This is a genomic window from Bifidobacterium saimiriisciurei (assembly GCF_010667655.1).
Lineage (GTDB): Bacteria > Actinomycetota > Actinomycetes > Actinomycetales > Bifidobacteriaceae > Galliscardovia > Galliscardovia saimiriisciurei.
In genome coordinates, this window is the sequence record NZ_WHZU01000017.1 from 1 (window position 1) to 56,750 (window position 56,750).

At 62.2% G+C, this 56,750-nt stretch carries 56 protein-coding genes and 6 tRNA genes; 49 read left to right on the forward strand and 13 right to left on the reverse strand.

Annotation, left to right across the window (positions count from 1 at the left end; translation table 11 throughout):
• The first annotated feature begins 455 nt into the window (after positions 1–455).
• Both GFD18_RS09300 and GFD18_RS09305 read left to right on the forward strand, forming a co-directional pair.
• Positions 456–1,052 (forward strand): M23 family metallopeptidase, encoded by a 597-nt coding sequence (locus GFD18_RS09300; protein WP_163200318.1) that lies wholly within the window; start codon positions 456–458, stop codon positions 1,050–1,052.
• A 77-nt stretch (positions 1,053–1,129) separates the two neighbouring features.
• Complete coding sequence (locus GFD18_RS09305) at positions 1,130–2,947, forward strand: AMP-dependent synthetase/ligase (protein WP_163200319.1); 1,818 nt, start codon at positions 1,130–1,132, stop codon at positions 2,945–2,947.
• Positions 2,948–3,035: 88 nt separating this feature from the next.
• Here GFD18_RS09305 and GFD18_RS09310 read toward each other — a convergent pair whose 3' ends face one another.
• A complete protein-coding gene (locus GFD18_RS09310) occupies positions 3,036–4,553 on the reverse strand; it encodes a type 1 periplasmic-binding domain-containing protein (protein ID WP_163200320.1) in 1,518 nt (505 codons plus the stop codon).
• Between the two features lie 172 nt (positions 4,554–4,725).
• Positions 4,726–5,946 carry an NADP-dependent isocitrate dehydrogenase gene (locus GFD18_RS09315; RefSeq protein WP_163200321.1) on the reverse strand — a complete coding sequence of 407 codons (1,221 nt, stop codon included), beginning with the start codon at positions 5,944–5,946 and terminating at the stop codon, positions 4,726–4,728.
• Positions 5,947–6,090: 144 nt separating this feature from the next.
• Between GFD18_RS09315 and GFD18_RS09320 the strand changes: the two genes are divergently transcribed.
• The 23 genes from GFD18_RS09320 (at position 6,091) to GFD18_RS09430 (ending at position 28,233) form a co-directional block, all read left to right on the forward strand.
• Positions 6,091–7,215: a GuaB3 family IMP dehydrogenase-related protein gene (locus GFD18_RS09320; protein WP_163200322.1), complete on the forward strand. Its 1,125-nt coding sequence runs from the start codon at positions 6,091–6,093 to the stop codon at positions 7,213–7,215.
• Positions 7,216–7,516: 301 nt separating this feature from the next.
• The gene (locus tag GFD18_RS09325; protein WP_163200323.1) at positions 7,517–8,005 is read left to right on the forward strand and encodes a hypothetical protein; all 489 of its coding nucleotides are present in this window, start codon (positions 7,517–7,519) and stop codon (positions 8,003–8,005) included.
• 70 nt (positions 8,006–8,075) lie between these two features.
• On the forward strand, positions 8,076–10,145 hold the full coding sequence (locus GFD18_RS09330; protein WP_163200324.1) for an AMP-dependent synthetase/ligase: 2,070 nt from the start codon (positions 8,076–8,078) through the stop codon (positions 10,143–10,145).
• A 6-nt stretch (positions 10,146–10,151) separates the two neighbouring features.
• Positions 10,152–10,631 carry a peptide deformylase gene (gene def, locus GFD18_RS09335; RefSeq protein ID WP_163200325.1) on the forward strand — a complete coding sequence of 160 codons (480 nt, stop codon included), beginning with the start codon at positions 10,152–10,154 and terminating at the stop codon, positions 10,629–10,631.
• A 204-nt stretch (positions 10,632–10,835) separates the two neighbouring features.
• Positions 10,836–11,657 carry a 30S ribosomal protein S2 gene (rpsB, locus tag GFD18_RS09340; protein WP_163200326.1) on the forward strand — a complete coding sequence of 274 codons (822 nt, stop codon included), beginning with the start codon at positions 10,836–10,838 and terminating at the stop codon, positions 11,655–11,657.
• 99 nt (positions 11,658–11,756) lie between these two features.
• Positions 11,757–12,608 (forward strand): translation elongation factor Ts, encoded by an 852-nt coding sequence (gene tsf / locus GFD18_RS09345; protein WP_163200327.1) that lies wholly within the window; start codon positions 11,757–11,759, stop codon positions 12,606–12,608.
• Positions 12,609–12,760: 152 nt separating this feature from the next.
• Complete coding sequence (gene pyrH, locus GFD18_RS09350) at positions 12,761–13,525, forward strand: UMP kinase (RefSeq protein ID WP_163200328.1); 765 nt, start codon at positions 12,761–12,763, stop codon at positions 13,523–13,525.
• 80 nt (positions 13,526–13,605) lie between these two features.
• A complete protein-coding gene (gene frr / locus GFD18_RS09355; protein ID WP_100510937.1) occupies positions 13,606–14,160 on the forward strand; it encodes a ribosome recycling factor in 555 nt (184 codons plus the stop codon).
• 23 nt (positions 14,161–14,183) lie between these two features.
• Complete coding sequence (locus tag GFD18_RS09360) at positions 14,184–15,167, forward strand: phosphatidate cytidylyltransferase (protein ID WP_163200329.1); 984 nt, start codon at positions 14,184–14,186, stop codon at positions 15,165–15,167.
• A 45-nt stretch (positions 15,168–15,212) separates the two neighbouring features.
• Positions 15,213–16,385, forward strand: a complete 1,173-nt coding sequence (gene rlmN / locus GFD18_RS09365) for a 23S rRNA (adenine(2503)-C(2))-methyltransferase RlmN (RefSeq protein ID WP_163200330.1) — start codon at positions 15,213–15,215, stop codon at positions 16,383–16,385.
• An 82-nt stretch (positions 16,386–16,467) separates the two neighbouring features.
• Positions 16,468–17,238: an imidazole glycerol phosphate synthase subunit HisF gene (gene hisF / locus GFD18_RS09370; RefSeq protein ID WP_163200331.1), complete on the forward strand. Its 771-nt coding sequence runs from the start codon at positions 16,468–16,470 to the stop codon at positions 17,236–17,238.
• Positions 17,239–17,364: 126 nt separating this feature from the next.
• Entirely contained in the window at positions 17,365–17,769 is a 405-nt protein-coding gene (gene hisI, locus GFD18_RS09375; protein WP_404801625.1) for a phosphoribosyl-AMP cyclohydrolase, read from the forward strand.
• Positions 17,769–19,349 (forward strand): anthranilate synthase component I, encoded by a 1,581-nt coding sequence (gene trpE / locus GFD18_RS09380; protein ID WP_163200463.1) that lies wholly within the window; start codon positions 17,769–17,771, stop codon positions 19,347–19,349. The genes hisI and trpE overlap by 1 nt, the downstream gene beginning before the upstream one ends.
• 77 nt (positions 19,350–19,426) lie before the next feature.
• Positions 19,427–21,517 (forward strand): bifunctional indole-3-glycerol phosphate synthase/tryptophan synthase subunit beta, encoded by a 2,091-nt coding sequence (locus GFD18_RS09385; RefSeq protein WP_163200332.1) that lies wholly within the window; start codon positions 19,427–19,429, stop codon positions 21,515–21,517.
• A gap of 23 nt (positions 21,518–21,540) precedes the next feature.
• A complete protein-coding gene (gene trpA, locus GFD18_RS09390; protein WP_163200333.1) occupies positions 21,541–22,413 on the forward strand; it encodes a tryptophan synthase subunit alpha in 873 nt (290 codons plus the stop codon).
• Positions 22,414–22,484: 71 nt separating this feature from the next.
• Positions 22,485–23,441 (forward strand): prolipoprotein diacylglyceryl transferase, encoded by a 957-nt coding sequence (lgt, locus tag GFD18_RS09395; RefSeq protein ID WP_163200464.1) that lies wholly within the window; start codon positions 22,485–22,487, stop codon positions 23,439–23,441.
• Between the two features lie 77 nt (positions 23,442–23,518).
• Positions 23,519–24,184 carry a ribulose-phosphate 3-epimerase gene (gene rpe, locus GFD18_RS09400; RefSeq protein ID WP_163200334.1) on the forward strand — a complete coding sequence of 222 codons (666 nt, stop codon included), beginning with the start codon at positions 23,519–23,521 and terminating at the stop codon, positions 24,182–24,184.
• A gap of 83 nt (positions 24,185–24,267) precedes the next feature.
• On the forward strand, positions 24,268–24,531 hold the full coding sequence (locus tag GFD18_RS09405; RefSeq protein ID WP_100510946.1) for a phosphoribosyl-ATP diphosphatase: 264 nt from the start codon (positions 24,268–24,270) through the stop codon (positions 24,529–24,531).
• Positions 24,532–24,618: 87 nt separating this feature from the next.
• Positions 24,619–25,470, forward strand: coding sequence for an ATP phosphoribosyltransferase (gene hisG, locus GFD18_RS09410; protein ID WP_163200335.1), 852 nt, complete (start codon positions 24,619–24,621; stop codon positions 25,468–25,470).
• Positions 25,471–25,480: 10 nt separating this feature from the next.
• Positions 25,481–26,104: a CDP-alcohol phosphatidyltransferase family protein gene (locus GFD18_RS09415; RefSeq protein ID WP_163200336.1), complete on the forward strand. Its 624-nt coding sequence runs from the start codon at positions 25,481–25,483 to the stop codon at positions 26,102–26,104.
• Positions 26,097–27,059, forward strand: coding sequence for a DUF881 domain-containing protein (locus GFD18_RS09420; RefSeq protein ID WP_163200337.1), 963 nt, complete (start codon positions 26,097–26,099; stop codon positions 27,057–27,059). The genes GFD18_RS09415 and GFD18_RS09420 overlap by 8 nt, the downstream gene beginning before the upstream one ends.
• A gap of 6 nt (positions 27,060–27,065) precedes the next feature.
• Positions 27,066–27,398 carry a small basic family protein gene (locus tag GFD18_RS09425; RefSeq protein WP_100510950.1) on the forward strand — a complete coding sequence of 111 codons (333 nt, stop codon included), beginning with the start codon at positions 27,066–27,068 and terminating at the stop codon, positions 27,396–27,398.
• Positions 27,399–27,402: 4 nt separating this feature from the next.
• A complete protein-coding gene (locus GFD18_RS09430) occupies positions 27,403–28,233 on the forward strand; it encodes a DUF881 domain-containing protein (protein ID WP_163200338.1) in 831 nt (276 codons plus the stop codon).
• 130 nt (positions 28,234–28,363) lie between these two features.
• Here GFD18_RS09430 and GFD18_RS09435 read toward each other — a convergent pair whose 3' ends face one another.
• Positions 28,364–29,155, reverse strand: a complete 792-nt coding sequence (locus GFD18_RS09435) for a fructosamine kinase family protein (RefSeq protein ID WP_163200339.1) — start codon at positions 29,153–29,155, stop codon at positions 28,364–28,366.
• Positions 29,156–29,356: 201 nt separating this feature from the next.
• Here GFD18_RS09435 and GFD18_RS09440 point away from each other — a divergent pair, with 201 nt between their 5' ends.
• Entirely contained in the window at positions 29,357–30,283 is a 927-nt protein-coding gene (locus GFD18_RS09440; RefSeq protein ID WP_163200340.1) for an undecaprenyl-diphosphate phosphatase, read from the forward strand.
• A gap of 104 nt (positions 30,284–30,387) precedes the next feature.
• Here the strand turns inward: GFD18_RS09440 and GFD18_RS09445 are convergent, their stop codons facing one another.
• Positions 30,388–31,209 (reverse strand): PAC2 family protein, encoded by an 822-nt coding sequence (locus tag GFD18_RS09445; RefSeq protein ID WP_225433041.1) that lies wholly within the window; start codon positions 31,207–31,209, stop codon positions 30,388–30,390.
• 186 nt (positions 31,210–31,395) lie between these two features.
• Here GFD18_RS09445 and GFD18_RS09450 point away from each other — a divergent pair.
• From GFD18_RS09450 to GFD18_RS09530, 17 genes are all read left to right on the forward strand, one after another.
• Positions 31,396–31,468 (forward strand) — tRNA-Gly (locus tag GFD18_RS09450).
• Positions 31,469–31,491: 23 nt separating this feature from the next.
• Positions 31,492–31,562 (forward strand) — tRNA-Cys (locus GFD18_RS09455).
• 23 nt (positions 31,563–31,585) lie between these two features.
• A tRNA-Val gene (locus GFD18_RS09460) sits at positions 31,586–31,660 on the forward strand.
• A 33-nt stretch (positions 31,661–31,693) separates the two neighbouring features.
• Positions 31,694–31,769 (forward strand) — tRNA-Val (locus tag GFD18_RS09465).
• Positions 31,770–31,794: 25 nt separating this feature from the next.
• Positions 31,795–31,870: transfer RNA gene (locus GFD18_RS09470), tRNA-Gly, on the forward strand.
• Positions 31,871–32,107: 237 nt separating this feature from the next.
• Positions 32,108–34,141: a threonine--tRNA ligase gene (gene thrS, locus GFD18_RS09475; RefSeq protein ID WP_163200341.1), complete on the forward strand. Its 2,034-nt coding sequence runs from the start codon at positions 32,108–32,110 to the stop codon at positions 34,139–34,141.
• Positions 34,142–34,264: 123 nt separating this feature from the next.
• The gene (locus tag GFD18_RS09480) at positions 34,265–35,023 is read left to right on the forward strand and encodes a YebC/PmpR family DNA-binding transcriptional regulator (protein WP_100510955.1); all 759 of its coding nucleotides are present in this window, start codon (positions 34,265–34,267) and stop codon (positions 35,021–35,023) included.
• A 9-nt stretch (positions 35,024–35,032) separates the two neighbouring features.
• Positions 35,033–35,611, forward strand: a complete 579-nt coding sequence (gene ruvC, locus GFD18_RS09485; RefSeq protein ID WP_100510956.1) for a crossover junction endodeoxyribonuclease RuvC — start codon at positions 35,033–35,035, stop codon at positions 35,609–35,611.
• Positions 35,612–35,675: 64 nt separating this feature from the next.
• Positions 35,676–36,290: a Holliday junction branch migration protein RuvA gene (gene ruvA / locus GFD18_RS09490; protein ID WP_163200342.1), complete on the forward strand. Its 615-nt coding sequence runs from the start codon at positions 35,676–35,678 to the stop codon at positions 36,288–36,290.
• A complete protein-coding gene (gene ruvB, locus GFD18_RS09495) occupies positions 36,287–37,363 on the forward strand; it encodes a Holliday junction branch migration DNA helicase RuvB (protein WP_163200343.1) in 1,077 nt (358 codons plus the stop codon). The genes ruvA and ruvB overlap by 4 nt, the downstream gene beginning before the upstream one ends.
• Positions 37,364–37,442: 79 nt before the next feature.
• Positions 37,443–37,964 (forward strand): preprotein translocase subunit YajC, encoded by a 522-nt coding sequence (locus GFD18_RS09500; protein ID WP_163200344.1) that lies wholly within the window; start codon positions 37,443–37,445, stop codon positions 37,962–37,964.
• A 96-nt stretch (positions 37,965–38,060) separates the two neighbouring features.
• Positions 38,061–38,639, forward strand: coding sequence for an adenine phosphoribosyltransferase (locus tag GFD18_RS09505; protein WP_163200345.1), 579 nt, complete (start codon positions 38,061–38,063; stop codon positions 38,637–38,639).
• A 51-nt stretch (positions 38,640–38,690) separates the two neighbouring features.
• Positions 38,691–39,890, forward strand: coding sequence for an ADP-forming succinate--CoA ligase subunit beta (gene sucC / locus GFD18_RS09510; protein ID WP_100510960.1), 1,200 nt, complete (start codon positions 38,691–38,693; stop codon positions 39,888–39,890).
• Positions 39,887–40,810, forward strand: a complete 924-nt coding sequence (gene sucD, locus GFD18_RS09515) for a succinate--CoA ligase subunit alpha (RefSeq protein ID WP_163200346.1) — start codon at positions 39,887–39,889, stop codon at positions 40,808–40,810. Before sucC ends, sucD begins: the two co-directional genes overlap by 4 nt.
• A gap of 29 nt (positions 40,811–40,839) precedes the next feature.
• Positions 40,840–42,180 carry a cell division protein PerM gene (locus GFD18_RS09520; RefSeq protein ID WP_163200347.1) on the forward strand — a complete coding sequence of 447 codons (1,341 nt, stop codon included), beginning with the start codon at positions 40,840–40,842 and terminating at the stop codon, positions 42,178–42,180.
• Positions 42,180–43,811 (forward strand): bifunctional phosphoribosylaminoimidazolecarboxamide formyltransferase/IMP cyclohydrolase, encoded by a 1,632-nt coding sequence (gene purH, locus GFD18_RS09525; RefSeq protein WP_163200348.1) that lies wholly within the window; start codon positions 42,180–42,182, stop codon positions 43,809–43,811. Before GFD18_RS09520 ends, purH begins: the two co-directional genes overlap by 1 nt.
• A gap of 11 nt (positions 43,812–43,822) precedes the next feature.
• On the forward strand, positions 43,823–44,137 hold the full coding sequence (locus tag GFD18_RS09530) for a DUF3017 domain-containing protein (RefSeq protein ID WP_163200349.1): 315 nt from the start codon (positions 43,823–43,825) through the stop codon (positions 44,135–44,137).
• Between the two features lie 81 nt (positions 44,138–44,218).
• Here GFD18_RS09530 and GFD18_RS09535 read toward each other — a convergent pair whose 3' ends face one another.
• Entirely contained in the window at positions 44,219–45,202 is a 984-nt protein-coding gene (locus GFD18_RS09535) for an MIP/aquaporin family protein (RefSeq protein WP_163200350.1), read from the reverse strand.
• Positions 45,203–45,365: 163 nt separating this feature from the next.
• On the opposite strand from GFD18_RS09535, the gene GFD18_RS09540 reads away from it, so the two are divergent.
• Positions 45,366–46,145, forward strand: coding sequence for a pseudouridine synthase (locus GFD18_RS09540; RefSeq protein WP_163200351.1), 780 nt, complete (start codon positions 45,366–45,368; stop codon positions 46,143–46,145).
• Positions 46,142–48,274: a bifunctional cytidylate kinase/GTPase Der gene (der, locus tag GFD18_RS09545; protein WP_100510967.1), complete on the forward strand. Its 2,133-nt coding sequence runs from the start codon at positions 46,142–46,144 to the stop codon at positions 48,272–48,274. Before GFD18_RS09540 ends, der begins: the two co-directional genes overlap by 4 nt.
• 598 nt (positions 48,275–48,872) lie before the next feature.
• Here the strand turns inward: der and GFD18_RS11145 are convergent.
• The 5 genes from GFD18_RS11145 to GFD18_RS09560 form a co-directional block, all read right to left on the reverse strand.
• On the reverse strand, positions 48,873–49,289 hold the full coding sequence (locus GFD18_RS11145; protein ID WP_225433042.1) for an ATP-binding cassette domain-containing protein: 417 nt from the start codon (positions 49,287–49,289) through the stop codon (positions 48,873–48,875).
• Positions 49,289–49,513 carry a hypothetical protein gene (locus GFD18_RS11150; RefSeq protein WP_225433043.1) on the reverse strand — a complete coding sequence of 75 codons (225 nt, stop codon included), beginning with the start codon at positions 49,511–49,513 and terminating at the stop codon, positions 49,289–49,291. The genes GFD18_RS11145 and GFD18_RS11150 overlap by 1 nt, the downstream gene beginning before the upstream one ends.
• Positions 49,514–49,518: 5 nt before the next feature.
• Positions 49,519–49,689, reverse strand: a complete 171-nt coding sequence (locus GFD18_RS11155; protein ID WP_225433044.1) for a hypothetical protein — start codon at positions 49,687–49,689, stop codon at positions 49,519–49,521.
• Positions 49,686–50,933, reverse strand: a complete 1,248-nt coding sequence (locus GFD18_RS09555) for a CynX/NimT family MFS transporter (protein ID WP_163200352.1) — start codon at positions 50,931–50,933, stop codon at positions 49,686–49,688. Before GFD18_RS09555 ends, GFD18_RS11155 begins: the two co-directional genes overlap by 4 nt.
• A gap of 71 nt (positions 50,934–51,004) precedes the next feature.
• Positions 51,005–51,547, reverse strand: a complete 543-nt coding sequence (locus GFD18_RS09560; RefSeq protein ID WP_163200353.1) for a hypothetical protein — start codon at positions 51,545–51,547, stop codon at positions 51,005–51,007.
• A 187-nt stretch (positions 51,548–51,734) separates the two neighbouring features.
• On the opposite strand from GFD18_RS09560, the gene GFD18_RS09565 reads away from it, so the two are divergent.
• The 3 genes from GFD18_RS09565 (at position 51,735) to GFD18_RS11405 (ending at position 54,699) form a co-directional block, all read left to right on the forward strand.
• Positions 51,735–53,147, forward strand: coding sequence for a DHA2 family efflux MFS transporter permease subunit (locus GFD18_RS09565; protein WP_163200354.1), 1,413 nt, complete (start codon positions 51,735–51,737; stop codon positions 53,145–53,147).
• A gap of 48 nt (positions 53,148–53,195) precedes the next feature.
• Positions 53,196–54,215 (forward strand): lipocalin family protein, encoded by a 1,020-nt coding sequence (locus GFD18_RS09570; RefSeq protein ID WP_163200355.1) that lies wholly within the window; start codon positions 53,196–53,198, stop codon positions 54,213–54,215.
• A gap of 112 nt (positions 54,216–54,327) precedes the next feature.
• Positions 54,328–54,699: a hypothetical protein gene (locus tag GFD18_RS11405; RefSeq protein WP_191997376.1), complete on the forward strand. Its 372-nt coding sequence runs from the start codon at positions 54,328–54,330 to the stop codon at positions 54,697–54,699.
• Between the two features lie 137 nt (positions 54,700–54,836).
• Here GFD18_RS11405 and GFD18_RS09585 read toward each other — a convergent pair whose 3' ends face one another.
• Positions 54,837–55,133, reverse strand: a complete 297-nt coding sequence (locus GFD18_RS09585; RefSeq protein WP_163200356.1) for a hypothetical protein — start codon at positions 55,131–55,133, stop codon at positions 54,837–54,839.
• A 167-nt stretch (positions 55,134–55,300) separates the two neighbouring features.
• On the opposite strand from GFD18_RS09585, the gene GFD18_RS09590 reads away from it, so the two are divergent.
• Positions 55,301–55,780, forward strand: coding sequence for a hypothetical protein (locus GFD18_RS09590; RefSeq protein WP_163200357.1), 480 nt, complete (start codon positions 55,301–55,303; stop codon positions 55,778–55,780).
• A 205-nt stretch (positions 55,781–55,985) separates the two neighbouring features.
• Here the strand turns inward: GFD18_RS09590 and GFD18_RS09595 are convergent.
• A tRNA-Pro gene (locus GFD18_RS09595) sits at positions 55,986–56,059 on the reverse strand.
• A gap of 459 nt (positions 56,060–56,518) precedes the next feature.
• Positions 56,519–56,713 carry a hypothetical protein gene (locus tag GFD18_RS09600; RefSeq protein ID WP_163200358.1) on the reverse strand — a complete coding sequence of 65 codons (195 nt, stop codon included), beginning with the start codon at positions 56,711–56,713 and terminating at the stop codon, positions 56,519–56,521.
• Between the last annotated feature and the right edge of the window lie 37 nt (positions 56,714–56,750).

Below are 56,750 nucleotides of genomic sequence, written 5' to 3' on the forward strand. Positions count from 1 at the left end.
GCCCGGCACGGCGATGGTACTGCACCCGACAGGGTGTGGGAGAGTAGCACGCCGCCGCAATTACACGTTGGAAGGCCTTTTGGAAACATCCAAGAGGCCTTTCCGTTTTCCCGTATGCGCTTCCTTTTTTTCATCATCCTTCCTTTTCCATCCTTCTGCTTTCATCCCTTCTTCTTTTTCCTCCTTGTTCCCTTCGCCGTCCCGCGCGCCCGGTCACGGCCCCGAAGACGCACAGCCGAGCACAGGCCACCGCAAACGGACGCCACGGAGCCTCCTGCTCATGAAAGGCCTCACGTCAACTCACATATTCCCAATCATGCGGCTGAGCATGTATGATCCATATCATCTTTTCAACGAAAAGTCACGTTCGTCAACATTCTGCTGTCAACTGGACGAATCTATGACAGGCTCGGTTGGATGGATATAACACAGTCCGTCCGGCAGAAGGAAGAGCCATGAATCATGAGGACCAAAGGAAGCGTCTTTTCATTCGTCGTTGTCATGAGGAACGACGTCGAATGCGGCAAAACAATATCGCGGCTGCCGCCATCGTCCTGATACTGTCACTCATCGTTGCCGTTTCGCCGCAGTCCGTGCCACGGGCAGACGGTTCTGTCGATGCGGGATGCGCCGCTGCGTTCATATGGCCGGTACGAACCTCCGGTTCCGCGGATCCTTCTTTGACGCGAATCTTTGACAATCCCGCGCAGCCGTGGCTTCCCGGCCATAGGGGAGTGGACATCGCGGCAGGCACAGGTGCTCGGCTCGTCTCTCCTGCGGACGGCCACATCGTCTTTTCCGGCAAGGTCGCGGCGAAGGATGTCGTCAGCATACGTCACGCCAACGGCTACACGACCACATACGAGCCATCCGTATCCTCGCTGCCCAGGGGAACGGCATTGCGTCAGGGGCAGGAATTCGGCATGGTCAAGGGACATTCCGACCATTGCGATGCAACATGCCTGCATTGGGGGCTGAAGACCGGAGCCCAGTCATACCGTGACCCGGTGCACGAGATTCATAAACGGCGGATCGCGCTGAAACCGCTGTAATGGAGAGCAGGTCTATACCGGCGGGAACCGCGTTCTTGTGTAGAATCCAAAGTAGAAGTTTCAACGATGGGAGCATCATGCTTAAGGAATACACTCGTCCCGAGGCAAACAGCATTGATTCCAACAAGAACATCTTCTCCATCCTCGAGGAGCGTGCCAACCGCACGCCTGCGGATTCGTTGGTGGAGTACAAGGACGAGAACGGCGTCTGGCAATCCTTCACAGCCGAGGAATTCCAGAATCTGGTCATCGCCCTGGCCAAGGGATTGATCGCCAAGGGCGTGACCAAGGGCGACGCCATCGCGGTCATCTCACATACCCGTTGGGAGTGGACGGCCTTGGATCTGGCGATCATGTCCATAGGTGCACTCACCGTTCCGGTCTACGAAACCAATTCGGCCTTGCAGGTCAAGACCATCTTCAACGATTCCAAGGTCCGTATGGCCTTCGTGGAGGATGACGGCCAGCGTGACAAGATTGATTCCATCCGTGACCAGGCCGCCTATCTCGAAGAGGTATATGTCATTGAGCTCGGCGCATTGGACATGCTTGCCGAGTTCGGCCGGACCATCGCCGATGACGAGTTCTGGAACAGGGAGAACAAGGTCGGGGGAGATGACCTGGCGACCATCGTGTATACATCCGGTTCCACCGGCACCCCCAAGGGCATCGAACTGACCCACGGCAGCTTCGTCTTCATCGCGTATTCCGGCTGCAACACCATGCCGGACATCGCCATGAAGCCCGATCGCCGACTGCTGCTGTTCCTGCCGCTGGCGCATGTCTTTGCTCGATACATGCAGTTCTTCTGCTTCGCGGGCAATGTCACGCTTGGCCTGTCCAGCAACCTCAAGACCATCATCCAGGATTTCCAGTCGTTCAAGCCGACATTCGTGCTGGCCGTTCCGCGAATCTTCGAAAAGATCTACAATGCCGCGTCTCAGAAGGCCGGCGCCGGCATGAAGGGGCATCTGTTCTTCGATGCGGCGAATACCGCCAGGGAATGGTCGCGATATCAGCAATCGGAGCAGAAGACGCCCCTGCCTCTGAAGATGAAGCACGCCCTGTATTCCAAGCTCGTGTATTCGTCCATCATGGACGTCTTCGGCGGCCATGTCGAATATGCGGTCTCCGGAGGCGCCCCGTTGGACAGTTCCATCGCGCATTTCTTCAACGGCATCGGTCTGCCGCTGCTGGAGGGATATGGCATGACGGAGACCTGCGCTCCGGCCTGCGTGAATCCGACAAGCGGATACCGCATCGGTACCATCGGACTGCCCATGCAGGGCGTGACGTTCGGTGTGGCCGATGACGGCGAGCTGTGCATCAAAAGCCGTGCGGTGTGCAGGGGATACCACAATCATCCCGAGATCACTACGCAGCAGATCGTTGACGGATGGCTTCATACCGGCGATCTCGGCGACATCGATGACGATGGATTCATCACCATCACCGGTCGTAAGAAGGACCTCATCATCACCGCCGGTGGCAAGAACGTGTCGCCAAGCGTGTTGGAGACCTCGGTCATGACCTCTCCGGTCGTCGACCAGTGTCTGGTGATCGGAGACAGGCGTCCGTTCATCGCGGCGCTGATCACCATCGATCTTGATGACGCCAACGCCTGGCTTAAGGCGCAGGGCGCCGAGCCGGTGGGATCGCTGATGGAGGCCAAGACGAACCCGATCATCGCAACCGAGGTGGAGCGGGCGGTTGACGCGGCCAATGCCTTGGTCTCACGAGCCGAATCGATTCGCAAGTTCGAGATTCTCGATGAAAGCTTCACCCAGGAGAACGGATTGCTGACACCGAGTTTAAAGGCCCGCCGTGCCGCCATCGAGGAACGGTATGCCGGTCTCATCAACGCCGTCATCTATGTGCCACGCAAAAACCGCTGATTTGCTGTGCTGATTCGGCATGGAAATAGAACGGGGAGTGACCAAACGATCGTGTTTGGTCACTCCCCGTTCTGCTGGGAATGTGATTCTACAATCCCGCGTCCGCGGGCCTGATGTATCCCGGGTCGATCAGTGTTTTCTTCAGATTGCTTGCGGAGACGCTGCGAATCGACTCATGCACGGTCGGTACCTTGACGTCATCCATCAGCGTCGTGGACAGTTTCAGGGATGACGTCGAGGAGAGCTTGTCTCCGTTCGCCAGTGTCTTGCATATCGTGGCAGTGTCGGTCGCATACTGGTTGCGGTCCTCCAGACCGGTGCTCCACTGTCGTCCGTTGACGACGTTCGTGATATTGGAAAGGTACGCGCCGTAGCCGGTGACGATGGGCCAGGCCGGATCGTCCTTGGCATTCTGGGTTTCCGTGTCGGCTTCGGATTCGTCGCCGGTGGCGGAATCCGTCTTGCCTGGATCGGGGACTTTGCCCTTTTTCAGATCCTTGTTGCCTGCGAGATTGTCGACTATGCCACCGATGGTGATCTGCGGATTGATGTCCGCGGCCGAGCCCTCGTATTTCATATCCGACAGCGCATCCGTAACCGCAGCCGCCATCATGTCGTTCATGGCCAGCACGCCGTCCAGCGAGGGATGCAGGCCGTTATCGTCGTCGAAGCCGATTCGTTTGGTGAATTCGGTGGAGATCGCGGAACGGTCGGTGGCCTTGATGACCAGACTCTTCCAACTGTCCTCGGTACTCGATGAATCAAGTGCGCCGGAGGGGCTTACCACCGCCCCGGACTTGAAATAGGGGCCGAGAACCTGCCAGATGCCGGCGAAGACCTCCTTGTCGGTGGTCGCGTCGCTGGAGGGGAGAAGAATCTCTATATGCTTCGGGTTGGCCTTGGTGGCATGCGGAAGATCGAGCTTGTTGGCCAGCAGCGTGGCCTGCGTATGGGCGATTTCGCGCAGGGACGACATCTGCACATACGCGTCGGGGGCGTAGCCCTCGATGGTGTTGGCGACGAGGACAACGGAGATTCCGGCCTTCTGCGCCTTGACCAGCGATGTGCGGAGCCTACGGGCGTCGTCTGATGATGCCGATGCGGAGGAGGTCTTTGCATCGGTCAGGGAAGTATTCTCCGTTCCTTCGGTGTCCTTGCCGACGGAAAGACTCTGATTGATATAGTCGCCATATTGGCGTGTGGCGTCATCGGGTTGTGCCACCGGCGCCAGGACCAACGTCGCCTTGCTGTTCTTCGTGTCCTTATTTTCCTTGGTGAAGTCCTCTACGGCACGGGTCTGGTCCTCAAGTGTCTTCGATTTGACGGAAGTGATTTCGTCATCGTCGAAGCCCTGGGCCGTGAGGGCCTTTTTCAGGCTGGAGCCAAAGGAAGTCCATTTGTTCAGCGGAGTGCTTTGCGAAAGGGTGATGCCGTCGTCGGGAAGCATCAGGGCGACCGGTCCCGATGACGATGCGGAGCTGGAGGGGCTGCCTGACGGAGTGCCCTGTGCCGATCCGCCACAGGATGCGGCGGCGAGCAGCAACGTCATACCCATCACCGCACCGGTGGCCTTCCGCCCCCACCTGCTCAATCCACGCACTGGCATCACACACCCTTCGTCGTCACCGGCATCGTCGAACTTCTTAGACGATTATGTTAACCGACTATGGGGATTGTATGGCATTTCGCCGACGCATGAAGAACGGGTGTCAGGGCATTTCGGAGGCGCCGCGCCTCCGAAATGCCCTGACACCCGTGTTCGTATGCGGTGGGGAGCGTCAGGCGGCAAGCGCCTTGGCGAGATTCTCGTCGAGCGCGTTCATGAAGCCCTCGGTGTCGAGCCACGCCTGATCGGGGCCGATGAGCATGGCGAGGTCCTTGGTCATCTGTCCGCCTTCGACGGTGTCGACGATGACCTTCTCCAGGGTCTCGGCAAAGTGGCGGACGTCGGGCGTGCCATCAAGGTCCGCACGATGCTTGAGGCCGCCGGTCCAGGCGAAGATCGATGCAATCGGGTTGGTGGACGTCTTCTCGCCCTTCTGCCAGCGGCGGTAGTGTCGGGTCACGGTGCCGTGTGCGGCCTCGGCCTCCACGGTCTGTCCGTCCGGGGTCATGAGCACGGAGGTCATGAGGCCGAGGGATCCGAAGCCCTGAGCCACGGAGTCGGACTGCACGTCGCCGTCGTAGTTCTTGCAGGCCCAGATGTAGCCGCCGTGCCACTTGAGGGAGCTGGCGACCATATCGTCGATGAGGCGGTGCTCGTAGGTCAGGCCCTCGGCCTCGAAACGGTCCTTGTATTCGGTCTCGAACACTTCGGCGAAGATGTCCTTGAACTGGCCGTCGTACGCCTTGAGGATGGTGTTCTTGGTGGAGAGGTATACGGGGTAGTGGCGCATGAGCCCGTAGTTGAAGCAGGCGCGTGCGAAGCCACGGATCGAATCGTTGACGTTGTACTGGACCTGGGCCACGCCACCGTCCTCGCCGTAGTCGTAGACCACGTGCTCGATGGGTTCGGAACCGTCCTCGGGGGTGAAGGTGACGGTGAGACGGCCGGCTCCCGGGACCTTGAAGTCGGTGGCCTTGTACTGGTCGCCGAAGGCGTGGCGGGCGACGACGATCGGCTTGGTCCAGCCGGGGACCAGACGCGGTACGTTGCTCATTACGATCGGCTCGCGGAAGATGGTGCCGCCGAGGATGTTGCGGATGGTACCGTTGGGGGACTTCCACATCTTCTTCAGGCCGAATTCCTTGACGCGGGCCTCGTCCGGGGTGATGGTGGCGCACTTGACGCCGACGTGCTCGCGCTGGATCGCGCGCGCCGCGTCGATGGTGACCTGGTCGTCGGTCGCGTCACGGTTCTCGATGCCGAGGTCGTAGTAGTCGAGGTCGATGTCGAGGTACGGCAGGATGAGACGGTCCTTGATGTCCTTCCAGATGACGCGGGTCATCTCGTCGCCGTCGAGTTCGACGACCTTGCCTTCGACTTTGATTTTCGCCATGGGATTGCGCTCCTTCTAACGGCATAATCGTATGCGTTGTCGATACAACATCATCTTCATACACGATTCATGTTTCATTGCGCGGGGAATGTCCAGTTTTCCCGTGGCGCCATGTCGTCTTCACGCCGCATTAGCCTAGGAGGCATGACTCAAGAGACTGAAATCGGCCTGGGCAAGTCCGGCCGTCTGAGCTATTCGTTGGACGATGTGGCCATCGTTCCCTCCCGCCGTACGCGTGACCCCGGCGATGTGTCCACCTCGTGGCAGGTCGATGCCTATGAGTTTGATATTCCGGTCATCGGCGCGCCGATGGATTCGGTGATGAGCCCCGCGACCGTGATCGAGCTGGGACGTCTCGGTGGTCTCGGTGTGCTCGACCTCGAGGGTCTGTGGACGCGTTACGAGGATCCGGAACCGCTGCTGGAGGAGATCGCGCAGGCACCGCAGGCCGAGGCCACCGCACGCATGCAGGAGCTGTACAAGGCCCCGATTCGTTCCGACCTGATCACCCGTCGCCTGCATGAGATCCGTGACGCCGGCGTTACGGTCGCCGGATCGCTGACCCCGCAGCGCACGCAGGAATTCTATTCCACGGTATTGGAGGCCGGCGTCGATCTGTTCGTCATCCGCGGGACCGCGGTCTCCGCGGAACATGTCTCCAGGTCGCATGAGCCGTTGAACCTGAAGAAGTTCATCTACGAGCTCGATGTGCCGGTCATCGTCGGTGGCGCCGCGACCTATCAGGCCGCGCTTCATCTGATGCGCACGGGCGCCGCCGGCGTGCTGGTGGGAATCGGCGGCGGCGCCGTCTCCACCATGCGCACCACCATCGGCATGCACGCCCCCATGGCCACGGCGATCGCCGACGTCGCCGCCGCACGCCGCGACTATATGGACGAGTCCGGCGGCCGCTATGTGCACGTGATCGCCGATGGCGGCACCGGCGTCTCCGGCAATTTCGTCAAGGCGTTCGCTTTGGGCGCCGACGCCGTGATGCTCAGCGCCCCGCTGGCAAGGGCCTCCGAGGCTCCCGGCCACGGTGAGCTGTGGGGTGCCGAGGCCCATCATGCCGAGCTGCCGCGCGGCCGTCGTTTCCACGTCGGGACGGTGGGCGATATGCGCGAGATCCTGTTCGGACCGAGCCATCAGGCCGATGGCACGGTGAACTTCGTCGGTGCGCTGCGTCGAGCCATGGCCTCGACCGGCTACCTCGATGTCAAGGAATTCCAGCGTTGCGGCGTCGTGGTGACGCCCTACGAGCGTCTGTAGGACGATTCCAGCGTCGCATGCACCGGTTTTGCGGTGCGGTGTGCGTCTGTGAGATTGCGGGGCCCTGCGAACATTGTTCGCAGGGCCCCGTTTCGTCGGGTCATCCTATCCGTGCATGGACCTCCTCATAGGCGGTGAATCGTCTCCATGAAGACGAGTTATTCCACTTATGCACAATTTTCGATACGCGAGTTGACCTATGGGGGTATTCGTACCATGCTTGTGGATTAACCCCCGTATACAAGGATGGTCGGGGGAAATATTCAGGGCGATGGACGTCCTGTGGATAGGAGAAGAGAACATGGCAAAGAAGCATGACGACGATGACGATTCCGAGGAGGACCGCTGTTTTTCGTTCCGCCTGCCCAGCGCATACGGGGTCGAAGGCGGCGTACGCATGCGGATCAGCCGCATCTCGAAAAAGGACCTGACCATCAGGGAGGGCGCCGATCTGGCATCGAAGGCGTGCCAGCTCGCGTGCCTTGGATCCGACGTCGTCCGAGGACGCGTCTCCAGCAAGGTGCTGGTCTCCTCGGTGGACGACAAGACCATCGGCAGGTTGACGTTCATGGCGGGACTGGTCAGGGAAAGCCGCGAACAGGGAATGAAGGGGTCCCTGCGCAACAAGCATCTGCCACCCGTCCCGATGTACCTGTATGGAACCGTGCTCAGCCATAATCGGTTCGACGCCTGCGTCGGCATGACGATCGGCTATGACGACTACAGCGCCACGGTGGTCCTCGAGCGGCGGGGGAGCCGTTGGGTGTGCACTGCACTTGACTTCGGGTGATGCCCCCTGCCGATGGACGATCGGCGGCGAGTGGCGTGCCTGTGGGGTGCGTCGTCCTATAGTAGTGCTTATGCTTCGTGAATACTCGGTCGATGTTATTCGCCCTACTACGGAAAAAGACACCATATACTCGTTGCTCGCGCGCCGATTCTCCCGCGACGGCGATGACCTCATCGCGCAGTGGCAGGATGACGACACCCGTCAGTGGCATGACGTCACGGCGGCCGAGATGTACCACAGGGTGAGGCAGGTGGCCAAGGGCCTCATGGGCCTTGGCGTCAAAGCCGGAGACAACGTCGTCATCTATTCGGCGACCTGCTACCCATGGGGCGTGGTGGACTTCGCATGCGCCGCCATCGGCGCCGTAAGCGTGCCGATATACGAGACCGATTCCTCCGAACAGACCGCCAACATCGTCACGGACGTCGAGCCGGTGATCGCGTTCGCGGGGGACTACGAGCACGCGCAGACCCTGGAATTGATTCGCAAGCACCGCGATTCCCTCCGGTACGTGTTCAACTTCAAGGCCGACGGTCTCGATGCGGTGTCGGATTTCGGGGAAGCCGTGTCGGACGCCGATCTGGACGCCGCTATCGAAGCGGTGAAGGCCGACGATCCGGCGACCATCGTGTACACCTCCGGATCGACGGGGAAGCCGAAGGGGGCGGTGCTGTCGCACCGCAACTTCACCCACACCGTGCTCAACGGCTATGAGGTGCTCAACGACATGCTTTTCCAGCCCAGCCGCCTTCTGTTGTTCCTTCCGCTGGCCCACTGCTTCGCCCGATACATCCAGTACGTCGCCATCGGATCGCATGGCGTGGTCGGATACATTCCCGGAGCCCGTCACCTGCTCGCCGACCTGCGTGGCTTCAAGCCCACGTATCTGCTGGGCGTTCCCCGCGTGTTCGAGAAGGTGTATAACGCGGCCTCTCAGAAGGCCGGCACCGGCATGCGCGGCCGCATCTTCGCCAATGCGTTCCATCATTTCGTGCAGTGGTCGAAGGACGAGCAGGACAAGGGGACGCACGGATTCGCCGACCGTATCCGCCACGCCTTCTACATGAGGACCGTCGGCGCGTCCATCCGCTCCGCCCTCGGGCCGAACCTGAAGTATCTGGCCTGCGGCGGGGCCCCGTTGAACACCGACCTCGCGCATTTCTTCAACGGATTCGACGGCATCACCTTCATCCAGGGCTATGGCATGACGGAGACGGCGGCGCCGTGCATGGTGAACTTCCAGGACCGCAACGAGATCGGATCCGTCGGGCTCCCCGGGTGCATGGAGGTGAAGCTGGCCGACGACGACGAACTGATGATTCGCGGGGCGAGCGTGTTCCTCGGCTATTACAAGCAGCCCGAACTGACCAAGGAGGTCCTGGAGCCCGACGGATGGCTGCACACCGGCGACCTCGCCCGCATAGACGACAACGGATTCACCTTCATCACCGGCCGCAAGAAGGACATCATCATCACCGCCGGCGGCAAGAACGTATCACCCGCCCCTCTCGAGGACACCGTCGGAACCTGTCCGATAGTGTCCCACGCCGTGGTCATCGGCGACGGGCGGCCGTTCATCTCCGCGCTGATCGCGCTGGATCCCGACATGCTGTCGTCGTGGCTCGAATCCCAGGGGCTGGATGCGTCCATGGATGCATCCCAGGTCGCCGACAACGACGCCGTCCGCGCATTGGTCCAGCAGTACGTCGACCGCGCGAACGCCACGGTGTCCCGTGCCGAGTCCATCCGCAAGTTCGTCATCCTCGACCATGATTTCAATCAGGAGGACGGCACGCTGACGCCGAGCATGAAGGTGGTCCGCCCCAAGGTGCTCAAGGTCTACGCCGACATGATCGACAAGGTGCTGTACGCCCCCAAGGCCGGCTCGTCCCGGCCCGCGCCCGCGCTTTCGTCGAAGCAGATCTTCGAACGCGCCTCCGAGACCATCGCCTCCCTGCCGAGCACCAAGGAGGCGAAGGAGATGCTCGACCAGGCCAAGAGCAACGTCAGCGGTTCCCTGGCCAACGTGTCGAAGAAGCTGCATCAGGCGGACGACCGTGACGAACAGGACGGGGCCTCCGAGCAATCCGATACGCTTGAGGGCGACGTTCCGAACAACGACAACGACGACAAGGAGTAGAAGCAAGTGGCAATCCGTGAAATCCGCGTGGTACCCGATCCCATCCTCCGTACGCCCTGCGATCCCATCCGCACCATCACCCCCTCCATCGAGCGCCTCGTGCAGGATCTGCTGGAGACGGTCGACGATCCAGGACGTGCGGGACTTTCCGCCAACCAGATCGGGGTGGGCCTGCGTGCGTTCTCGTACAACATCGAAGGCAAGATCGGCTACATTCTCAACCCGGTGATCGAGGAGACGAGGGGCGAGCAGTATGGCGACGAGGGATGCCTCTCCGTTCCCGGGCTGTGGTACAAGACGCGTCGCGCCGATTACGCCCGCGTGTCCGGCATCGACCTCGACGGCAGGCCGGTGACGTTGGAGGGAAGCGGCCTCATGGGGCGTATGCTGCAGCACGAGTGCGACCATCTGGACGGACATGTGTACCTCGACCGTTTGGAGAAGGAGGAGCGTCGCGAGGCCCTTCGCATGATGCGTTCGCGCTGACCGCCGGAATGTGGTAGACTGAAAAATCGCGTGCCAATCGGCCTTGGTCGCAGTCGCAGGTGAACAGGGCCACCATCATCATTCCCAATCCGGCACGCGAAAAACGCGTCATGTCGGCGACGGTCTGTGTCGGTCGGCCTTCCTCGGGGAAGGTTGCACGCAGACGCGCATGACCAGGCAACAACCGACAGAAAGGTATATGGCATGGCACAGATCACCATGAGCCAGATGCTCAAGGCTGGCGTTCATTTCGGTCATCAGACCCGTCGTTGGAACCCCAAGATGAAGCAGTACATCTTGATGGAGCGCAACGGCATCCACATCATCAACCTGTTCAAGTCCCTCGACCTGATCGACAAGGCCTATGACTTCATCAAGGCCACCGTTGCCCACAACGGCACCGTTCTGTTCGTCGGCACCAAGAAGCAGGCCGCCGAAGCGATCGCCGAGCAGGCCACCCGCGTCAACATGCCGTACGTCTCCGAGCGCTGGCTCGGCGGCATGCTCACCAACTTCCAGACCGTTTCCAAGCGCGTCGCCCGCATGAAGGAGCTCGAGGAGATGGACTTCTCCGACGTGCACGCCTCCGGTCTGACGAAGAAGGAACTGCTGCTGCTCGAGCGCGAAAAGGACAAGCTGGTCAAGCAGCTTGGCGGTATCCGCAACATGAACCGCACCCCCTCCGCTCTGTTCGTCGTCGACATCAACAAGGAGTCCCTGGCCGTCGAGGAAGCCCACAAGCTTCACATCCCGGTCGTGGCCCTCGTCGACACCAACACCGACCCCGACCTCGTCGACTACCCGATTCCGGCCAACGATGACGCCATCCGCGCCGTCGAGCTGCTGACCACCCTGATGGCCGACGCCGTCGCCGACGGTCTGCTGGAGCGTTCCGGCAAGGCCTCCGACAAGGGCGCTGACAAGGGCGAGGCCCAGCCGCTGCCCGAGTGGGAAACCGAACTGCTGAAGCAGGGTGACGCCGAGGCCGCCGCCGAGCCGAAGGCCGAAGAGGCCAAGGCCGAGTGACCTGATGTTCAGCCGTCCGCCAAAAAGGGGACGGCTGATGTCTATGATGATAGCGACCGTGACAACACGGTCGCACATGTATTGAGGAGACAACTAGCTATGGCAAAGATCACCGCCGCTCTCATCAAGCAGGTTCGTGAAGACACCGGTGCCGGCATGATGGACGTCAAGAAGGCTCTTACCGAGGCTGAAGGTGACGTCGCCCGCGCCAAGGAAATCATCCGCGCCAAGGGCATCCAGGCCGCCGGTAAGCGTGAAGGCCGCAAGGCCCAGGAAGGCACCATCGCCTCCACCGTGGTCGACTCCGCCAATGGTCAGGTCGGCTACGCGGCCGAGCTGAACTCCGAGACCGACTTCGTGGCCAAGACCCCGAAGTTCGTGGAGTTCGCCGACGGCATCCTCGCCGACGCCGTCAAGGCCGAGGCCGCCGACGCCGACGCCGTGCTTGCGGCCGCCGCCGAGGACGGCACCGTCAAGGAGGCCATCGAAGAGGCCGCCGCCCTGTTCGGCGAGCACGTCAAGCTTGGCCAGTACGCCAAGATCGAAGGCCCGCATGTCGAGGTCTACGCCCACAAGAAGTCCGCCGAGATGCCGCCGAGCATCGTGGCCATGATCGCCACCGACGAAGCCGGTGCCGCCGTGGCTCATGAGGCCGCCCTGCAGATCTCCGCCATGGACCCGAAGTGGCTGACCCGCGAGGACGTCCCGGCCGAAGTCGTCGAGTCCGAGCGCCGCGTCGCCACCGAGAAGTCCCTGGCCGAAGGCAAGCCCGAGAAGATCGTTCCCAAGATTGTCGAAGGCCGTCTCAACGCCTTCTTCAAGGACAACGTCCTTCTTGAGCAGCAGTTCGTCAAGGACCCGTCCAAGAAGGTCGGCGACCTGTTCAAGGAAGTCGGCGGCAAGGCCTTCGGCTTCGTCCGCATCGAGGTCGGCAAGGGCGAGGAAGACTGATTTCCACCTGCTGACATAACGGGAAAGGCGAATCCGCTCCGGTGGATTCGCCTTTCCCTTATATTGGGGGCGTCGATTGCCGTTCCGCCCTCGTATTGTCAGTAATCGCCGTTACCATGGATACGGTTTTTTTAAGAGACGAAAGGTGTCACATGGCTGACAACTGTTCCAAGGACCTGAACGACCAGCAGCGTAGCTCGCGAAGGGTATTGCTGAAGCTTTCCGGAGAGGCGTTCGGCGGAGGCCACGTCGGCATCGATCCCGTCGTGGTGCGTCGAATCGCCGGGGAGATCGCCGTCGCCGTGAAGCACGGCGTACAGGTCGCCATCGTCGTCGGTGGCGGCAACTTCTTCCGAGGCGCCGAACTGCAGCAGGCGGGCATCGACCGTTCGCGAGGCGACTACATGGGCATGCTCGGCACGGTGATGAACTGCCTCGCGCTTCAGGACTTCCTGGAACAGGAGGGGCAGGCGACCCGTGTCCAGTCGGCCATCCAGATGACCCAGGTCACCGAACCCTACATCCCGCTCAAGGCGATTCGCCATCTGGAAAAGGGACGTGTCGTGGTGTTCGGCGCGGGAGCGGGCATGCCGTACTTCTCCACCGATACCGTGTCCATCCAGCGCGCCCTGGAAATCCACTGCTCCGAGGTTCTGATGGGCAAGAACGGCGTGGACGGCGTATACACCTCCGATCCCCGCAAGGATGCCGAGGCCAAGATGTTCACCCGTCTGAGCTACAACCGCGCGCTTGTCGACAATCTTGCGGTGATGGACGCCTCGGCCCTCTCCATGGCCAGGGACAACACGCTGCCGATTCGCGTGTTCGGCCTCGAGGAGCCCGGCAATGTCACCAGGGCCCTGGAGGGTGAGACCATCGGCACGCTGGTGAGCGCGGTCGATTCGGTAACGAAGTAATATAAGGCAGGACATCTTCCCCGGAACAAGGAAGTTCGGCCGTGCGGCGTCCGCCGCACGGCATCGTCAAAAGGAGAATTATGGCAGCAATCATTGATCAGGCCACGGCCCAGATGAACAAGACCGTCGAGTCCACGAAGGAGAACTTCGCTGGAATCCGCACCGGTCGCGCGAACCCCGCGTTGCTGAACGGCATCGTCGTCGACTACTACGGCGCCCCGACCCCGCTGAAGCAGATGGCCACCATCGGCGTTCCCGAGCCGCGCACCCTTGCCATCACCCCGTTTGACGTCACCCAGGCCTCGGCGGTCGAGAAGGCGCTGCGTGATTCCGATCTGGGCGTCAACCCGAACCGTGACGGCAACGTCATCCGCATCACCCTGCCCGAGCTGACCGAGGACCGACGCAAGGAGTACGTCAAGCTGGCCAAGGGCAAGGCGGAGGACGGCAAGGTCGCCATCCGCAACATCCGACGCAAGACCAAGGAGTCCATCGAGGCCTCCGTCAAGGACGGCGATATGGGCGAGGACGAGGGCAATCGTCTGCAGAAGGAGCTCGACAAGGTGACCAAGAAGATCTCCGACGAGATCGACGCCCTCTTCGCCGGCAAGGAAAAGGAAATCCTCGAGGTCTGAGCCAGTTCAGACGGAACAACGCAATGAGTAGGTCAAAGCGCAAGGAAGAGGCCGAGGAGGCCATCGATTCGATCAACAAGCGGACGGGACGGAACATGCCCCAGGCCATCGGCACCGGTGTAGTGCTGGTGGCCATCATCCTGGCCGCTCTCATGATCAACATCGATGTGTTCGTCGGCCTCATCGTTGTTTTCATGGTGCTGGCCCTGTGGGAGCTGCGCGTAGATTTCGCCACGGTGGGCATCCGAATCCCCGTATTGGCGCTGTGGGTGTCGTCGACCATCATCCTGATCGCCACATATGCCATAGAGGACCATGTCCTGGCGATGTGCATCGGCACGGCGCTGGCGCTGCCGTATGTGGCGCTTGCGGCGTCCACGCGGCTGAGCGTGGTGGGCCGCCGTGTCTCGATGGCGGTCGCCAACAAGCTCTCGCACGCGGATGCGGACATGCGTGAGAAGTCGTCGTTCAACATGCAGGATGACGGCAGGCACGTTCCCCGGTTCACCAATGTGGCTGTCTCCCTGTTCGTGGTGCTGTACGTGCCCTTCCTCGCGGGATTCATCGTGCTCCCGCTCACATGGGAGCATCCGGTCGCGCACGCCTTCCTCATGGTGTTCGTTCCCGCCCTGGGCGATATCGGCGGTCTTGTCTTCGGCGCATGGATGGGCAGGCACAAGCTGTCGCCGCGCATATCGCCGAAGAAGTCCGTTGAAGGCCTTCTGGGCTCCATCCTATTCTGCTTCGTCGGTGCGCTGGTGATATTCCTGGTCACCTATGACCGTACGATGTGGGTTTCGCATTGGTGGGTTCCCGTGCTGTTCGGCGTCATGATCGGCATCGTGGGCACGTTCGGCGATTTGTGCGCCTCCATGCTCAAGCGCGACCTTGGCATCAAGGACATGGGGCATCTTCTCAAAGGGCATGGCGGCGTCCTGGACCGCGTCGACTCCATCCTGATGGCGGCGCCGTTCATCTGCGCCGTCCTGGCGATGGTCGGCCTATAGCGATAACGGGTATCTGACGACGACAACGACGCGGGAGGGCGAACGATGAGCGAACAGATTGAAACAGGCATCACCGAAGGCGGACGCTTGGGCGCGTTCCGCGACATACTGGCCAAGGACCACGCCCGACGAGGCAAGCCGCCGGTCCATTTCGCGGATATGACTCCTGAGGAGCGCGTGGAACGGGTGCAGGCCCTCGGCCTTCCCAAATTCCGCGCCAAGCAGCTTGCCAACCACTATTTCTCCCGTCTGAGCGTGAACCCGGACGATTTCACGGATTTCCCGGCGTCGCGAAGGCAGGACGCGGTCGATGCGTTCTTCCCCGTGTTGATCGAGCCGCTGCTGAGACAGGTCGCCGACCAGGGCACGACCGTGAAGACCCTGTGGAAGCTCTTCGACGGTTCGCGCATCGAATCCGTTCTCATGCGATATCCGACCCGTACCACGCTGTGCATCTCCAGTCAGGTGGGATGCGGCATGGGATGCCCGTTCTGCGCGACCGGCAAGCTCGGTCTCACCCGCAACATGTCGACGGGGGAGATACTCGAGCAGGTGCGGGTCGCCGCCAAGGCGATGCGTGACGGCGATGTCGCCGGAGGCCCCGGACGGTTGAGCAACGTCGTGTTCATGGGAATGGGGGAGCCCATGGGCAACTACCGTTCGGTACTGTCGGCCATCCGGCAGATCAGCGCCCAGCCGCCTGAGGGGTTCGGCATCTCGGCGCGAAATATCACGGTCTCCACGGTCGGCGTGGTCCCCGGCATCAAAAAGCTTGCCGCGGAGGGCATTCCCGTCCGCCTGGCGGTGTCGCTCCACGCCCCCAACGACAAGCTCCGTGACGAGCTTGTGCCGATGAACCGCCGTTTCGACACCACGCAGGTCCTCGATGCCGCGCATGACTACTATCTTGCATCCAAGCGTCGCGTCAGCATCGAATACGCCCTGATGCGGGGCATCAACGACCAGGCGGTTCACGCCCGTCAGCTGGCGAACCGTCTGAACCATTACGGCGACAACTGGGCGCATGTCAACCCCATTCCGCTCAATCCCATCGAGGGGTCGCGTTGGACGGCCTCCGACCCGGAGGATGAACGCATATTCCTGGACATCCTGCACAAGGCCGGCATCACCGCCACCCTGCGCGATACGCGCGGTTCGGACATCGACGGCGCCTGCGGTCAGCTCGCGGCGAAGGAACAGCTCTCCAGCGCGTCGTAATCAAAGCGTCGTCAAGTGACGTTACCCTGTTGCTAGTGCGCAGACGCTGCACTATGTATGACTCATGCAAAAAGGGGTGAACATGTCGCTGGCGGTAAGGGTGATACCGTGTTTGGATGTTGACGCGGGACGTGTGGTGAAGGGCGTCCATTTCGAGAATCTCCGGGATGCCGGCGATCCCGTGGAACTGGCCGCCGAATACTATCGTCAGGGAGCGGACGAACTGACCTTCCTCGATGTGACGGCCTCGAGCTCCCATCGCCAGACCATGTATGACGTGGTGCGTCGCACCGCCGAGGAGCTTTTCATCCCTCTGACGGTGGGGGGCGGCGTCCGCACCGTCGATGACGTCGACATGCTGTTGCGTTGCGGTGCGGACAAGGTGGGCGTCAATACCGCGGCCATCAACAACCCCCAGATGATCAGCGACGTCTCGACCAGATTCGGGCGCCAGGTGCTGGTGCTTTCCGTCGATGCGCGGCGTGAGCGGGGCGAGCAGCACACCAGATCCGGCTTTGAGGTCACCACCATGGGCGGCCGCAAGTCCACGGGCATCGACGCCCTATGGTGGGTGAAGCGGGCCGAGCAGCTCGGCGCCGGCGAGATCCTCCTCAATTCCATGGACGCCGACGGGACGAAGAACGGCTTCGACCTCGAGATGATTGAAAAAGTGCGCAACGAGGTATCCATCCCCATCATCGCCAGCGGCGGGGCGGGCAAGGCCGAGGACTTCCCTCCGGCCATCGCGGCCGGCGCCGATGCGGTGCTGGCCGCATCCGTATTCCACTTCGGCCAGGTCACCATCCCCGAAGTCAAGGCGGAACTTGCCAAGCACGGGTATGCCGTCCGTTAGCGTCCGATAGACGGTCCATACGGCGCAAACACGTCCCGATTGTGCGACCGTAGGATGGGGAAACGGACTTTCCACGCACGTTCATGCGTATCGTGCACAAGGTGATAACGAGGAATGACGACAACAATGCAGGAAACATATGATAACGCCACGAAACTCGATCCAGGCATCGCGCGGCGTCTGAAGAAGGACGCCAAGGGCCTCGTCGCCGCTGTCATCCAGCAGTATGACACGAAGCAGGTGCTGATGGTCGGCTACATGAACGAGGAGGCGCTGCGCCGGACCCTGACCAGCGGCCGTGTCACGTTCTGGTCCCGATCCCGTCAGGAATACTGGCGCAAGGGGGACACCTCCGGCCACGTGCAGTATGTGAAAGCGGTGTCCCTGGATTGCGACGGAGATGCGCTTCTGGTCGAGGTCGACCAGGTGGGTGCCGCCTGCCATACCGGCAAGCGCTCCTGTTTCGATGAGGGCGGTCCGCTGCCTGTCGTCGTTGGACATCGGACGGCACATCAGAAGGAGGACGAGTGATGGAAACGCAGACCACCACAGACATCGAATGCAGCGTGGAACATCTGAACTGGGGAGGTACATGGCCCGACCGCGAGCAGTTCCATCGTCTGGCCGATGCCGGATACCGCGTGATTCCCATCGTCCGGCGTCTGCTGGCCGATTCGTTGACCCCCGTCGGCTTCTATGAGCGCCTGGCCGGGGGACGGTCGGGCACCTTCATCCTTGAATCCGCGGAATACGGAGGCTCATGGAGCAGGTACAGCTTCATCGGCGTCAACTCGATCGCCCAGCTGCGCTCCGATCATGGCGAGGCCAACTGGTTGGGCCGGGTCCCGGTCGGCGTGCCCGAACACGGTGACGTGGTCGAGGTCGCCCATGAGGCGCTTCGGGTGCTCAAGGCGCCGAAGGTCAAGGGACTGCCCAACCTGACCAGCGGCCTTGTGGGGTCGGTCGGCTGGGACGCGATTCGTCACTGGGAGCCCACGCTTCGTGCACAGGCCCCGGACGAGACCGGCCAGCCCGAGCTGGCGCTAGCCCTCGCCACCGACATCGCCGTCGTCGATCACGTCAGCGGATCGGTGTGGCTCATCGCCAACGCGGTCAATGTGGACGACAAGCCCACGCGTGCGGACGCCGCGTATGACGAGGCCGTCGAGCGTCTGGAATCCATGCAGCGCCGGGCCGCCACCCCGGTCGAGGGCGAGGCAAGGGTCAGTACGCTCGACCCGGACGCGAAACAGCCCGAGCTGCGGTTCCGCACGGCGAAAGGCGACTATGAGCACGCCGTCGAGGAGACGAAGCGGCACATCGTGGACGGCGACGTGTTCCAGACGGTGATCTCGCAGCGCCTGGACCTCGATTCCCCGGCCGACCCGTTTGACGTATACCGTGTACTGCGCACGCTCAACCCCAGCCCCTACATGTATTTCATGACTCTGACCGATGTGGAGGGCAGGGACTTCAATGTCATCGGATCCAGTCCGGAGACCCTTATCAAGGTCGATGACGGCCATGCCATGACGTTCCCGATCGCCGGCTCCCGCCCCCGAGGCGCCACGCCGGAGGAGGACGAGCGACTTGCCAAGGAACTGCTCGCCGATCCCAAGGAATGCAGCGAGCACATCATGCTGGTCGACCTTTCGCGCAACGACCTGAGCAAGGTGTGCATTCCCAGCAGTGTTGAAGTGGTCAAGCTCATGGATATCAAGAGGTTCAGCCACATCATGCACATCTGCTCGACGGTGACGGGAACCGTCGATCCCGAACTGACGATATTCGACGTCTTCAAGTCCGCGTTCCCGGCCGGTACGCTTTCCGGCGCCCCCAAGCCGCGCGCCATCGAGATCATCGACGAGCTTGAGGTCGCCGACCGAGGTATCTACGGCGGCACCGTCGGCTACTTCGACTTCTCGGGCAACATGGACATGGCCATCGCCATCCGAACCGCGTTCCTGCGCGACCACGAGGCCAGCGTGCAGGCGGGAGCAGGCATCGTGCTCGATTCCGTGCCGGCCAACGAGTGGCAGGAGACCCGCAACAAGGCCGAGGCCTCGGTCGAGGCCGTGCAGATCGCGGCCCAGCTGAAAACCGTCAGGTAAGACAATCGAGCGAAGCCCGGAAAAACTGTGCTATAAGGTGTGACTGTCGACTCCGCACCTCATGCAAAAGGAGAATCATGTCGGTATTGGACGATTTGGTGGCAGGCGCCATCGAAGACCAGCAGGCACGGGAACGCACCGTTCCGCTGGCGGCGTTGCAGGAACGGGTGGCATCATCCACCCGTAAACCCATCGACGCCCGTCGATGGCTGAAGCGTCGGGATTCCATACCGGTGATCGCGGAGATCAAGAGGGCCTCTCCCTCCAAGGGGCATTTGTCCGACATCCCCGACCCGGCGGCATTGGCCCGTGAATACGAAGCCGGCGGCGCCAGCGCGATTTCCGTGCTGACAGAGGGCCGACGCTTCCTGGGCAGCCTCGACGATCTGGATGCCGTCCGCGACGCCGTGCGCATCCCCGTGCTGCGCAAGGACTTCATCGTCACCGACTATCAGGTCTGGGAGGCGCGCGCGCACGGCGCCGACATGGTGCTGCTGATCGTCGCCGCATTGGACGACGACAGGCTGCGTCATCTTCTCGGGCTCGCCCATGAACTCGGTCTGACCGTCCTTGTCGAAACGCATACGCGCGAGGAGATCGAGCGCGCGATCGCCGCCGGTGCAAGGGTCATCGGCATCAACGCCCGAAATCTCAAGGACCTCAGGGTGGACGTGAACAAATACAGCGAGCTTGCGGCGAACCTGCCGGAGGATGTCATCAGGGTGGCGGAATCCGGGGTCTTCGGTGCCGTCGAGGTCGAGGATTACGGCCGAGCCGGCGCGGACGCCGTGCTGGTCGGCGAAGGCGTGGCCACCGCCGACGACCATGAGCTTGCAGTGGAACGACTAGTGAAGGCAGGAGCAAGAGTGAAAGCATCCGAAACCACTCCGTTGAGCGAACACCACGGTCCGTACTGGGGACAGTTCGGCGGCCGTTACGTGCCCGAGGCGTTGATCACGGCATTGGACGAGCTTGAACGCGTCTACGACGAGGCCAAGGCGGATCCCGAATTCCACAAGGAGTTCATGACCCTGCAGCAGCGGTACGTGGGCCGTCCCTCGCCACTGACCGAGGCGCCGCGCTTCTCGAAGCTCGTCAGCGAGAAGACCGGCCTCGATGCGCGCATCTTCCTCAAGCGCGAGGACCTCAACCATACCGGCGCTCATAAGATCAACAACGCGCTCGGACAGGCGCTGCTCGTCAAGCGCATGGGCAAGACCCGCGTGATCGCCGAGACCGGCGCCGGACAGCACGGCGTGGCCACCGCCACCGTATGCGCCATGCTCGGACTCAAGTGCCGCATCTACATGGGCCAGATCGACGCACGTCGCCAGGCCCTCAACGTGGCGCGCATGCGCATGCTCGGCGCCGAGGTCGTGGAAGTCACCCTCGGCGACAAGATCCTCAAGGACGCCATCAACGAGGCGCTGCGCGACTGGGTCACCAACGTCAAGGACACCCATTACCTGCTCGGCACCGTCGCAGGTCCCCATCCGTTCCCCGAGATGGTGCGCGACTTCCAGAAGATCATCGGCGAGGAGGCCAGGCAACAGCTCAAGGACTGGTATGGCATCGACCATCCGGACGCGGTGTGCGCATGCGTGGGCGGCGGATCCAACGCCATCGGTGTGATGAACGCGTTCCTCGATGACGAACGTGTGAACCTGTACGGCTACGAGGCCGGCGGAGATGGCCCCGAATCGGGCAGGCACGCCGTCCGCTTCGCTCCCGGAACCGGCCAGCTCGGCATGTTCCAGGGAGCCAAGAGCTACCTGCTGGAGACCGACGAGGGGCAGACCCTTGATACCTACTCCATCTCCGCAGGCCTCGACTATGCCTCCGTCGGTCCGGAGCACGCATGGCTCAAGGACATCGGCCGTGTCAACTACAGCTGGGCCACCGACGAAGAGGCCATGAACGCGTTCCGCGACCTGAGCCAGACCGAGGGCATCATTCCCGCCATCGAAAGCTCGCATGCGGTCGCCGGCGCGTACAAGGCCGCCGCCGACCTCAAGGCCAAGGGATACGACAAGGCGGTGATGATCGTCAATATCTCCGGCCGCGGCGACAAGGACATGGCCACCGCCGGCAAATGGTTCGGATACCTCACCGACGACCAGGCAGCCGCGCTTGAAGTCACCGGCGCGCACGGCGACACCGTCGCCTGAAAGCAAGAGGAGCGAAGACAACAATGACGAACACAGCAACCACGCCCTCCGGACAGCCGCTGGGCATCAGCCACAAGGCAAGCCTCACCGAGACGATGTTCGATCGACTCCGGAAGCAGAACCGTCCCGCGTTCATCGGATACCTGCCCTATGGCTTCCCGGACCCCGACGTCTCCCTCGACGCATTGCGGACCATGGTCGAGCATGGCGTCGACGCCGTCGAGATCGGTCTGCCCTACTCCGACCCCGTCATGGACGGCCCGGTCATCCAGGCGGCAAGCCAGATCGCCCTCGACAACGGCGAGAGCATCAACAACGTGTTCAAGGCGGTGGAGACCGTGGCCAACGCCGGCGGCGTTCCTCTCATCATGAGCTACTGGAACCTCATCTATCATTATGGTGTGGAGCGTTTCGCCCGCGACTTCGAGAACGCCGGCGGCGCCGGCCTTATCACGCCGGACCTCATTCCGGATGAGGCGGGGGAGTGGATCGAGGCCTCCGACCGTCACGGTCTGGACCGCATCTTCCTGGTGTCTCCGGATTCGGCCGACGAGCGGCTGGAGACCGTCGCGAGGAACGCCCGTGGCTTCGTCTACGCGGCCTCGCGCATGGGCGTGACCGGCGAACGTGACACCATCTCGTCCTCGCCCGAGCATCTAGTGGAACGTACCCGCAACGCAGGCGCGAAGAACGTGTGCGTCGGCATCGGCGTCTCCACGGCGCAGCAGGCGGCCAAGGTCGGTTCCTACGCCGATGGTGTGATCGTCGGCTCCGCATTGGTGCACACGCTTCTGAACGACGACAACAGGACCGCCCGTGACACGGATGAAGGCCTGAGGCTGCTCGCCGCCAAGACCGACGAGCTCGCCGAGGGCGTGCGCGCCGCACGTTCCTGAACATGATTCGCCGGCGGTCGCACCGGTCCTTTGCACGGCCGGTGCGACCGTCCTGATGTGAACGAGGCATGATGACCGTAGCATCGATTCCCTCCCCGACTTTTTCGGAGTTCCACATAGGCCCGCTGACCATTCATATGTATGCGATATGCATCCTGATCGGGGTATGTTTCGCCGTATGGATCCTCAGCGTCCGATGGAGGAAGCTCGGTGGCATCTTCGACCAGGTGCTCGACACCACGCTGGTCGCGGTGCCCAGCGGTCTTGTCGGCGCACGGCTTTACCACTGCATCACCACTCCCGAGGCGTACTTCCCCCCAAGCGGCGAGCTCATCAACATCGTCAAGGTATGGGAAGGCGGCATGGCCATCTTCGGCGGCATCAGCGTCGGAGCGCTTGGAGCCTTCCTGTGGTGCCGGCACAGGCGATATCCGTTCGCCCTGCTCGCAGACGCTCTGGCTCCGGGCCTCATGGTGGCCCAGGCCATCGGACGTCTCGGCAACTGGTTCAACCAGGAGCTGTACGGCAAACCCACCACGCTGCCATGGGGGTTGGCGCTCAACGACGCCGACGCCATCGGCAAGACGCAGGTCTGCTATAACGGGCAGCCATGCCCCGTGGGCACGCTGTTCCACCCCACCTTCCTCTACGAGATGCTGTGGAACCTCGTGGGCGCCGCGCTCCTCGTGGTCATCGGCCGCAGGCTCGCCGGACGGTTGAAGGCGGGCCAGCAGTTCGCCATGTACCTCATGTGGTACGGAGTCGGCCGTACATGGATCGAGATGCTGCGCATCAACTTCTCCACGGAGATCCTCGGTCTGCGCATCAACGTCTGGACCGCGCTTATCGTATTCGTGCTCGGCGTGGTCCTGTTCCTCGCACTGGGCCGGCGCGGACACAGCGTCGAAGAGCTGTCGAAACGACTCACCGCGGTCACCGCGGACGAGCTCGAACGCATCAACGCGCAGGAGCAGGCCGCCAAGGAGGCGCGGCGGCGCAAGGGCGGCCGGACCCCGTCGGGACGCTGACCACCGCAACATGAACACCGCATGAATGATGCGACCATTCACGTGTCTCGTCGTTCAGTTTCCCTAGAATGGATATCATGACGATTCAAATTGCACCAAGTATTCTTTCCGCCGATTTCTGCAATCTCGAGCGCGACCTGCATGCCATCGCCAATGCCGACCTTGTTCACGTCGATGTGATGGATCATCATTTCGTCCCCAACCTTACGCTGGGCGAGCCCATCGTCAAGCGCATCTGCGAGGTCAGCCCGCTTCCCGTGGACGTGCACCTCATGATCGAGGACCCCGATCGCTGGGCCCCGGAATTCGCCAAGTGCGGAGCGCAGTCCGTGACCTTCCACATGGGTGCCACCCATGCCCCGGTGCGCCTTGCCCGCCAGCTGCGTGATATGGGCTGCAAGGCCTGCTTCGCCGTCCGTCCCGCCGAGCCGGTCGAGCCGCTCTTCGACATCCTCGACGAGTTCGACATGGTGCTCATCATGACGGTCGAGCCCGGTTTCGGCGGTCAGAAGTTCCTCGCCAACCAGATGGCCAAGACCCGCAGGCTTCGCGATGAGATCATCCGCCGGGGTCTCGACACCCACATCCAGGTCGACGGCGGCGTCAGCCCCTCCACCGCGCATATCGTGGCCGAGGCCGGCGCCGATGTGCTGGTGGCGGGTTCCGCGGTCTACTGTGCGGACGACCCCGCCAAGGCCATCAACGAAATTCGAGACAACGCCCAGGCAGCCTACCGGGACTGAAGACGTTGCCGTGGATTCATCCCCCGATGAATCCATAATCAGCCGGGGCCTTGCCCCGGCTTCATCAAAGGAGAATCCCAAGTATGAAGACCTTCGATTCCTTGTTCGAGGAACTGAGCGCCAAGGCCGAAGCCAAGTCCGCCGGCTCGCTGACCGTCGAGGAGCTGGAAAAGGGCACGCATTTCATCGGCAAGAAACTCGTCGAGGAGGCGGGGGAGAGCTGGATCGCCGCCGAATACGAAGGCGCCGACCGCACCGCCGAGGAACTCAGCCAGCTGCTGTACCACGTTCAGGTGATGATGATCGACCGTGGCATCAGCCTCGAGGACGTCTACAAGCACCTGTGAGCCGATCCCACGGCTCCGCGGCCGCGTGACCGGTTATTTCCACAGGACACGCGGCCGTTTTTTCAAATTCACGATCAAGGGGAAACCATGCTGAGAATTGCCGTGCCCAACAAGGGCATGCTGTCCGAACCCGCTTGGAACATGTTGTCCGAAGCCGGATACCGTCTGCGCACCAATTCGCGTCAGCTCGTCGTCGAGGATCCCGACAACGACATCGAGCTGTTCTATCTGCGTCCGCTGGACATCGCCGTATACGTCGGCCGTGGAACCATCGACTGCGGCATCACCGGCGAGGATCTGCTGAAGAACTCGGGCACCGAGGCCATCGAGCATATGCCGCTCGGCTTCGGCGCATCCACGTTCCGCTTTGCCGCGCCCAACGACTCCGCGTTCTCCAAGCTCGAGGACATCGACGGCAAGCGCGTCGGCACGTCGTTCGACAAGCTGGTCCACGACTATCTTGTGGAGCACGGCATCAACGCAGAGACCATCCATCTGGACGGGGCCGTCGAGTCCTCCGTGCAGCTGGGCGTGGCCGATCTCATCGCGGACGTCGTGTCCACGGGAACCACGCTGCGGAATGCGGGGCTGCGCATCTTCGCCGACCCGATCATGCACTCCGAGGCCTGCCTGATCCGTTCCCCGAGGCTCGATCCGGAGGATGAGCGCCTCGCCGTGCTGAGCCGTCGCCTCGAAGGCGTGCTCACCGCCCAGCGCTACGTGCTCATGGACTATGACATCCCCGTCTCCAAGGTCGCAGCCGCCGTCGACGCGGCACCCGGCTTCGAAAGCCCGACCATCTCCCCGTTGCACGACAAGCAGTGGAACGCGGTCCGCGTCATGGTGCCGAAGGCGCAGGTCAACCAGATTATGGACAAGCTGTACGAGGTGGGCGCCCGCGGCATCATCGTCACCGCGCTGCAGGCCTCCCGCATGTGATTCACACCGTATGAGCAAACACACACATAACGGCGAGGACGAGGCGTTCAGCCCGGAGCCGAAGAACATCATCTGGACGGTGCCGAATGCGATCAGCTTCCTTCGCATCCTCTCCATCCCGGTCATAGCGGTGCTGATTTCAAAACGGTATCTGGTCTGGTCGTTGATCGTTCTCGCCGTCTCCTCGGCGTCCGATGGCGTCGACGGATACATCGCCAGGAAATTCGACCAGGTGAGCAGGATCGGGCAGATACTCGATCCCATCGCCGACAGGCTGCTCATCATCTTTTCGATGCTGGCGCTTGGATGGGCGCAGATCCTTCCATGGTGGCTGCTCATCGCCGTCGGGTCGAGGGATGTGGTCATGCTCGGCGAGGTCCTGCTGCTGTCCGACAGGGACTATGGCCCGCTGCCGGTGCATTTCGTCGGCAAGGCGGGCACCGCCCTGCTGCTCATGTCGGTGCCGGTACTCATCGTCGCCGATCTGAGCGGCTCGACGTTCTTCCAGGTGCTTCACCTCATCGGTGTGGCGGGTGCCATCTGGGGCGCCGTGCTGTACTGGTGTGCCGGACTCATCTACATCATGCAGGGCCACGCGCTGCTTAGCAAGGACAAGAGACGCGTCAATGCCTGAACACGAACCACCGGTATCATTCCCCGTGGCGCCGGACAACACGCCGATCCGTAGGCGCTCGGCGTTCTCCCGATCGGTTTTCGGTCTCATCAACCGCCACGCCGTCAAGGACGAGGTCCACGGTGTCGGCAGGTCTCGCCGCCGCAAGGTCAGCGACGAGGCCCTCCATCTCATCGACGATCTGACGAACCGTCCCATCGACCCGATGTTCGGCGACTCCACCCTGGTCCCGCAACGCCAGTCCCGCACCATGACATGGGTCACCAAGGTGCTGACGTTCGTGTTCTGCGTCATCGTGGGAATCTCCGGATGCGTCATCGTGCAGGAACTGCACATGAACACCAGGCAGAAGGTGCGAGAGGAGCTCGCCAGCCAGGTCGTCACCATGAACGACAAGCAGCATGGGTTGGAGTCCGATGTGGCGTCGTTGCGGTCGCAGATCGATTCCATGACCAAGAATCTGCACGCCAATGCCGATTCCACCGCGCAAAAGGATTCCATACTCAACGGAACGGCCGCGGTCAGCGGTCCCGGGGTGACCGTCACCCTTACCGATCCCATCGCGGCCGAGAACCAGAAGGGCGATCTGCCCCGCGACGACCACGGCCACGCCATCCGCGTCGTCTCGGACACCGACCTGCAGATGTTCGTCTCTCGGCTGTGGGATTCCGGGGCCGAGGCCATAGCCATCAACGGGGTGAGGATAGGCGTCCAGTCGTCGATCCGGGTGGCCGGGCAGACCATCCTCGTCGGAGTCACCTCCGTGGAGAGCCCCTACAGGATTCAGGCGATAGGCGACAGATACACTCTCAGTCAGTCGGTGCGCAAACAGAACAACGCCACGTTGTATGATTCGCTTGCACAGGTGGGCATCTATCCGGAGGTCGCGCAGTCAGCGACGATTACACTGGAGGCATCGAGCGCGCCCGACCTGAAGTATGCGAGAAAGGAATGATGGAACATGCCGGCAATCATCGGTCTGATCGTAGGCGTCGTCGTGGGCATCTTCATCAAGCCCGACGTGCCGGTGGCGCTGCAGCCCTATCTGCCGATCATGGTGGTCGCGGCCATCGACGCTCTTCTCGGGTCCGCGCGCGCGTATTTCGAGCGCAGCTTCTCCGACCGCGTGTTCGTGATATCGTTTCTCTCCAACGTGGTGACCGCGGCCCTGCTGGTGTTCCTCGGCGACCAGCTGGGCGTCGGATCCCAGCTGACGACGGCCGTCATCGTGGTGCTCGGCATCCGCATCTTCTCGAACGTATCGGCGATTCGCCGATTCATCTTCAGGGGCTGACGGCATGCGACGCGAACACGGACATGAGCATCGTCAGCCAAGGGCGTTCAACCGGCTATGGCATCAGGAGATGGCCGACGAGATCAACGACGACCTCTCCACCGGCATGTTCCCCCAAGTCAAGAAGAAACCGGCCAAGACCGTACGTCATGAGTCACGCCGCGGCCGGATGCTCTCCACGATACTGGTCATCGTATTGTGCGCGCTGCTGGGATTCGGCTATGCCACCCAGCTGCGCAACTCGCAGTCATCCTATGCCACGCTGAGCGAGGACGAACTGGTGCGTCTGCTGGATGAGACCAGCACGCAGATCGACTCCCTGGAACAGCAGAAGACACAGCTTTCCGAGCAGCTCAAGTCCATCAAATCGGCTGCGGACAAGCAGAAGGAAGTCGAGAGGATCGCCAAGGAGAACGAGGAGAGCAGCGGAATACTCTCCGGCAGGCTTGCGGCCCAGGGCAAGGGCGTCGTCATCACCGTCGGGCAGCGGGAGAGCCACATCCCCGCATCGATGATGTTCACGCTGATCGAGGAGCTGCGCAATGCCGGCGCCGAGGCGATGGAGTTCAACGGCGTTCGCGTGGTGACCTCCACGTCGTTCGTCGATACCCAGTCGGGCGTGTCCTGCGATGGCAGGAGCCTGACGCCTCCATATACGATCAAGGTCATCGGCGACCCATCGGCGTTGCAGAACGCCGTGCAGATCGCCGGCGGTGTGGGCTCGCAGCTCCGCGTGAAGCACGGTGCCTCGGTGAGCGTGGTGCAGTCCGACAGCGTCCAGGTCGATGCGGTGCGGCAGCCGTCCGACTACAAGTATGCGAAGACGGTGGAATAACCCCGACATCGGAACACGGGACGGCGGTTCCCTCACCCGGTTGGGCGGGGGCGTCGTGGTCCGGAACGGGAACAGGCCATCCGAATACGACGACCCCGCGAAATGATGCCCAGGTCGCGAAGACACCGCGTCAGCGCAGCAGCGAGCGGCACATGGAGCGGAACTCGTTCACATAGCCGCCGCCGAAGAACACGCAGTGCCCAGCGATGGGGTAGAGCTGCCAAAGCGTGACACGCCGTTCGTATCCCTTCCTCAACGGGTGGACGGACTGGTATCCGTCCAGAATCTGCCCGAGATAGGGCGCGCCGAATAGTTTCAGCATCGCAAGGTCCTCCTCGCGATGCCCTCCGTGCGCGGCGGGGTCGATGAGCACTGCCTCGGCATGGCCTGCATCCTCCGTCCACATGACGTTGCCGCTCCACAGGTCACCGTGGATTCGAGCGGGCCGGTCCGTGGCCGCCGCCCCCAGCAATTCGGGCAGTGCGTCGACGACCTCCTGCGTCATCGTCATGTCGTCGTTCGTGAGTTCACCGCGCTGAACGCCGAGACGAACCATCGGCAGGAGCCTGCCCTCGCCGAAATACGTCGCCGGATCGGTCCAGGATCCGGTGTCCATGGGCACCGGATCCTGCAATGGTCCGAAATAGCAGGTGCCGTGGTAGCCCGCCGGAGCCGAGCCGAAGAACTCCGCGCCGGCATCATGCATCCTTGCGAGCGCCGCGCCGAAATCCTGCGCGGCCTTCGGGGTGGGGGAGGCCGGATTCACGCGTTCGATGTCCAGGAAGTCGTCCCCCCACTCATACACCTTCACCACGCGGGGGCCGCCCTGTTCCTCGGCCTCGCCGAGCCATTGCAGTCCCCTGCCCTCGCATTCGAAGAATCCTTCGGGGGACCAGCGTCGACTTTTACGGTATGTGGCCATGTGTGCTCCTTTCCGCAGCCGTCGTCCATATTAGGGCGATGGGTCATCGCAGCCATCGTAATGTGACCATTGAACGAAAATGGAGCGCCCTTGCCGAATTCTTAGAGGGCAGGGTCTAAGGTGTTGCATCGTAATCGTTAAAGAATGACGGACATTCGAATGCCGTATATCATCAACGCGTAAAGGGATAAACGAAGGGTTATGAATTTCTTCCAGGCGATTTTTCTTGGTCTGGTGCAGGCTCTGACCGAATACCTGCCCGTGTCTTCAAGCGCACACATTCGCATCATCGGCGATCTGACGATCGGTTCCGACCCCGGAGCCGCGTTCACGGCCATCATCCAGATCGGCACCGAGCTTGCCGTGCTGCTGTACTTCCGTCGCGACATCATCCGCATCCTCGGCGCATGGTTCGGCTCGCTGTTCGGCAAGGAGGGCACGGATGTGAAGAGCCGGCTGGGCGAACACAACCGTGACACCCAGATGGGCTGGTACATCATCATCGGCACCATGCCCATCCTCATCGCCGGTCTGCTGTTCAAGAACGTCATCGAGACGACGTTGCGCAACCTGTGGATCACCGTCACCGTGCTGGCGGTGTTCGGCGTTCTGCTGTGGTATTTCGACGCCCGTGCCAAGCAGGTCAAGACCATGGAGCGGATGACGGCGAAGGACGCCGTCATCTTCGGCATCGGCCAGATGCTCGCGCTGATTCCCGGTGTCTCCCGCTCCGGCGGCACCATCACCTTTGGCCGTGCCATGGGCTACACCAGGGAGGCCGCCGTGCGCGTCGCCTTCCTCATGGCGATTCCCGCGGTGTTCGGCGCCGGAATCCTGGAGGCCGTGTCGGCCGTCAAGGATGTCAGCGCGTGCAAGGCCGGCGGTGCCGCGGCCGCGGAGGCGTGCAAGGCCATCGGCATGTTCCCCGGATGGGGGCCGACCATCGCCGCCACCGTGGTCTCGTTCCTCGTCGGATACATCGTCATCATCGGATTCCTGAAGTTCGTGTCGACGTTCTCCTACAAGGCGTTCGCCATCTACCGCATCGGACTGGCCGTCGTCGTGGCCCTCCTGCTCATCACGGGTGTCCTGCCTGCGATCGATCCTTCCGTGGCGGCTGCCGCCTAGGACGTTTCGCGTATGTGATGCGTTACCGCTGTCCGTATGGGCGGTATATGAAGAGGCTCCCCTCCGGGATATCCCGGAGGGGAGCCTCTTCATATACCGTGCCGTCATTCCGTAGCGGGATGGTCGAACGACCTGAGGAACTCCTCGGTCTCCTCGACCAGTCTTCTCGAATGGGGGGTGGATACGTCGTGTTCGGCCGGGTCGTCGTCCATCAGGCGTTCAAGATGATGCACGTAGTCGGAAAGATCGTCGTTGCAGCGCACGAGCATGTCCGCCTTGGCCCTCCAGCGTTCGGCCTGCGACGCGAGATCGCCCTCCTCGAGCTCCGTCTCCATGACGGTGCCGAGTTCCTCGAGAAGTCGCAGCGTGCCCGCGGCACAGTCGTCCCCGCCGAGATACTGGGGGATGGACACCCATAGTGAGCGGGCCTCGAAACCATCCTCGGCTGCGGCATAGTTGAGGACGGTGGGGATGCCGATGGGCCCGCAGTACGCGTCCTCGCCGGCATCGTCGTCATCGCCTTCGGAATGGCTTACCGGCAGCGCCCGGGTATGGGCGCAGTCGGCGAACATGGAGCCCAGGGTGATGATGTCGGTGACCTCGCATTCGTCGGCGAATCGCAGCGAGCGCTGGCAGAAATCGGACCAATGGAAGTTTGGTTCCGGGCCCATCTCCACGTAGAGCACGGTATCGTCGTTCACGGTGATCTCATAGAACGTGGTCTCCGGCCATACGATTCGTCTGCGGCCCTGCACGGTGCACATCATCGGCCTCGACGACTGGTAGTCGTAATAGGAATCACAGCAGATGTGGCCGATCTCCCTTGATTCGTAGACGTCCAGAAGATGACGGATGACATTGGTCGCCGCCTGGCAGGCGTCGTTCCATCCTCCGAACGCGGCGATCATGAAACGCCGCTTACTCATACTCTCGCTCATGTCTCCCACCCTACAGCAGCCCTGTGTTTCCAATGGCTGAGTATGCCCAGCGAGAACTCGCTCGCGATGACGGGAGGGAGGAAGCGACACGCCGTATTTGCGCAATTGTGCCTGCATGGCTATATTGATTACTCGTGCTTGCGGCTCCGTTGGTTACGGCGGTGTCGAAGACATGCGGACATAGCTTAGTTGGTAAAGCGCGACCTTGCCAAGGTCGAGACCGCGGGTTCGAGTCCCGTTGTCCGCTCGAGTCCCAGATAAGGACCGTATGGTGGGTTAGCCAAGCGGTTAGGCAGCGGCCTGCAAAGCCGTATAGACGAGTTCGACTCTCGTACCCACCTCTTGTCGTCTCTAGGGGCGCTTCGGGCGGTTGGCGCAGAGGTAGCGCACTTCCCTGACACGGAAGGGGTCACAAGTTCGAATCTTGTATCGCCCACCACGCCGGTTTTACCGGTGCAATATGACTGACTTCGGGTGATTGGCGCAGCGGCTAGCGCACTTCCTTCACACGGAAGGGGTCGCAGGTTCGATTCCTGCATCACCCACCATGCCGGTTCTCACGCCGGCAGCTGTGCGGACATAGCTTAGTTGGTAAAGCGCGACCTTGCCAAGGTCGAGACCGCGGGTTCGAGTCCCGTTGTCCGCTCCAGTGAACCGCTCCTCGGAGCGGTTTTTTTGTTATCCGCGTCACGTTTTCCATGGAGACGCGGTGATCCGCCGGAGCTCCACGCGGCCTCCGACCTCTTGGGAGACAGTGATTCCAAGGCTTTCGACGCGCCGTCCTCTCCGCTTGACCTTGTCGCCGCCGGCGCTTACTCTTGCATCGTCAAGTTCAGTCCAGGCCTGCACATTAGTAACGCGGACCCCCGATAGCAAAGGACATACCATGGCGCAAGCTACCATCTCCATCACGGTCGACGATGAGGCGAAGGAGGTGGAAGCAACCACCACCGGCGTCGAGCTGTTCGCCGACGACAAGAACATCATCGCCGTCCGCCTCAACGGCGAGCCTCGCGATCTGTACACGCCGCTGCACGACGGCGACAAGGTCGAGCCCATCGCCCTGGACAGCGAGGACGGCCTGGCGATCATGCGCCACTCCGCCACGCATGTCATGGCCCAGGCCGTGCAGCAGATTCGCCCCGAGGCCAAGCTCGGCATCGGTCCGGTGATCAAGAACGGCTTCTACTATGATTTCGACGTGGACGAGCCGTTCACCCCCGCCGACCTCAAGGACATCGAGAAGCGCATGCAGCGCATCATCAAGTCCGGACAGACCTTCCGCCGTCGTACGGTCACGGAGGACGAGGCGCTTGCCGAGGAAAAGGACCAGCCGTACAAGATCGAGCTGATCAAGGACAAGGAGGCCCACCTCGATCCCGAGGCGGCCACCGAGATCGGTGAATCCGAGCTGAGCTTCTACGACAACGTCGACCGCGACGGCAACGTGGTGTGGAAGGACCTGTGCCGCGGACCCCACCTGCCCAACACCCGCTTCATCAAGGCGTTCAAGCTGGAGCGCAGCGCCGCCGCATACTGGCGCGGCAGCGAGAAGAACCCCATGCTGCAGCGCATCTACGGCGTGGCGTTCTTCACCAAGGAGGACCTCAAGGACTACCAGGCCAAGCTGGAGGAGGCCGCCAAGCGCGACCACCGCAAGCTCGGCCAGGAGATGGACCTGTTCTCCTTCCCCGACGAGATCGGACCGGGCCTGGCGGTGTTCCATCCCAAGGGCGCGGCGATCATCAACGCCATGGAGGACTACTCCCGCGAACAGCACCGCAAGCACCACTACAGCTTCGTACAGACCCCGCACATCACCAAGGGCGGCCTGTACGAGACCTCCGGCCACCTGCAGTGGTACAAGGACGGCATGTACCCGCCGATGCGCCTGGACGAGGAGCGCGACGAGAACGGCAACGTCACCAAGCAGGGCTTCGACTACTACCTCAAGCCGATGAACTGCCCGATGCACAACCTGATCTTCAAGTCCCGCCAGCGCAGCTACAAGGAGCTGCCGCTGCGCCTCTTCGAGTTCGGCACCGTCTACCGCTACGAGAAGTCCGGCGAGGTCCACGGCCTCACCCGCGTACGCGGCCTGACCCAGGACGACTCCCACATCTACTGCACCCGCGAGCAGATGAAGGACGAGCTCAAGAGCCTGCTGAACTTCGTGCTCGGCCTGCTCAAGGACTTCGGTCTCAACGACTTCTACCTCGAGCTGTCCACCAAGGACGAGCACAAGTTCGTCGGCTCGGACGAGATCTGGGAGGAGGCCACCAACACGCTGGCCGAGGTCGCCAAGGAATCCGGCCTCGAACTCGTGGCCGACCCGGGCGGCGCCGCCTTCTACGGTCCGAAGATCTCCGTGCAGGCCCGTGACGCCATCGGCCGCACCTGGCAGGTCTCCACGATCCAGCTGGACTTCAACCTGCCCGAGCGCTTCAAGCTCGAGTACATCGCGAAGGACGGCACCCACCAGCGTCCGGTGATGATTCACCGCGCGCTGTTCGGCTCCATCGAGCGTTTCTTCGCCATCCTGCTCGAGCACTACGCCGGTGCGTTCCCGGCATGGCTCGCCCCCGTGCAGGTGACCGGCATCCCGGTGGCCGACGAGTTCGCCCCGCATCTGGAGAAGTTCATCCACGGGCTGGAGGACAACATGGTGCGCTGCGAGATCGACTCCTCCGACGACCGCTTCGGCAAGAAGATCCGCAATGCCTCCAAGTCCAAGGTGCCGTTCACGCTCATCGTGGGCGAGGACGACATGAACAAGAACGCGGTCAGCTTCCGCTTCCGTGACGGCAGCCAGCTCAACGGCGTCCCGGTGGACGAGGCCAAGGCCAAGATCCTCGAGGTCATCGCCAAGAGGGTCCAGGTCAACAGCGTCGACGACTTCACCGCCGCCACCAAGGACTGATGTCCCGTCCCGACTCCCATCGCCCATGATGCGGAGAAGGGGCATCCCGGGGTCACGCCGAGCAATGTCGGTGTGACCTCATAAAATCGCACTGTTTAACGTAAACGAATACTTAGGAGAGTCATGTCAGGACATTCCAAGTGGGCCACCACCAAGCACAAGAAGGCGGCCATCGACGCCAAGCGCGGCAAGCTCTTCGCCAAGCTCGGCAAGAACATCGAAATCGCGGCCCGTCTCGGCGGTGGCGACCCCGACGGCAACCCGGCCCTGTACGATGCCATCACCAAGGCCCGTAAGAACTCCATGCCGGCCGACAACATCAAGCGCGCCATCAACCGTGGCTCCGGCGCCGAAGCCGGTGGCGCCAACTACGAGGACATCGTGTACGAAGGCTACGCCCCCGGCGGCGTCGGCCTCATCATCGAATGCCTGACCGACAACCGCAACCGCGCCGCCGCCGACGTGCGCTCCACCCTGACCAAGGGTGGCGGCTCCCTCGCCGAGAACGGCTCCGTGAGCTTCAACTTCGAGCGCAAGGGCGTCATCGAGGTCCCCGCCGAAGGCGTTGACTACGACAAGGTCTTCGAGGTGGCCGCGGAGGCCGGCGCCGAGGACGTGACCGAGGACGGCGACACCTACACCGTCACCACGAGCCCGAGCGACCTAGTCGCCGTGCGCACCGCGCTGCAGGACGCCGGCATCGACTACGATTCCGCCGAGAACGCCATGGTCGCCATGAACGAGGTCGAGCTCGACCTCGACGGCGCCCGTAAGGTGTCGAAGCTCATCGACAACCTCGATGACCTTGACGACGTGCAGAACATCTACAGCACGTGGAAGGCCACCGATGAGATCATGGCCCAGCTGGAAGCCGAGGACTGACAGCCCTTCATGATCATTCTTGGAGTCGACCCCGGACTGACGAGGTGCGGAGTCGGCGTAGTGGAAGCCGGCGCATACCGCCGGCTTTCCTTTATTCACGTCGATGTCGTACGCTCCGACCCGCATGAATCGCAGGATATCCGCCTGCTGAAGATATACAACGGCCTATGCGCCAAACTCGACGAGTTTTCACCGGACGCCGTCTCCATCGAACGTGTGTTCGCGCAGGCCAACCGCAATACGGTGCTGGGAACGGCGCAGGCTGCGGGCGTCGCCATGCTCGCCGCCGCGCAGCGCACCATCCCCGTGGCGTTGCACACACCCACCGAGGCGAAGCTGGCCATCACCGGCAACGGCCAGGCGCAGAAGATACAGGTGGAGCGCATGGTCACCAGAATCCTCAACCTCAACCGGATGCCCACGCCGGCCGATGCCGCCGACGCGTTGGCGCTGGCGATATGCCATGCCCTCAGACCGTCCGGCGCATTGCAGGGCGGCGAGCGCGAGCAGCATCTCACCCCGGCGCAGCGGCAATGGGCCGAAGCCACCAGAAAGGCTCATGGGCGGGGACTGCGGCGCGGTATGTAGCGCACATCCGATATACTATCGAACACATGTTCGATTATTTGTCATATGAAGAACGGGGTGACTGATGATAGCGAGTCTGACCGGCACCATCGCCGCCATCATGAAGGATGCCGCCGTCATCGAGGTCCACGGCGTGGGCTACGAGACCCGCATGCCGGCGTCCGATCTCGCCTCCATGCACATCGGACAGCAGGTCACGGTGCATACGAGGCTCAATGTGTCGCAGGATGCCATATCGTTGTACGGCTTCCTCTCCAAGGCCTCGAAGGATCTGTTTCTGAGTCTGCAGAAGGTCAGCGGAATAGGACCGAAGGTGGCGCTGTCCATCGTGTCGACGCTTGGTCCGAAGCGGCTGCTCAACGCCGTTGCCGACGGGGACGCCACGGCCCTTTCCAAGGCCCCGGGCCTGGGAAAGAAAGGCGCGCAGAAGATCATTCTGGAGCTGAAGGGCTCCATCGACCTCGATGACCTGGATGCGGGGGAGACGGCGTCCGTGCCGGCGGATTCCGGAACCGACCAGGTAGTGGAGGCCTTGGTGTCGCTCGGCTGGCAGCAGCGTGACGCACTGCAGGCCGTGAGGCGGGAGCTGAAGAACGAAGGCCATGAAGGACCTGTCGAGTCCGCCGACGTGCCGCGTCTGCTCAAGGCGACCCTGGCTTCCATGGATAGGGGGAGATGATCGTGAACGATGCCATGAACGCGGCGTTGCCACAGGACAATGCAGGCGCCCGGGAGGAGTCGCTGCGCATGGTCTCGGCCAACACCATCGGCTCCGAGTCGGTGAGTGATGAGGAGCTTCGCCCCTCCGGCCTTGACGAATTCATTGGTCAGCCAAGGCTGAAGGCGCAGATGAAGCTGTTCCTCAACGCGGCGCGCAAGCGGGGGGTCCCTCCGGATCATATCCTTCTTGCGGGCCCTCCGGGACTCGGCAAGACGACATTGGCCATGATCGTCGCCAACGAACTGGAATCCCCGATTCGAATCACCTCCGGACCCGCGATCCAGCATGCCGGCGACCTTGCCTCCATCCTCAGCTCGCTGGAGGAGGGTGAGGTGCTGTTCATCGACGAGATCCATCGCCTGCCCCGTGCGGCGGAGGAGCTGCTGTACATCGCCATGGAGGATTTCCGTGTGGACGTGGTCGTGGGCAAGGGGCCCGGCGCGTCGTCGATTCCTCTGACCCTTCCCAGGTTCACCGTCGTGGGCGCCACGACCCGTGAGGGCATGCTGCCCTCGCCGTTGCGTGCGCGCTTCGGCTTCACCGCCCACCTCGACTTCTATCCGCGTGACGAGATGTGCCGTCTGATCCTCCGTTCGGCGACGGTGCTCAACGTGCATATCGACGAGGACGCGGCGGATCAGCTTGCGCGGCGTTCGCGCGGAACCCCGCGTATCGCGAACCGGCTGCTGCGAAGGGTGCGCGACTGGGCCATCGTGCATGACCTGCGGAATGTCGACGTCGACGCCGTCGAGCAGGCGCTCGACCTGTACCAGATCGACGTCGAAGGACTCGACCGGCTTGACATCGCCGTGCTCACGGCGATATGCGGCAGCTTCAACGGCGGCCCGGTGGGACTCAACAACCTGGCGGCCATGGTCGGCGAGGAATCGGAGACGGTGGAGACGGTGTGCGAGCCGTATCTGGTGCGGGAGGGCTTCATGGTGCGCACGCCGAAGGGCCGCGTCGCCACGGCCCGGGCGTGGCGGCACCTGGGGCTTACCCCGCCGGATGATGTCAATGTGCTGTTTTAGCCTGAATGGGTTGGTTCCCGCCTGAGCCGCGGCTTGGATGGAACATCGCAAGTAACCTGCAAAGGAGATCAGAAACGTTATGGGTGGTAACAGCAGCAATTCCATGATGCTCATCGCCATCATCGTCGTCATCGCCGGCATGATGTGGTACCAGTCCCGCCAGTCCAAGAAGCAGAAGGGCAAGGTCGAGGACTTCCGTTCCAATCTGAAGAAGGGCGACCAGGTGGCCACCTACTCGGGTCTGGTCGGCACGATCGAGGAGGTCGACCTGGACATCGACCAGGTGGTCATCAACTCGGAAGGATCCCTGAGCCGTTGGCGAGTTCAGGCCATCACCGAGCCTCCCGTGGTGCCGAACTACGTCTCCGACGAGGAGTTCGCCAAGGAGCAGGCCGGCGAGGACTCCGAACCCGCCGCAGACGTGGAGGACAAGGACCAGTCATCGGCCGATCAGACCGTGGCCGAGGAAACCGCTACGCCCGAGGAGCCGGCTCAGGACGACGCTTCCGCCGTCGAATCCGAGGACGAGGCGAATGCCTCGGCTGAGGACGCAGGCAAGTCTGAGGACGCGGACAAGAAGGACGACGAGACCTCGAAGTAAGAGGATATCCGTCTTGTCGCGGCATCATAAAGCAATGTGACATATCGGCGCCCGGCATCACGCATGCCGGGCGCATTAATCGTCAGGGGGATATTTATGGAATCGGACATCACCATCAACAAACTGTCCGCCGTGGGCACGCAGGACGCGCAGTACCTGCTGTCGCTTATCCGCACCATTCCCGGATTCCCGAAGGAGGGAATCAACTTCAGGGACTTCATGCCCGTACTGGCCGACGCGAAGGGCCTGTCCATCCTCATCGATGCCCTGGCGAAGGCGCTGCCGGTCTCCGTCGACGACTTCGACGCCGTGGCAGGCCTGGAATCCAGGGGCTTTCTTATCGGTGCTCCGCTGGCCATGCGCCTCAACAAGGGGTTCATCGCCATCCGAAAGGCGGGAAAGCTTCCCCCGCCCACCAAGAGCATGAGCTATTCTCTGGAATACGGCACCGCCGCCATCGAGGTGGAGGACCAGGCCTTCAAGCCGGGTGAGCGCATACTGGTGGTCGACGACCTCATCGCCACCGGAGGCACCGCGGCTGCGGCCGAGCGCCTTATCCAGATGAATGGTGCCACCGTTGCGGGATTCAGCTTCGTCATGGAGCTCACCGGCATCCCCACCCCAGCCGCGATCAGCGCCTACAAGCGTTCGTCGCTGCTGACCATGCCGGCGTGAACCGTGTGAAGCACACGTCCATACAAGAAAGGAAATAGGGGAGCCACACCGATGGATCTTTACGAGCATCAGGCGCGAGAGCTGCTTGAAGAAGCGGGCATTCCCACGCCTCGAGCGATTTACGCGCAGAATTCCCATGACGTCGCGGAGGCGACCAAGAAGATCGGTTTTCCCTGCGTGATCAAGGCGCAGGTCAAGATCGGCCATCGAGGCCAGGCCGGAGGCGTCAAGCTGGCCCATAACCTCGACGAGGCCATCCTCGCGTCCGAGCAGCTGTTCCCGATGACCATCCACGGTCACAAGGTGAACGGCGTCCTCGTGGCGGAGGCCAAGAACATCATCCACGAGTACTACGTGTCCATTTCCGTGGACCGCACCTCGCGCGATTACGACGTCCTGGCCACCGCCAACGGCGGCACCGAGGTGGAGGAGATCGCCAAGGCGCATCCGGAATCGGTCAAGCGCCTGCACATCGATCCCCTCGAGGACTTCGACCTTGCCGCGGCGAAGCATATGGCCGAGCAGATCGGCTTCTATCATGCCGACGGCGACCAGGCCGCCGAGATCCTGCTGAAGATGTGGCAGACCTTCCACAGCACCGATGCGACGCTGGTGGAGATCAACCCGCTGGCCAAGGTGGGCGATCCGGATGACGAGTCGTCGAAGTCGCTCTCCGCACTGGATGCCAAGATCTCGCTGGACGACAATGCCGCATACCGTCACGACGGATGGCAGCGGTTCGTCGACCCGAACGAGGGCGATCCGCTCGAGAACAAGGCGCATGCCCTGGGACTGCATTACGTGCATCTCGACGGACAGGTCGGCGTCATCGGAAACGGCGCCGGACTCGTCATGAGCTCCCTTGACGCCGTGGCCGGTGCCGGCGAGGCGCAGGGAACCGGCATCGAGCCGGCCAACTTCCTCGACATCGGCGGTGGAGCCTCCGCGGCAGTCATGGCGGAAAGCCTGGAGATCGTTCTTTCGGACGACAAGGTCCGTTCGGTGTTCATCAACGTCTACGGCGGCATCACATCCTGCGAGGAAGTGGCCAACGGCATCCTTGAGGCGATCGCCTCGATGAACAACATTCGGCCCATCGTCGTCCGTTTTGACGGCAACAAGGCCGCCGAGGGACTGGAGATTCTCGCGAATGCGGCGAATCCGCACGTCCTCGTGGCCAAGACCATGGAAGAAGCTGCGGCCAAGGCCGCTGAACTGGCGGCGAACGCCGATAACGGAGGCGAACGATGACATTGTTTATCGAAGACGGCGCGCCGGTCATCGTGCAGGGCATGACCGGCCATCAGGGTATGACCCACACGGCCCGTATGCTCGCGGCTGGGACCCGCATCGTCGGAGGCGTCAATCCGCGCAAGGCCGGCACCGCAGTGCCGTTCACCCTTGCGGACGGCACCTCAGCCGACATCCCCGTGTACGGCACCTGCTCCGAGGCCAGGGAGGCGACCGGTGCGAAGGCGAGCGTGGTCTTCGTTCCCCCGCGTTTTGCGAAATCCGCCGTCGTCGAGGCCGTCGAGGCCGGTATCGAACTGATCGTGGTCATCACCGAAGGCATCCCCGTCGCTGACACCGCATACTTCGTCGCCCTGGCACGACGCAGCGGCGTGCGCATCATCGGACCGAACTGCCCCGGTCTGGCCACCTTCGGCAGCACGGCTGACGCCGACGGCGTCAACCTCGGCATCATTCCGGACGGCATCGTTCCCCGTGGTCCGCTGGGACTGGTCTCCAAGTCCGGCACGCTCACCTACCAGCTGATGGGCGAGCTGTCCGATATCGGCTTTACCGCAGCCCTCGGCGCCGGCGGAGACCCCATTGTCGGCACGACACTGCTGGAGGCGGTGCAAGCCTTCAACGACGACCCCAACACCAAGGCCGTGGTCATGATCGGCGAGATCGGCGGCAGCGCCGAACAGGAAGTGGCCGAATGGGCCAAAGATCATATGACCAAGCCCCTGGTCGCCTACATCGCCGGTTTCACCGCGCCTGAAGGCAAGCAGATGGGCCATGCGGGAGCCATCGTCTCCGGAGGCAAGGGCACGGCCAAGGAGAAGAAGGCCGCCCTGGAAGCCGTGGGCATCCGCGTGGGCCGCACACCCGGACAGACCGCGCAGATCATGCGCGAGGTCATGGCGGCGCGCGGTATCCTATGAGTCCTCGGCTCAGGGAACTCAGCCGGGGAATGGGCTCAGCCGCCCTTTCCCTGGCTGTATACGTCATCGCCCTGGCATGCTTCAACGCCCTCATGCTGCTCATCATCTCGATGGAGGAGGGCGGTCAGGGACTCACCGGCTACACGATGGACTTCACCAAATCGGTGGTGCTGCTTTCCCAAGGCGTCGGACTGCAATTCCAGAGCATCCATCTCACCATCATCCCCCTTGGGCTCACCATGCTGCTCATCGCGCTTGTCCGGTCCGTGACGGCCCGTTTCGGCTGCTCCCTGCTCGGATATCTCGGCGGAACGACATGCTGGCTGGCGCTGAACGCATGGCTTGCGGGCACCGTCAACATCACGCTCGTCGATTCGTTGGGCGTCATCATGGCCAAGGGCCTTCTGATATATTCGCTCGCATACGTTCTGGCATGGTTTCCCCATAGCAAGGCCAAATCGGCTTTGGCGCACAGGTTCCATGCGATGGTCGGCGAAGACCTTCGCATGGCATTGCGGTCCGGCATGCTGCTCACCCTCATATCGCTGGCGTCCCTCACGCTCATCGGCGCAGTGACCGTAATATCGTGGTCCGTCATGAACGCCGATGCCGTATCCAGGATGTTCTCGTTGACCGGCATGGCTACGGGATCTGCCGTGATGACCACCATCGCCTGCCTCATATGGCTGCCCAACTGCATGGTATGGGCGATGTCGTGGCTGTGCGGAGCCGGGTTCTCCGTAGGTTCGCTGGCCACTTTCTCCATGTGGACCGGACAGGCGCACGACCTTCCCTCCGTGCCGGTGTTCGGCATCTTCCCCGAGCCCGTCGACAACGCCGGAATCCGGATGCTGCTCATGTCGCTTCCCGGACTCATCGCCCTTGCCTGCGCGTTTTGGCAGCTGCTGTCAAAACGCCGTTTCCAAGTGCTGCATCAGGAAGAGGGCGAGACGTCGCTGGTCTCCATGCGGACCATCCGTCGCTTCGGCCTGCCCGCCTTGTCGTTCTGCATGGTGTGCAGCATCATCTGCATAGTCGTGGCCGTCGTATCCGCTGTTTCCGGTGGTTCGCTCGGCGTCGATCGTCTCTCCCGCGTCGGTGCCGACCCGGCGGCCACGACACAGGCCGTGGCCCGGCCGATAGCGGTCGGTCTCCTCGCCGCATGGCTCATGGCGCTCATCATCGTAAGCCTGCGCTTCGCGTTCTTCCAGATACGTTCGGGAGCCGCGAAACGGGAACAGACGAGGCAGGATAAGACGGATGCGACGGCGGGGGAGAAGGATTCCGACACCAGCGCCGCCACGGAGACGAGGACTTCCCGTACTATTTCATCAGAAGCCATCCAACCGACAACCAAGGAGGACAAGTAATGTCAAGCACCACGCGGCCCATCAAGCGTGCATTGGTGTCCGTATTCCACAAGGAGGGCATCGAGGTTCTTGCGCAGGCGTTCGTCTCGGCGGGAACCGAAGTGGTCTCCACTGGTTCCACCGCCAAGAAGCTTGCCGAACTGGGCGTGAACGTAACGCCGGTGGAGCAGGTCACCGGCTTCCCCGAGTGCCTCGACGGTCGCGTCAAGACGCTTGACCCGCATATCCATGCCGGAATCCTCGCCGATATGACCAATCCCGATCATGCCGAACAGCTGGAGAAGTTCGGCATCAAGCCGTTCGATCTCGTCGTGGTGAACCTCTACCCGTTCGCCGACACGGTGCGTTCCGGCGCCAACGAGGCCGACACCATCGAGAAGATCGACATCGGCGGCCCCTCCATGGTGCGCGGCGCGGCGAAGAACAGCGCCACCGTGGCGATCGTCACCGATCCCGCCGACTACGCACTGGTGGCCGAGCGCGTGGAGAACGGCAACGGCTTCACCCTTGAGGAGCGCCGCTACCTCGCGGCCAAGGCGTTCGCCCACACCGCGGCGTATGACGCCACCATCATCGAATGGGCGCGCAAGCAGTGGCCGAAGCCGGAGAGCTTCGCCCTCGCCTCCGAAACGCAGGACGAGACGCCCATCGACGAGCAGCTGTTCCCGCCCACCTTCACCGAAACGTGGGACCGCACCCATGTGCTGCGTTACGGCGAGAACCCGTATCAGCAGGCCGCGCTCTACCTCGATCCGCTGAACCAGCACGGATTCGCCCATGCCGAGCAGCTGGGCGGCAAGCCGATGAGCTACAACAACTATGTGGATGCCGACGCCGCGTGGCGTGCCGTATGGGATTTCGCCCCCAGCATCGCCGTCGCCGTCGTCAAGCACAACAACCCGTGCGGTCTGGCTCTTGGGGCCACCGTCGCCGAAGCGCATAAGAAGGCCCACGCCTGCGATCCGATGAGCGCCTACGGCGGCGTCATCGCCGCGAATTCCACGGTCACCCTTGAAATGGCCGAAGGCGTCCGCCCCATCTTCACCGAGGTTATCGTGGCCCCGGACTACGAGCCCGCCGCCCTGGAGCTTCTGCGGACCAAGAAGAAGAACCTGCGTATCCTCAAGGTGAGCGAGCCCCCGCGAGCCAAGCGCCAGATCCGTCAGATCGACGGCGGTCTGCTGGTGCAGTCCACCGATCTGATCAACGCCGTCGGCGACGATCCGAACGCCTGGAAGCTCGTCTCCGGCGAGCCGGCCGACGATAAGACGATCCAGGATCTGGTGTTCGCATGGCGTGCCATCCGCTGCGTGAAGTCCAACGCCATCCTCGTGGCCCACGACCAGGCGACCGTCGGCATCGGCATGGGACAGGTCAACCGCGTGGACTCTTGCAACCTCGCCGTCGAACGTGCCAACACGCTGGCCGACGGTGCCAACCGCACCAAGGGCTCCGTGGCTGCCTCCGACGCGTTCTTCCCGTTTGCCGACGGCGCCGAGATTCTCATCAACGCCGGTGTCCGCGCCATCGTCCAGCCCGGCGGCTCCATCCGTGACGAGGAAGTGTTCGAGGCGGCGCGTAAGGCCAACGTCACGATGTACGTCACCGGCACCCGCCACTTCTTCCACTGATCGGACGCATCGTGGGACCAAGGAACAGACAGCGGAAGCATACGGGCGAAACACATCCGTACGTCTCCGAGGCGCATGAGGGCAGACCGGCCTATGAATGGGTGGTCGCCGCATCCGTGGCGCTGTCCGCCGTGCTCGCCCTATGCGACCAGCTGTTCTGGGCGACATTGACGATCGCCGTGATCTCGATGGTCTCGGCGATCGTCCGACTGGTACTGCGGACGCGCAGTCCATGGAAGATACGCTCGGTGGGATTCGACTGCTTCTTCGGGTTCGCCCTCGGCATCGGGCTGTTGGCGACGTATGCGGCGATCATGCTGCTGTAAAACGACTGCATGGAACACAAAAAAGCTGGGGCACGGTTCGCAGGCCGTGCCCCAGCTTTTTTGTTATCGACGAATCTCGGCTTAGTCCTTCTTCACGTCGACGGTTTCATCATTCGATTCCACCGTCTCATCATTGTCGTTGTCTCCGGACTCCCCGCCATTCTCGGTTTCGGCGTTCTCATCGGCGTCGGTGCCTTCGGCGGCATCGTCCGATGCGGGATCCTGTGAGGAATCGACCTGCACATCAGCGACGGCCTTCTGCTTGCGGGACTGGCCAATGGCGGCCGTCAGCAGCACGGCCAGCGCCACCAAGGCGCCGCCCAGCAGCGGGCACACCCAGAACAGCCACAGCTGGCTCAACGGCTCGACGGTAAGGCCCTTGCCCTGGGCCACGATCGCGATGCCGGTGGAACGTGCGGGATTCAGGCCGGCGCCGGTGACGGCATATGCCACGGCGACGGCGGCGCCATATGCAAGGCCTGTCGCCAACGTATGGGTATGGGCGGGGGAACCGTTCTCACGCAGCGTGACGGTCGCCGCGGCGACGACAAGAATCGCCATGACGACCTCTACGGCCAGCGCCATGATGTAGTTGAAGCTGATGCCGGCCTGGCTCAGCATGCTGTTGGACGGCGAACCGTCACCATAGCCGTTGACCGCGGAGGTGAACCACATCGTCGACGTGACCGTGCTGGACGTCGGCAGGATGCCCATGATCAGGAATCCCGCGGCGATGCCGCCGGCCACCTGGGCCAGAACGTACAGAATGCCGTCGATCCATGACGTACGGGAGGTAAGGACCGCGGCGAGCGTGACCGCGGGATTGAAATGACCGCCGGAGAAGCGGCCGAACACCGCAGTGGAAGCGCCGTATGCCAACGCCGTCGCCAATGCGACGAACAGCACGTTGGCTCCGTACAGCACCGTACCGTAGGTGCCTGCGGTGTAGATCACGAAACAGGCGAAGAACGTGCCTGCGAATTCGGCGAGCACGCGCACGACGGGGGAGGAGCTCAGTTCTTTCGGATGACAAGTATGTGTAGAAAGCGTAGATGTTTCTTGCATTGATTATCCTTTTATAGTCCGTACGAACGTCTCACATAGTACCAGCGGTTCAGACCTCCAGATACAATGAAAACATTGTGATTTCTGAGAATCATCTGTGAAAAACACAATCATCAATGAATCATCCATTCATCGAATCATGAAAGGCCACGTTGGGAGAACGATGCCAGAACAGCATTCATCAAACAGGAAATCATTCGAAGCCGATAACCAGAACGAGGGCGTCCGCCTGCAGAAGGTCCTGGCCCAGGCCGGGTTCGGCTCCCGTCGCAAGTGCGAGGAGATCATCACCGACGGCCGCGTGGAGGTCGACGGCGAGCTGATCACCGAGCTGGGAACCCGTGTCGATCCGAAGCGCCAGAAGATCCTGGTGGACGGGTCGCGCATCCACATCGACTACCGCCACGTGACGCTCGCGCTGAACAAGCCCCGCAAGGTGTTGTCCACCATGAGCGACCCGAAGGGCCGCTGGACGCTGCGCGACATCATCGGCGACAAATATGAGCGCGTGTTCCACATGGGCCGTCTCGATTACGACTCCGAGGGCCTCATCCTCATGACGGATGACGGCGAGCTCTCGCAGCACGTCATGCACCCCAAGTACGAGGTGGCGAAGACCTACATCGCCACGGTGGAAGGCAAGCTCAGCGGCAACGTATGCCGACGCCTTGTCCGTACCGGCGTCAAGCTCGACGATGGCTGGGTCAAGCTCGACAAGTGCTCCATCCTTGATCAGAACCGCGAGTACACGCTCGTACGTGTGGTGCTGCATTCCGGCCGCAACCGCATCGTGCGCCGTATCTTCGGCTCCATCGGTTTCCCCGTGCGCCGCCTCATCCGCACGCAGATCGGCCCCATCAAGCTGGGCGAGCTCAAGTCCGGTTCGTACCGCGTGCTTTCCCCCACCGAGGTGAAGTCGCTGGAGAAGGAGGTCGGCCTGTGATCCGCGTAGCAATCGACGGTCCTGCGGGTGTCGGCAAGTCCTCGACTTCGAAGGCGCTGGCCACCTATTTCGGATTCGCCTATCTCGACACCGGCGCCATGTACCGCGCCGCCGCCTGGTGGTGCCTGAACCAGGGCATCGACCTTGACGCGGAACAGCCCGACGAGAACCTCATCGTCGCCACGGTGGGCAGGCTCTTCACGGAGGACCATTTCGACATCTCCGTGGATCCCGCCAATCCCGATGTTACCTGCGACGGCGAGAGCATCGCCGAGGCCATCCGGTCCCGTGAGGTCTCGTCCCACGTCTCCGTGGTATCCTCCATCCTTCCGGTCCGTCACCTGCTGATCGCCGCACAGCGTGCGTTCATCGCCCGCGAGGAGAACGGGGACTCGTTCTCGCACGGCGCCGGAATCGTCGCCGAGGGCCGGGACATCACCACGGTCGTCGCCCCGGATGCCGAGGTGCGTGTGCTGCTCACCGCGCGTGAGGAGGTCCGCGCCGCCCGTCGAGCCGACCAGAGCGCCGGTGTGGCCGCGGTCGGAGCCGACGACGTGGCCGCCCGCGACAAGGCCGATTCCAAGGTCACCAGCTTCATGACCGCCGCCGACGGCGTCACCACCGTCGACAATTCGGACATGGACTTCTCCCAGACCCTCGACGTGCTCATCCGCATGGTGGAGGACGCCATGGAGGAGAAGGCGTACGAGGACTATGCCGCGAACCTTTCCGAATACGAGCTGAGCGACGAGGACGAAAGCCTGGTGCAGGGCGCGTTCACGACGCCGGAGGAGCGCTCCCGTTCCAAGGCGGTGGGCGTGCTCGCCGTGGTCGGCCGTCCGAACGTCGGCAAGTCCACGCTGGTGAACCGCATCCTCGGCCGCCGTGCCGCGGTCGTCGAGGACACCCCCGGTGTGACCCGCGACCGTGTGAGCTACGACGCCGAATGGGCCGGCACCGACTTCAAGCTCGTCGACACCGGCGGCTGGGAGGCCGACGTCGAAGGCATCGAATCCTCCATCGCGTCCCAGGCGGAGATCGCCGTGCAGCTCGCCGATGCGGTGCTGCTGGTGGTCGACGGCACCGTCGGTCTCACCGCCAGCGACGAGCGTATCGTGAAGATGATCCGCCAGTCCGGCAAGCCGGTCACCCTGGCGGTCAACAAGGTCGATTCACAGGCCGACGAGTACCTGTCCGCCGAGTTCTGGAAGCTGGGGCTGGGCGAGCCGTTCGGCATCTCCGCCATGCATGGCCGCGGCATCGGCGACCTCCTCGACGAGGCCCTGGAGAAACTGCGTTCCGCGGAGAAGACCTCGGGTCTGCTCACCCCGACGGACCTGCGTCGAGTGGCCCTGATCGGCCGTCCGAACGTCGGCAAGTCGTCGCTGCTCAACCGGCTCGCCGGCGAGGACCGCGCCGTGGTCAACGACCTGGCCGGCACCACCCGCGACCCCGTCGACGAGGTGGTGACCGTGGACGACGAGGACTGGCTGTTCATCGACACGGCAGGCATCAAGCGTCGTCTGCACAAGCTGTCCGGCGCCGAATACTATTCGACGCTGCGCACGCAGGCGGCGTTGGAGCGTTCCGAGCTTGCACTCGTGCTGTTCGACGTATCCCAGCCGATCTCCGACCAGGACCTCAAGGTGATGAGCCAGGCCGTTGACGCCGGTCGCGCAATCGTGCTGGTGTTCAACAAGTGGGACCTGCTCGACGACTTCGGCCGACAGCGCATCGAACGACTGTGGAAAACCGAGTTCAACCGCGTCACCTGGGCACAGCGTGTCAACCTTTCGGCGAAGACCGGATGGCACACCAACCGTCTGACCGGAGCGATGCACACCGCCCTGGAATCCTGGGACAAGCGCATACCCACCGGCAAGCTCAACTCCTTCCTCGGACAGTTGCAGGCCGCGCACCCGCATCCGCTGCGTGGTGGCAAGCAGCCGCGCATCCTGTTCGCCACCCAGGCCTCGAACCGTCCGCCGCGGTTCGTCATCTTCGCGACCGGCTTCCTCGAGCACGGCTATCGCCGATACATCGAGCGCAGCCTGCGTGAGGAGTTCGGCTTCGAAGGCTCGCCGATTCAGATCTCGGTGAACATCCGAGAGAAGAAGCGCCGCAAGTAGCGTGTATTTTTCTCGTCGTTCGTGATGCGATGAACGCTCGGTGAGTTTTCATCGTTTCCGGATGATTAATTGAAATGATGGTCGATGTTATATTGATTATGTCGATATGGCGTCGGCCATCGTTTTTTCATATCCGCATATGGATGTATGTGTTCCTGCTGCGTCGAAGATCCGGCTGAAAGCGACGGAGCATCCCTGTACTCCGTGATGGGAGAACTAGGCCGTATCGTGTAGAAGTCGCAATGAGAGAGTGGGGTTCGGATAAGGGAAAGTTGCCGAGTGAACCCGTGACTCACCGGTAATACAAGGCGGGCGTCATAGGGGTATCGTGTCTGGTCGTGTCTGAGCAGGTAAAACGAAGGGGAGATGGAGGAACAAAAAAGCTCGGAATCGTTGAGATTCCGAGCTTTCTGGTCGGACCAGCGGGATTTGAACCCGCGACCCCTTGTTATTTTGAAGGGTTGATTCGCTGGTTTCGTTGTTTTCCGCGGTCGCTGTGTCCCGGTTGTGTCCGCATCGGTTCCAGTGCTCCCCGGTCGAATGCGACACAATGACTGAGGAGCACTGGAGACGGCGACGAGGCGTTCATTCGGACCGCTCATGCGAAACGCAGCCGGTGCGAGGCTTTCCATCGCTGCCCGGTTCGCTCTACGTGTAGCGGGACGCCGAACATCGATTCGAGACGTTCGTCGGTAAGTCCTTCGTCAAGTGGTCCGGTGAATGTGATGGTTCCCGGTGTCGTGTTGCCGTCAAGTGTGGCGTAGATGCGCGGATGCGTGTCGAGGTATGTCATGCACTCGTGTTCCATCATTCGGCCCATCATCGCGATATGGTCGAATCCGGCGGGGATGTCCTCCACCTGATGCGTGACGAGCAGCATCGTGCGCTCGTCCCCTCGCGAGGCCAGCGCCGACAGTTCTCGCAATACCGTTTCACGGCCACCCAGATCAAGGCCGGTGGTCGGTTCATCGAAGATTAGGAGATCCGCCGGCGAGACGAGCGCGCGGGAGATCATCACCCTCGTGCGTTCGCCTTCTTGTATGCCTCGTCAGCCGAATCCTTCGTTCCTCGTGGAATCCCCGAGGCGACGACCGTGAGCGGGTTCATTCCCGACCCGATGTTGTGCCCGAACGCCGCCGAGACGATGGCCACGCGGGTGCGACGGCGCTCCGGGTCCGAGCCCGCGACTGTTCGGTCCCCGAAGACGCGCAGTTCGCCGACGTTGGGGTAGGTGCGCATCGCGATCATTTCCAGCAGTGTGGATTTTCCACTCCGTTCGGTCCGAACAGCACCCATCGTCCGCCGGTGGCAATGGTGAGGTTTACGTCGGCAAGGATCAGCCGCCGATTGCGATAGTAGCCCACCGACCTGGCTAGTACCATTGCGTCGTAGGGTGTTTCGCCGAGCATGGTCATCGCCCCGCTTCCTTATTCCGTCCGATGATGATGCCGATGGCGGTCTGTGCGACGGCTAGTATGGCCAGCATGATGAGCACCGTCCGCCATCCCGAGGTGATGTCATAGATCGTTCCGGCCAACGTGGGACCGACTGCGGCGAGCAGGTATCCGACGCATTGAGCCATGCCCGACAGTTGCGTCGTCTCCTCGGTGGTCGAGGTCTTCAATCCGATCAATGAGAGTGCCACGACCAGAGAGCATCCCGAGCCGATGCTGGCGACGATGATCCACAGCAGGTCGAGCCGCGGTGCGAATGCCAGTCCGAGCGCACCGATGGCCAATGGCACGCTGGCGACGACAACGGCGGCGACCTGGCTGTCGCCCTTCAGCAGCACGGGGATGAGCAGTCCCATGACGATACCGACGAGCTGGAAGACCGCCAGATGCCAGCCGGTCCGGTCGGCGGGCACGCCGAAGGAGACCTCGATGGTGGGCAGCCAGGTGACGCACACGTAATAGTTCACGGATTGCAGCCCCATGAACAGGGTGACGGCCCATGCCTCCGGCCTTTTCCACATGGAGACGCGGAGTCTGGTCTCCGATGCCGTACTCTGTCGGCTGCGGGGCTGCGCATCGGTGGCGGTCTTCGCAGCCGGGGTCGTCCTTTGCGCATTCGCCCGTGAACGCCATAGCCACAGCAGCGTGACGATTCCGGCGGGAATGGCCCAGATGCCGAGCGTGCCCTGCCACCCGATTGCATCGGACAGGGGCAATGCCGCGGCCGAGGCGAACGCGGCCATGCCGGTCATGCATGCGGAGTATATGCCGGTGGCAAGTGATGTGTGACCGGGGTAATCGCGTTTGACTATGGCCGGCACCAGAACGTTGCCCACCGCGATCGAGCAACCGATGACGAGCGTGCCGGCCCACAATCCGATGGTGCCACATGCCGAACGGATCACGATGCCGAGCGTCAGGAACGCCATTGCGGCCAGCACGGTGCGTTCGATGCCGAGGCGTTCGGCGGCCCGGTGCACCATCGGGGAGACGACGGCGAACGCGAGGATGGGCAACGAGCCGAGCAGGCCCTGCATCGTCGCGTTGAGATGTTCGGACGTCCCTATCCGTGGCAGCAGCGGGCCGACGGATGTGAGCGGGGCTCGCAGATTCAGCGCGACGACGAAGACCAGCGCGGTCAGTATCGATGCGGCGAGTCGCGATGCCGACGATGGGATGTGATGATGTTCTGTTATCTGTTCCATGATGATTGACTAGATGATTGAGAGTATCCGTGTGATGATGCCGTTGATTCGTATAGGGGGGGGGGTGTTCGTTATCGTCCGTCGGGGATCCGAGCGGCGATGGCGTTGAGGTTTTCGACGACCGCCGCGATGATCTCGTCGTCGCTTTGTCCGCCTTCCAGCTTGAGCAGGCCAAGCGAGTGGAGGGCCCCGGCGATGGAGAAGACGGCGGCGATGCGCTCGCGCTCGTTCGCTGCTCGGGCGGAGTAACGTTCGACGAGCATCGATTCGATTTTGCGGAACATGGCTTCGGGGCGGCCTGCGAACAGGACGCGCAGATCGTCGATCTGGCTGTCGATGGCCGGTCTCCAGCCATTGAGGAATGCGGGTGGATCGGACAGGATTTTGTCCTTGTCGGGGTAATGCTCCAGCATCGCGTCGATGGTCTCGTCCTCAAGCTTGTCGTTGAGGTCGTATACGTCGAGGTAATGCTTGTAGAACGTGCTCGGGTTGACGAGCGCAAGGTCGCAGATGTCCTTGACCTTGACCTTCGAGACCGGAACTCCTGATGCCCGTAGGCGCAGAAACGCCTCGCGGATTGCCTTGCGGGTTTTGACGATGCGCAGATCGGTCACTATGCTCCTTTCGTCCTGCCGGTAGCGTCATTCCTGCTCCGTCCATAAGCCGCGTGTTGTTCGACGATTCAGGCGAATCGTCGAATAAGCGAGAAATGTCGCATATCGGTGGTTGTCATCCGTTGTGTTTCGATAATAATTGATGCTCGTTGAATAATCAATAACTATTGTTTATCGGAGTGTTATTGTGAAACTTGGCATCAACAGAAAACAATGGATCATGGTCATCGTGCTGCTCATGGGCACATTGCTGGCCGTGCTCAACATGTCGGTGGTCACGCCGGCGCTGCCGTCCATCATGAAGGACCTCGGGGTGGATTCCACCACCGTTCAGTGGCTGTCCAGCGGCTATTCTCTGGTCGAGGCGATGGTCATCCCGCTCGCAGCGTTCCTCATGGGGCGCTTCTCCACCCGCAGACTGTTCATTGGATGCATCTCATTGTTCGCGGCCGGCAGTCTCGTCGCCGCATTCGCGTCGACCTTCCCCCTGCTCATGGTCGGCCGGGTGCTGCAGGCCCTGTGCACCGGCGCGATCATGCCGATGGTCACCGCGGTGATCCTGCTCGTGTTCCCCAAGGAAAGCCGCGGTACGGCAATGGGCATCACAGGACTCGTCGTCGGTTTCGCCCCGGCGCTCGGCCCGTCCGTCTCCGGCGTGATCATCGACTCGTTCGGCTGGCGCACGCTGTTCGTCATCATGGCGGCCGTCTCGCTGATCGTCATCGCGTTGGCCGCCGTCTACCTGCGTAACTTCGACGGCTTCCAACCGGGTGCGTTCGACCTTGTCTCCGTGCTGCTCTCCTCGGTCGGTCTGGCATGCCTGTTGTACGGGCTGTCCACGTTCACGTCCACCGGCAACATGATGCTCACCGTCTCGCTGATCGTCGTCGGCGTGCTGCTCGTGGCCGTGTTCGTGCGCCGACAGCTCAAGGCGAGGGAACCGATGCTGCGCGTCGGAATCCTCGCCAACCGCACCTACGCGCATTCGGTGATCATCGTGGCATGCATGCAGGCGGCCCTCATGGGTTGCAACGTCATGGTGCCGATGTTCATCCAGACCGTGCTCGGCGCATCCGCCACCGCCAGCGGGCTCGTCATGCTTCCCGGCGCCCTCATAGGCGCATGCTGCGGTATCGTCTCAGGCCGCATGTTCGACAAATACGGCATCCGCAAGGTCGCCCTGCCCGGCCTGACGGTCATGACCATCGGCGGCGTGCTCATGGCTCTGCTCGGCGCGGACGCCTCGGTCATCCTCACGGCATGCGCCTATACCGTGCTCTACGCGGGACTCATGTTCGCCATGACCCCGGTGAACACCTGGGGCATCAACGCACTCGACAACGAACACATCGGGCACGCGCAAAGCGTGACCAACACCGTCGGACAGATCGCCTCCTCGATGGGCACGGCCCTCATCGTATCCATCTCCGCGCTGTCCACCACCCTCGCGCCCACCGCCACCGGGCACGCGCAATCCATACTCGGCTCGACGCTGGCATTCGCCGCCATCGCGGTCATCCTCGCGGCCGCCCTCGTCACAGCGCTTCTGGCGACTCGAACGCACCGAGGCATGACGAAACGGACTCTCGTCGGACAGTGACCGAAACGACAACGTATCAACAGACACGGAACCAAAACGAAACGAGACATGATGAACACCACGAACAACTCGCTGACCCACAACATCCGTACCTTCCACCACGGCACCGAACCGCTGGTGGATCCCATCCAAGACACATTCATACGCACCGACAAAGTCGGCAACTCATGGTTCTGGGTCGGTCATTTCGAGACGGACGGCCACACCCTTGACTTTATGTACCATGTCAGCGTCCTGCAGTTCTCCAAATACCTGCCGGTGCGCATGATCAACAGCGTGCTGTCCATCACCGATGAGACCGGACGCATCTACCGTCACGAAGACCGCTTTTACAAGGTCAGGCGAGGACAGGTCGCAGGCCAGGGACTGCACATCCACACCGACAAGGACGTCATCGAAGGCGACCTCGACAACATGCGCATCGCATCGGCCATGCCGGACGGATCCATCTACCTCGACCTGCACGGCACCGGATATCCACTCTACAGTCTCGGTACCGGCTACTTCCAGATTGCCGGAGTGGCCAACTACCAATACTCGTTCCCGCACATGGCTGCCAAAGGCGTCATCACTCTCGACGGCCAGCGCCACGAGGTGGAGGGAATGGTATGGATGGACCGTCAGTTCGCCGGCATGCCCAAAGGCAGAAGCCTCAAGGACGGCTACAACTGCAAATGGCTGTGGATGAACCTCTGCTTCGATAACGATCCCGACGTGATCAGCCTATGGGGTGTAACCGAACTGGCCACGGGCAGCGAACATTGCTGGGCCAGCGTCCTGCATGAGGACGGCACCCAATCTTCCGCCGGCGTGGATCCGATGGTCGGCGACTCCTTCAACGTGTGGGAAAGTCCTGTGACCGGCATGAAATACCCAACCGGATGGACCATCTCCATCCCTGAATGGGAAGCGAAACTCACCGTCACATCCATCATGGACGAACAGGAAATCGCTTCGCCGAACCCCTCGGGGCGCAAATACGAAGGCGCAAGCCAAGTGGTCGGCACCTACCGAGGACACTCGGTAACGGGCCACTGCTGCCTCGAACTCGTCGGAGGATGGAACTAACAACACCGGCCCATTTTCCGAAAAACACCGGCATCGGTCCAATTCCGCCAACCCGCCGAAGAAAGCCACAACCCGACGAACCGATGAACAAGGGATTTGGAATGGGCACTGAATGAATAGCCTTTCGGGAGCTCTCGCACAAGTTAAGCCCGTCTCGCGCACAACACGAGACGGGCTTAGCTCTTTGTTTAGCTTCACTGTCTTTGCTGAGCTTGCCGCCGAACGCTTGGTTCATCAAGGTGTAGACGGCTTGTGCGACGCCGATGACGCCGGTGAGGACGATGCCCCAGCCGTAGCCGTGGAAGCCGTTGGTTGCGGCGATGGCGATGACGCCGAGCAGGATGCTCACGCCGAGGCTGGTCAGGCCCACGCAGTCGGCGGGGATGTACTTCTTGAACGTCTGTACCAAGGCGGGTGCGACGAGGACGACGATGCCGGCGGCGAGGGTGGTCGCTGCGGAAATATCCATGAATCTTCTCCTTAGTTGGTTTTTGGATATGGAAGCGGCGGCCTCCGGCGCGGTGCCGAAGGCCGCAGGCGGACGGCACGCGTCTAGTAGCGCAGCTGCTGTCCGGGGTAGATCAGGTTCGGGTTCCTGAGGTTGTTGAGCTGGGCGACGCGCTACCAGCCGGAAGCGCCGAAGATGCCGCTCAGCGTCTCGCCGCTTCTCACGACGTGGATCCGCGCGCCGGCACCGGTGTTCGCCGCCGGAGTATTGTTGCCGCGGTAGACGACGGTCTGGCCGGGCCAGATGCGGTGGATGTTGCCGGAAGGTACGCTCCACGCGGTCACGGGCCCGAGTCCTGTTCGCGCGGCGATGCCGCTGATGGTGCCGCCGGAACGCACCACCACGCTGTACCCGCTGCCGGCGCTCGGCTTGGATGGCTGAGGCGTGGGGGCCGGCGTAACTGTTTGCAATCTTCTACCAGTCACGACCATCTGTACATGAATTCGTCGGAAACGCCTCACGCCCGACCGACACGGCCACGTCACGTTGAGCGGCATCGTGCCGCTGCTGCGCCGACGATACCGCTGAGAACAACAGGATGGCTTGACATCCATGATTGGGAGAGTGGGGCCGTAGCATGAACAATGTGGAAGAAGCGACGCGGTGGCAGCGTGGCGAACTGTTCTCATGGTGCTTGGTCGCGAACGTCGTGGACGAGCACGAGGTCGGTCAGGACCATCACATCGAGCACGGCACTAAGATCTTCAGCCCCGGCACGAAGGTGTACGTATCGTCCATCTGGCGTGACAGTTCCTTCGACCATGGCGGCGTGCTGCGCGTCATCGGCAAACCGCGCAAGCAGTGGAGACTCGCCGTCGTCTACATCCGGCGTGACCGTTTGACGAACTTCTGCGTCAGGAAGGTGTTCGATCCGAAGGCGCTGCGTTGCATGGCGAGAGACGAAGGACAGGACCGGCCGCGGCCGGGAAGGTTCAGCATCTGGTGGGGCAGGAACGAGGAAGCCCGCAAACGGGTCGAGGAACAAGCGGCCTACTACAATCAGGACATCTATTCGGTCAGGCAACGCGAACGGTACCTCTCGACAAAAACCGTGTGAAGAAACTGTGGGGTAGGCTTCGCGTCGGATAAACGCGGGCCGTGCGGCCGCGAGACGACACGCCCTCCATATGAGGCGTGTCGGGGTAGGGGCGTGTTCCGTTGTGTCTCGGATTGTGTCCGTAGTTGTGTCCAATCGGATAAGAACACGGCGTGTCGCAAGATACAAAAAAAGCCCGGAATCGTTGAAATTCTGGGCTAAATCGTCGGACCAGCGGGATTTGAACCCGCGACCCCTTGACCCCCAGTCAAGTGCGCTACCAAGCTGCGCTATGGTCCGATGTCGCTTGCGCAACGAGTAGATAATATACCCGTCGGAAATATGATTGTCAAAAGCGCTGTCGACTCGGCGTGTCTTGTTGAGGATCATGGCTTATGCCCAAAGCTACGAACGGCGATCTCAACGAAAACATAGTTTCATAGTCTCTGGTAGGCAACCTGTCAGGGAACGTGCCCATCCTTTACCGTGGATATGAATACTATTCAAGGAGATCTGGTATGTCTGACGGCAAGATTGACGGTATGGTCGTTTGGCCCGGTGCCGACATCGCTGCAGAACGCGTGTATTCCGACATAGAGCCGCTGGCTGACGCTGAAACATGCCAGAGTAAGAACGTCGGATCCAAAGAGCCGCTGGAGAGCAAGCCTTATGTCGGTTCGCTGGGCTACGGCTGTGGCACCGATGGGGGCCGAACTGGAGGTGAATACCCGTTTGATGAGATTGGCATGACGGCAGGTGTCATGGAGAAAATCGCCAACAGCACACTGGATGGCGGATTGCGTCCTGGTACTTGGCCTGCCAGTCCACATCCCGTCCGTCGTCGCCGGTGTCGGCGCCGTCGGTGCCGGACGTGTCCGAGCCGCCCTCGGCTCCCGAGTCCACGAGACGCAGGTGCTTCGGCGGGCGATGCCACGGCAGGTTGAATCCATGCATGATGGTCCTCCTTGAATTGGTTGATGGGGCCCGTTCT

Bases quoted from the DNA above. Each gene is read 5' to 3' on its own strand.
- GFD18_RS09300 (WP_163200318.1), top strand. From the start codon at position 456: ATGAATCATGAGGACCAAAGGAAGCGTCTTTTCATTCGTCGTTGTCAT.
- GFD18_RS09305 (WP_163200319.1), top strand. From the start codon at position 1,130: ATGCTTAAGGAATACACTCGTCCCGAGGCAAACAGCATTGATTCCAAC.
- GFD18_RS09310 (WP_163200320.1), bottom strand. From the start codon at position 4,553: ATGCCAGTGCGTGGATTGAGCAGGTGGGGGCGGAAGGCCACCGGTGCG.
- GFD18_RS09315 (WP_163200321.1), bottom strand. From the start codon at position 5,946: ATGGCGAAAATCAAAGTCGAAGGCAAGGTCGTCGAACTCGACGGCGAC.
- GFD18_RS09320 (WP_163200322.1), top strand. From the start codon at position 6,091: ATGACTCAAGAGACTGAAATCGGCCTGGGCAAGTCCGGCCGTCTGAGC.
- GFD18_RS09325 (WP_163200323.1), top strand. From the start codon at position 7,517: ATGGCAAAGAAGCATGACGACGATGACGATTCCGAGGAGGACCGCTGT.
- GFD18_RS09330 (WP_163200324.1), top strand. From the start codon at position 8,076: ATGCTTCGTGAATACTCGGTCGATGTTATTCGCCCTACTACGGAAAAA.
- rpsB (WP_163200326.1), top strand. From the start codon at position 10,836: ATGGCACAGATCACCATGAGCCAGATGCTCAAGGCTGGCGTTCATTTC.
- tsf (WP_163200327.1), top strand. From the start codon at position 11,757: ATGGCAAAGATCACCGCCGCTCTCATCAAGCAGGTTCGTGAAGACACC.
- pyrH (WP_163200328.1), top strand. From the start codon at position 12,761: ATGGCTGACAACTGTTCCAAGGACCTGAACGACCAGCAGCGTAGCTCG.
- frr (WP_100510937.1), top strand. From the start codon at position 13,606: ATGGCAGCAATCATTGATCAGGCCACGGCCCAGATGAACAAGACCGTC.
- GFD18_RS09360 (WP_163200329.1), top strand. From the start codon at position 14,184: ATGAGTAGGTCAAAGCGCAAGGAAGAGGCCGAGGAGGCCATCGATTCG.
- rlmN (WP_163200330.1), top strand. From the start codon at position 15,213: ATGAGCGAACAGATTGAAACAGGCATCACCGAAGGCGGACGCTTGGGC.
- hisF (WP_163200331.1), top strand. From the start codon at position 16,468: ATGTCGCTGGCGGTAAGGGTGATACCGTGTTTGGATGTTGACGCGGGA.
- hisI (WP_404801625.1), top strand. From the start codon at position 17,365: ATGCAGGAAACATATGATAACGCCACGAAACTCGATCCAGGCATCGCG.
- trpE (WP_163200463.1), top strand. From the start codon at position 17,769: ATGGAAACGCAGACCACCACAGACATCGAATGCAGCGTGGAACATCTG.
- GFD18_RS09385 (WP_163200332.1), top strand. From the start codon at position 19,427: ATGTCGGTATTGGACGATTTGGTGGCAGGCGCCATCGAAGACCAGCAG.
- trpA (WP_163200333.1), top strand. From the start codon at position 21,541: ATGACGAACACAGCAACCACGCCCTCCGGACAGCCGCTGGGCATCAGC.
- lgt (WP_163200464.1), top strand. From the start codon at position 22,485: ATGACCGTAGCATCGATTCCCTCCCCGACTTTTTCGGAGTTCCACATA.
- rpe (WP_163200334.1), top strand. From the start codon at position 23,519: ATGACGATTCAAATTGCACCAAGTATTCTTTCCGCCGATTTCTGCAAT.
- GFD18_RS09405 (WP_100510946.1), top strand. From the start codon at position 24,268: ATGAAGACCTTCGATTCCTTGTTCGAGGAACTGAGCGCCAAGGCCGAA.
- hisG (WP_163200335.1), top strand. From the start codon at position 24,619: ATGCTGAGAATTGCCGTGCCCAACAAGGGCATGCTGTCCGAACCCGCT.
- GFD18_RS09415 (WP_163200336.1), top strand. From the start codon at position 25,481: ATGAGCAAACACACACATAACGGCGAGGACGAGGCGTTCAGCCCGGAG.
- GFD18_RS09420 (WP_163200337.1), top strand. From the start codon at position 26,097: ATGCCTGAACACGAACCACCGGTATCATTCCCCGTGGCGCCGGACAAC.
- GFD18_RS09425 (WP_100510950.1), top strand. From the start codon at position 27,066: ATGCCGGCAATCATCGGTCTGATCGTAGGCGTCGTCGTGGGCATCTTC.
- GFD18_RS09430 (WP_163200338.1), top strand. From the start codon at position 27,403: ATGCGACGCGAACACGGACATGAGCATCGTCAGCCAAGGGCGTTCAAC.
- GFD18_RS09435 (WP_163200339.1), bottom strand. From the start codon at position 29,155: ATGGCCACATACCGTAAAAGTCGACGCTGGTCCCCCGAAGGATTCTTC.
- GFD18_RS09440 (WP_163200340.1), top strand. From the start codon at position 29,357: ATGAATTTCTTCCAGGCGATTTTTCTTGGTCTGGTGCAGGCTCTGACC.
- GFD18_RS09445 (WP_225433041.1), bottom strand. From the start codon at position 31,209: ATGAGTAAGCGGCGTTTCATGATCGCCGCGTTCGGAGGATGGAACGAC.
- thrS (WP_163200341.1), top strand. From the start codon at position 32,108: ATGGCGCAAGCTACCATCTCCATCACGGTCGACGATGAGGCGAAGGAG.
- GFD18_RS09480 (WP_100510955.1), top strand. From the start codon at position 34,265: ATGTCAGGACATTCCAAGTGGGCCACCACCAAGCACAAGAAGGCGGCC.
- ruvC (WP_100510956.1), top strand. From the start codon at position 35,033: ATGATCATTCTTGGAGTCGACCCCGGACTGACGAGGTGCGGAGTCGGC.
- ruvA (WP_163200342.1), top strand. From the start codon at position 35,676: ATGATAGCGAGTCTGACCGGCACCATCGCCGCCATCATGAAGGATGCC.
- ruvB (WP_163200343.1), top strand. From the start codon at position 36,287: ATGATCGTGAACGATGCCATGAACGCGGCGTTGCCACAGGACAATGCA.
- GFD18_RS09500 (WP_163200344.1), top strand. From the start codon at position 37,443: ATGGGTGGTAACAGCAGCAATTCCATGATGCTCATCGCCATCATCGTC.
- GFD18_RS09505 (WP_163200345.1), top strand. From the start codon at position 38,061: ATGGAATCGGACATCACCATCAACAAACTGTCCGCCGTGGGCACGCAG.
- sucC (WP_100510960.1), top strand. From the start codon at position 38,691: ATGGATCTTTACGAGCATCAGGCGCGAGAGCTGCTTGAAGAAGCGGGC.
- sucD (WP_163200346.1), top strand. From the start codon at position 39,887: ATGACATTGTTTATCGAAGACGGCGCGCCGGTCATCGTGCAGGGCATG.
- GFD18_RS09520 (WP_163200347.1), top strand. From the start codon at position 40,840: ATGGGCTCAGCCGCCCTTTCCCTGGCTGTATACGTCATCGCCCTGGCA.
- purH (WP_163200348.1), top strand. From the start codon at position 42,180: ATGTCAAGCACCACGCGGCCCATCAAGCGTGCATTGGTGTCCGTATTC.
- GFD18_RS09535 (WP_163200350.1), bottom strand. From the start codon at position 45,202: ATGCAAGAAACATCTACGCTTTCTACACATACTTGTCATCCGAAAGAA.
- GFD18_RS09540 (WP_163200351.1), top strand. From the start codon at position 45,366: ATGCCAGAACAGCATTCATCAAACAGGAAATCATTCGAAGCCGATAAC.
- GFD18_RS11145 (WP_225433042.1), bottom strand. From the start codon at position 49,289: ATGATCTCCCGCGCGCTCGTCTCGCCGGCGGATCTCCTAATCTTCGAT.
- GFD18_RS11150 (WP_225433043.1), bottom strand. From the start codon at position 49,513: ATGCGCACCTACCCCAACGTCGGCGAACTGCGCGTCTTCGGGGACCGA.
- GFD18_RS11155 (WP_225433044.1), bottom strand. From the start codon at position 49,689: ATGACCATGCTCGGCGAAACACCCTACGACGCAATGGTACTAGCCAGG.
- GFD18_RS09555 (WP_163200352.1), bottom strand. From the start codon at position 50,933: ATGGAACAGATAACAGAACATCATCACATCCCATCGTCGGCATCGCGA.
- GFD18_RS09570 (WP_163200355.1), top strand. From the start codon at position 53,196: ATGATGAACACCACGAACAACTCGCTGACCCACAACATCCGTACCTTC.
- GFD18_RS11405 (WP_191997376.1), top strand. From the start codon at position 54,328: ATGAATAGCCTTTCGGGAGCTCTCGCACAAGTTAAGCCCGTCTCGCGC.
- GFD18_RS09590 (WP_163200357.1), top strand. From the start codon at position 55,301: ATGAACAATGTGGAAGAAGCGACGCGGTGGCAGCGTGGCGAACTGTTC.
- GFD18_RS09600 (WP_163200358.1), bottom strand. From the start codon at position 56,713: ATGCATGGATTCAACCTGCCGTGGCATCGCCCGCCGAAGCACCTGCGT.